The sequence below is a fragment of the Chryseobacterium wanjuense genome (assembly GCF_900111495.1).
Classification (GTDB): Bacteria; Bacteroidota; Bacteroidia; order Flavobacteriales; family Weeksellaceae; genus Chryseobacterium; species Chryseobacterium wanjuense.
The window spans coordinates 346030-403700 of sequence record NZ_FOIU01000002.1 but is presented as its reverse complement, the minus strand read 5'-3'; the positions used below and the strand labels follow the sequence as shown (position 1 = coordinate 403700).

At 37.0% G+C, this 57671-nt stretch carries 51 protein-coding genes (2 of these 51 only partly in view); 16 read left to right on the top strand and 35 right to left on the bottom strand.

Annotated features, from left to right (window positions below; all coding sequences use genetic code 11):
* From BMX24_RS13555 to BMX24_RS13540, 4 genes are all read right to left on the bottom strand, one after another.
* Nucleotides 1-648: the 5' portion of an LOG family protein gene (locus tag BMX24_RS13555; protein ID WP_394332541.1), read on the bottom strand. Its footprint begins 90 nt before the window's first position; only the first 648 of its 738 coding nucleotides appear in the window; it begins with the start codon at nt 646-648; its stop codon lies beyond the left edge, outside the window.
* Nucleotides 649-671: 23 nt separating this feature from the next.
* A complete protein-coding gene (locus tag BMX24_RS13550; protein ID WP_089793569.1) occupies nt 672-1385 on the bottom strand; it encodes a nucleotidyltransferase family protein in 714 nt (237 codons plus the stop codon).
* A gap of 94 nt (nt 1386-1479) precedes the next feature.
* Nucleotides 1480-1896: a RapZ C-terminal domain-containing protein gene (locus BMX24_RS13545; RefSeq protein ID WP_089793567.1), complete on the bottom strand. Its 417-nt coding sequence runs from the start codon at nt 1894-1896 to the stop codon at nt 1480-1482.
* 244 nt (nt 1897-2140) lie between these two features.
* On the bottom strand, nt 2141-3160 hold the full coding sequence (locus tag BMX24_RS13540; protein ID WP_089793565.1) for an aminoglycoside phosphotransferase family protein: 1020 nt from the start codon (nt 3158-3160) through the stop codon (nt 2141-2143).
* 48 nt (nt 3161-3208) lie between these two features.
* Between BMX24_RS13540 and xrtF the strand changes: the two genes are divergently transcribed.
* Complete coding sequence (gene xrtF, locus BMX24_RS13535; RefSeq protein ID WP_089793563.1) at nt 3209-3739, top strand: exosortase family protein XrtF; 531 nt, start codon at nt 3209-3211, stop codon at nt 3737-3739.
* Nucleotides 3726-4160: an exosortase F system-associated membrane protein gene (locus BMX24_RS13530; RefSeq protein WP_089793561.1), complete on the top strand. Its 435-nt coding sequence runs from the start codon at nt 3726-3728 to the stop codon at nt 4158-4160. The genes xrtF and BMX24_RS13530 overlap by 14 nt, the downstream gene beginning before the upstream one ends.
* Before the next feature lie 212 nt (nt 4161-4372).
* Here the strand turns inward: BMX24_RS13530 and BMX24_RS13525 are convergent, their stop codons facing one another.
* The 19 genes from BMX24_RS13525 to BMX24_RS13435 all read right to left on the bottom strand — a co-directional run bounded on the left by BMX24_RS13525 (nt 4373) and on the right by BMX24_RS13435 (nt 31529).
* Nucleotides 4373-5371 (bottom strand): cation diffusion facilitator family transporter, encoded by a 999-nt coding sequence (locus BMX24_RS13525; RefSeq protein ID WP_089793559.1) that lies wholly within the window; start codon nt 5369-5371, stop codon nt 4373-4375.
* A gap of 54 nt (nt 5372-5425) precedes the next feature.
* Complete coding sequence (locus BMX24_RS13520; RefSeq protein WP_089793557.1) at nt 5426-6418, bottom strand: aspartate-semialdehyde dehydrogenase; 993 nt, start codon at nt 6416-6418, stop codon at nt 5426-5428.
* Nucleotides 6419-6450: 32 nt separating this feature from the next.
* Nucleotides 6451-6882 (bottom strand): hypothetical protein, encoded by a 432-nt coding sequence (locus BMX24_RS13515; RefSeq protein WP_089793555.1) that lies wholly within the window; start codon nt 6880-6882, stop codon nt 6451-6453.
* Between the two features lie 90 nt (nt 6883-6972).
* On the bottom strand, nt 6973-9651 hold the full coding sequence (locus BMX24_RS13510; protein WP_089793553.1) for a TonB-dependent receptor: 2679 nt from the start codon (nt 9649-9651) through the stop codon (nt 6973-6975).
* 210 nt (nt 9652-9861) lie between these two features.
* Nucleotides 9862-10722 carry a carboxylating nicotinate-nucleotide diphosphorylase gene (gene nadC, locus BMX24_RS13505; protein ID WP_089793551.1) on the bottom strand — a complete coding sequence of 287 codons (861 nt, stop codon included), beginning with the start codon at nt 10720-10722 and terminating at the stop codon, nt 9862-9864.
* A gap of 12 nt (nt 10723-10734) precedes the next feature.
* On the bottom strand, nt 10735-12306 hold the full coding sequence (nadB, locus tag BMX24_RS13500) for an L-aspartate oxidase (protein WP_089793549.1): 1572 nt from the start codon (nt 12304-12306) through the stop codon (nt 10735-10737).
* A 31-nt stretch (nt 12307-12337) separates the two neighbouring features.
* On the bottom strand, nt 12338-12964 hold the full coding sequence (locus BMX24_RS13495) for an NAD(P)H-dependent oxidoreductase (RefSeq protein ID WP_089793547.1): 627 nt from the start codon (nt 12962-12964) through the stop codon (nt 12338-12340).
* 126 nt (nt 12965-13090) lie between these two features.
* The gene (locus BMX24_RS13490; protein WP_089793545.1) at nt 13091-15088 is read right to left on the bottom strand and encodes a T9SS type B sorting domain-containing protein; all 1998 of its coding nucleotides are present in this window, start codon (nt 15086-15088) and stop codon (nt 13091-13093) included.
* Between the two features lie 242 nt (nt 15089-15330).
* Nucleotides 15331-17589 (bottom strand): T9SS type B sorting domain-containing protein, encoded by a 2259-nt coding sequence (locus tag BMX24_RS13485; RefSeq protein WP_089794691.1) that lies wholly within the window; start codon nt 17587-17589, stop codon nt 15331-15333.
* Nucleotides 17590-17805: 216 nt separating this feature from the next.
* Nucleotides 17806-20058 (bottom strand): T9SS type B sorting domain-containing protein, encoded by a 2253-nt coding sequence (locus BMX24_RS13480; protein WP_089793543.1) that lies wholly within the window; start codon nt 20056-20058, stop codon nt 17806-17808.
* A 162-nt stretch (nt 20059-20220) separates the two neighbouring features.
* A complete protein-coding gene (gene rnhA, locus BMX24_RS13475) occupies nt 20221-20697 on the bottom strand; it encodes a ribonuclease HI (protein ID WP_089793540.1) in 477 nt (158 codons plus the stop codon).
* Between the two features lie 149 nt (nt 20698-20846).
* Nucleotides 20847-22439, bottom strand: coding sequence for a replicative DNA helicase (gene dnaB / locus BMX24_RS13470; RefSeq protein ID WP_089793538.1), 1593 nt, complete (start codon nt 22437-22439; stop codon nt 20847-20849).
* 165 nt (nt 22440-22604) lie between these two features.
* A complete protein-coding gene (locus BMX24_RS13465) occupies nt 22605-24674 on the bottom strand; it encodes a T9SS type B sorting domain-containing protein (protein WP_089793537.1) in 2070 nt (689 codons plus the stop codon).
* A gap of 110 nt (nt 24675-24784) precedes the next feature.
* Nucleotides 24785-26863, bottom strand: a complete 2079-nt coding sequence (locus BMX24_RS13460; protein ID WP_089793535.1) for a T9SS type B sorting domain-containing protein — start codon at nt 26861-26863, stop codon at nt 24785-24787.
* 91 nt (nt 26864-26954) lie between these two features.
* Nucleotides 26955-28190, bottom strand: coding sequence for an MFS transporter (locus BMX24_RS13455; RefSeq protein ID WP_089793534.1), 1236 nt, complete (start codon nt 28188-28190; stop codon nt 26955-26957).
* Between the two features lie 92 nt (nt 28191-28282).
* A complete protein-coding gene (locus BMX24_RS13450; RefSeq protein ID WP_089793532.1) occupies nt 28283-28648 on the bottom strand; it encodes a hypothetical protein in 366 nt (121 codons plus the stop codon).
* Nucleotides 28649-28717: 69 nt separating this feature from the next.
* Nucleotides 28718-30217 (bottom strand): GH3 auxin-responsive promoter family protein, encoded by a 1500-nt coding sequence (locus BMX24_RS13445; RefSeq protein ID WP_089793530.1) that lies wholly within the window; start codon nt 30215-30217, stop codon nt 28718-28720.
* A 372-nt stretch (nt 30218-30589) separates the two neighbouring features.
* Entirely contained in the window at nt 30590-30871 is a 282-nt protein-coding gene (locus BMX24_RS13440) for a hypothetical protein (protein ID WP_089793527.1), read from the bottom strand.
* A 265-nt stretch (nt 30872-31136) separates the two neighbouring features.
* Nucleotides 31137-31529, bottom strand: coding sequence for a hypothetical protein (locus BMX24_RS13435; protein WP_089793525.1), 393 nt, complete (start codon nt 31527-31529; stop codon nt 31137-31139).
* 257 nt (nt 31530-31786) lie between these two features.
* Here BMX24_RS13435 and mfd point away from each other — a divergent pair, with 257 nt between their 5' ends.
* The 7 genes from mfd to pth all read left to right on the top strand — a co-directional run bounded on the left by mfd (nt 31787) and on the right by pth (nt 40830).
* On the top strand, nt 31787-35158 hold the full coding sequence (gene mfd, locus BMX24_RS13430; RefSeq protein WP_089793523.1) for a transcription-repair coupling factor: 3372 nt from the start codon (nt 31787-31789) through the stop codon (nt 35156-35158).
* A gap of 604 nt (nt 35159-35762) precedes the next feature.
* Complete coding sequence (locus BMX24_RS13425) at nt 35763-36584, top strand: hypothetical protein (RefSeq protein WP_089793521.1); 822 nt, start codon at nt 35763-35765, stop codon at nt 36582-36584.
* Between the two features lie 13 nt (nt 36585-36597).
* Nucleotides 36598-37413 (top strand): hypothetical protein, encoded by an 816-nt coding sequence (locus BMX24_RS13420; RefSeq protein WP_089793520.1) that lies wholly within the window; start codon nt 36598-36600, stop codon nt 37411-37413.
* A 5-nt stretch (nt 37414-37418) separates the two neighbouring features.
* Entirely contained in the window at nt 37419-38162 is a 744-nt protein-coding gene (locus BMX24_RS13415; RefSeq protein ID WP_089793517.1) for a hypothetical protein, read from the top strand.
* 130 nt (nt 38163-38292) lie between these two features.
* Entirely contained in the window at nt 38293-39147 is an 855-nt protein-coding gene (locus BMX24_RS13410) for a hypothetical protein (RefSeq protein WP_089793515.1), read from the top strand.
* Between the two features lie 104 nt (nt 39148-39251).
* Entirely contained in the window at nt 39252-40178 is a 927-nt protein-coding gene (locus BMX24_RS13405) for a hypothetical protein (protein ID WP_089793513.1), read from the top strand.
* Between the two features lie 88 nt (nt 40179-40266).
* Nucleotides 40267-40830 (top strand): aminoacyl-tRNA hydrolase, encoded by a 564-nt coding sequence (gene pth / locus BMX24_RS13400; RefSeq protein ID WP_089794689.1) that lies wholly within the window; start codon nt 40267-40269, stop codon nt 40828-40830.
* On the opposite strand, the gene BMX24_RS13395 is transcribed toward pth, so the two are convergent.
* The 10 genes from BMX24_RS13395 to BMX24_RS13350 all read right to left on the bottom strand — a co-directional run bounded on the left by BMX24_RS13395 (nt 40831) and on the right by BMX24_RS13350 (nt 49618).
* Entirely contained in the window at nt 40831-41253 is a 423-nt protein-coding gene (locus tag BMX24_RS13395) for a hypothetical protein (protein WP_139176847.1), read from the bottom strand. It abuts the gene before it with no gap.
* A 290-nt stretch (nt 41254-41543) separates the two neighbouring features.
* On the bottom strand, nt 41544-42179 hold the full coding sequence (locus tag BMX24_RS13390) for a carbonic anhydrase family protein (protein ID WP_089793509.1): 636 nt from the start codon (nt 42177-42179) through the stop codon (nt 41544-41546).
* Nucleotides 42180-42227: 48 nt separating this feature from the next.
* Nucleotides 42228-43820: a SulP family inorganic anion transporter gene (locus BMX24_RS13385; protein ID WP_089793507.1), complete on the bottom strand. Its 1593-nt coding sequence runs from the start codon at nt 43818-43820 to the stop codon at nt 42228-42230.
* A gap of 145 nt (nt 43821-43965) precedes the next feature.
* A complete protein-coding gene (locus BMX24_RS13380; RefSeq protein WP_228404845.1) occupies nt 43966-44271 on the bottom strand; it encodes a hypothetical protein in 306 nt (101 codons plus the stop codon).
* Nucleotides 44272-44293: 22 nt separating this feature from the next.
* Entirely contained in the window at nt 44294-44962 is a 669-nt protein-coding gene (locus BMX24_RS13375) for a carbonic anhydrase (protein ID WP_089793505.1), read from the bottom strand.
* A gap of 338 nt (nt 44963-45300) precedes the next feature.
* Nucleotides 45301-45858, bottom strand: coding sequence for a serine acetyltransferase (locus BMX24_RS13370; protein ID WP_089793502.1), 558 nt, complete (start codon nt 45856-45858; stop codon nt 45301-45303).
* Between the two features lie 46 nt (nt 45859-45904).
* A complete protein-coding gene (locus BMX24_RS13365) occupies nt 45905-47056 on the bottom strand; it encodes a glycosyltransferase (RefSeq protein ID WP_089793500.1) in 1152 nt (383 codons plus the stop codon).
* On the bottom strand, nt 47056-47619 hold the full coding sequence (locus BMX24_RS13360; protein ID WP_089793499.1) for an acyltransferase: 564 nt from the start codon (nt 47617-47619) through the stop codon (nt 47056-47058). Before BMX24_RS13360 ends, BMX24_RS13365 begins: the two co-directional genes overlap by 1 nt.
* 2 nt (nt 47620-47621) lie before the next feature.
* Nucleotides 47622-48779 (bottom strand): glycosyltransferase, encoded by a 1158-nt coding sequence (locus BMX24_RS13355; protein WP_089793497.1) that lies wholly within the window; start codon nt 48777-48779, stop codon nt 47622-47624.
* Nucleotides 48779-49618 (bottom strand): glycosyltransferase family 2 protein, encoded by an 840-nt coding sequence (locus BMX24_RS13350; RefSeq protein WP_089793495.1) that lies wholly within the window; start codon nt 49616-49618, stop codon nt 48779-48781. The genes BMX24_RS13355 and BMX24_RS13350 overlap by 1 nt, the downstream gene beginning before the upstream one ends.
* Nucleotides 49619-49706: 88 nt before the next feature.
* Here BMX24_RS13350 and BMX24_RS13345 point away from each other — a divergent pair, with 88 nt between their 5' ends.
* The 7 genes from BMX24_RS13345 to BMX24_RS13315 all read left to right on the top strand — a co-directional run bounded on the left by BMX24_RS13345 (nt 49707) and on the right by BMX24_RS13315 (nt 56144).
* The gene (locus BMX24_RS13345) at nt 49707-50477 is read left to right on the top strand and encodes a class I SAM-dependent methyltransferase (RefSeq protein WP_089794685.1); all 771 of its coding nucleotides are present in this window, start codon (nt 49707-49709) and stop codon (nt 50475-50477) included.
* A 211-nt stretch (nt 50478-50688) separates the two neighbouring features.
* Nucleotides 50689-52413 (top strand): HAD-IIIC family phosphatase, encoded by a 1725-nt coding sequence (locus tag BMX24_RS13340; RefSeq protein ID WP_089793494.1) that lies wholly within the window; start codon nt 50689-50691, stop codon nt 52411-52413.
* A gap of 24 nt (nt 52414-52437) precedes the next feature.
* Nucleotides 52438-52674 (top strand): acyl carrier protein, encoded by a 237-nt coding sequence (locus tag BMX24_RS13335; RefSeq protein WP_089793492.1) that lies wholly within the window; start codon nt 52438-52440, stop codon nt 52672-52674.
* Nucleotides 52675-53073, top strand: coding sequence for a MaoC/PaaZ C-terminal domain-containing protein (locus tag BMX24_RS13330; protein WP_089793491.1), 399 nt, complete (start codon nt 52675-52677; stop codon nt 53071-53073).
* Nucleotides 53070-53783 carry an SDR family oxidoreductase gene (locus BMX24_RS13325; protein ID WP_170835713.1) on the top strand — a complete coding sequence of 238 codons (714 nt, stop codon included), beginning with the start codon at nt 53070-53072 and terminating at the stop codon, nt 53781-53783. Before BMX24_RS13330 ends, BMX24_RS13325 begins: the two co-directional genes overlap by 4 nt.
* Nucleotides 53784-53805: 22 nt before the next feature.
* A complete protein-coding gene (locus BMX24_RS13320; RefSeq protein WP_089793487.1) occupies nt 53806-55218 on the top strand; it encodes an MBOAT family O-acyltransferase in 1413 nt (470 codons plus the stop codon).
* Nucleotides 55219-55220: 2 nt separating this feature from the next.
* Complete coding sequence (locus tag BMX24_RS13315; RefSeq protein WP_089793485.1) at nt 55221-56144, top strand: hypothetical protein; 924 nt, start codon at nt 55221-55223, stop codon at nt 56142-56144.
* On the opposite strand, the gene BMX24_RS13310 is transcribed toward BMX24_RS13315, so the two are convergent.
* On the bottom strand, nt 56136-57077 hold the full coding sequence (locus BMX24_RS13310; protein WP_089793483.1) for a glycosyltransferase family 2 protein: 942 nt from the start codon (nt 57075-57077) through the stop codon (nt 56136-56138). The genes BMX24_RS13315 and BMX24_RS13310 overlap by 9 nt on opposite strands.
* Before the next feature lie 27 nt (nt 57078-57104).
* Nucleotides 57105-57671, bottom strand: the 3' portion of a protein-coding gene (locus BMX24_RS13305; protein WP_089793482.1) for a glycosyltransferase family 2 protein. It continues 375 nt past the right edge of the window; 567 of the gene's 942 nt are visible here — the last part of the coding sequence; its start codon lies off the right edge, out of view — the gene reads right to left on this strand; its stop codon occupies nt 57105-57107.

The window sequence follows — 57671 nt, the reverse complement described above, 5'->3', positions numbered from 1 at the left end:
AAGATCTTCTTCGTGAATCATTTTTTCTTTAAGCAAAGTTTCTTTAAACCAATCCAAAAGACCGCTCCAAAAATCGGAGCCGACCAAAACGATCGGGAACCTTCCGATTTTGTTGGTCTGAATTAATGTTAAAGCTTCTGTAAGCTCATCCAATGTTCCGAAACCTCCCGGCATTACGACAAAACCTTGAGAATATTTCACAAACATCACTTTTCTTACAAAGAAATAATCGAAGTTCATGGAATACGATTTGTTGATGTAAGGATTAAAATGCTGTTCAAACGGCAGGTCAATATTCAACCCGATGGATTTTCCCTGTGCATTGAAAGCTCCTTTATTGCCCGCTTCCATGATTCCGGGACCGCCGCCGGTGATGATTCCAAAACCAAGATTCGTGATCTTCTCCGCGATCTCTACAGCCATTTTGTAGTATTTGCTTTGAGGCTTCAGCCTTGCAGATCCGAAAATAGAAACACAAGGTCCTATTTTTGCCAGTTTTTCGTAGCCGTCTACAAACTCAGCCATTACCTTAAATACCATCCAACTGTCTTTCGTGATGGTTTCGTCCCAGGTTTTTTGCCTTAGACTGTTTTGTAATTTTGTTTCGTTAATATCAAGTTCAGGATTTACTAAACTTTCATCCCTCATTCCTTCAATTCCCATTGCAAAAATTATTTAAAATGTTTTTCGGCTTCTGCGATAGATTCCGGTCTTCCGACATCTATCAGAATACTGTCGTGCAGAAAACCATGAATATGCTCTGTCTGCATCAGATCCAGATATTCTTCCATGACAGAAAATTTGCCTGTTCTTTTTATTTTATCAAAGATAGCGGGGTTGATACAGTGAACACCGCTGAAAGCCAATGCCTTGAATCCTTTATTAAATTCCGCAAGCCTCTGCTCACCGGTCTGTACATTCAGCCAACCTCTCAAAACCATCTCATCATTGAAAAGTAATTTTCGTGAACTTTCCCTATCTGAGACGGCTAATGTAGCAAAATCTTTTATCTTTTTATGATATTCTACAAAGTCTGTGATATTGATATTCGTTAAAATATCAGCGTTCATGATGAGAAAATCTTCCCCGTGATCAAGAAGTTTTCTGGCAAAAACCAAGCCACCGCCTGTTTCCAAGAGTTCATCCGTCTCGTCTGAGATTTCTATATGGCAGTCAAAATTATTGTTTTGCTTTAAAAAATCAACGATTTGATTTCCAAAGTGGTGAATATTTATGACGAAATCCTTTATTCCGAAACTTTTTAAATATTTAATATTTCTTTCCAAAAGGGGAACACCGTTCACCTTGGCCAGTGCTTTTGGATGATGGTCTGTAAAAGGTTTTAATCTTGTTCCTTTTCCTGCTGCGAAAATAAGAGCTTTCATATATTATGGGTAATGAATAATGGGAAATGAGTAATAATTTATGATGAAATAAATAATATAATTAACGAGGTTAAAGATATTTACTTATTGTCCATTATTGATTGCTTATGTTAAGTTGATGCTGTTCGTCGTGATGAAGGCTGATTTCAACTTTATCACCATATTTTTCCTGAATAAAATGAGCAATTTTAATTGCAGAATACACCGATCTGTGCTGTCCTCCCGTACATCCGAAATTGATCTGAAGATTTTCAAAACCTCTTTCCAGATAGTTGTCGATATTAATTGAAACTAAGCTTTTAATTAATTCTAAAAACTTTGGCATTTCAGTTTTTGTTTCCAGGTATTCCTGAACGCCGATATCATTTCCGGTCTGGATTTTATATTCTTCAATTCTTCCGGGATTCAGAATTCCGCGACAGTCAAATGTAAAACCACCTCCGTTTCCTGATTCATCTTTTGGAATTCCTCCTTTTTTGTACGAAAAACTGTGTATGTCGATGTGTAGCATTTTCTTTTATTTATTTAAATTTTGAACCATTACGTTCATTGTTTATTGTTAATTTTTTTTATCACTATTGCGATTCGCTTTGTCATTCCGTAGGAATCTCAGCATAGTTTATTTTTTTTTGTTTAAAAAGATCCTTCGACTGCTTCGCGCTCAGGATGACAGGGCGCTAATACCAGACTTTTCTTTATTAAATAAGCCCAATAAAGCAAAATTCAACCGTGTCAGTCTGAGCTTGTCGAAGACTTTAGTTATTCAAAATCTCCTCAATTTTCAACTTCGTTTTCTCCAAACTCAATTGCCGGATTACGTTTTCCAACTCTGGATACTGTTTCATATGGTCCCAATTTTGGGCAAATTCTGTAATATTTTCAATTCCTTTATTGATGCTTGCAATAAAATGTTGTTTCCTTTGAATCAATCCCCGGAATCCGTAAGCTCCCAAAACCTGCAAAAATCGCATTAGCTGAATTGGCTTAACCGAATTTTTTAGTTGAAGCTGAATGTCTTTATTTTCAAATAGATTGATATAAAAATCAAGCATTTCGTTTTTAAAATCTTCAGGGAAATTAGCTTTAGCCTGAAACAGAAAAGAAATCACGTCATAGATCAACGGCCCCTTCATTGCAGATTGATAATCGATAAATGAAACTTCATTTTTTTCGTTTACCATAATGTTTCTTGCCTGAAAATCGCGAATCATCAATCCTTTGGGTTCAAGATTTTCGATGAGGTTGACGATGTGCTTAAATTCCTTCAGAAGGGTGGATTTATGATATTCCAGTTCCAATACATCTGCCACGAAATTTTTAAAATAGTACAAATCATGCGTTACAGGCAGTTCATCATAATTTTCATATTCAAAAGTTTTGGTGAAATCTATTTTGCCTTGGGTCGTTATCTGTAATTGATAAAGTTTTTCTAATGTCTGTTTTACCAAAGATTTTACATTTTCGGATAAGCCTTCTTTTGAAATCACCTCTGAAAGTGTTTGTTTTCCCAAAAATTCCTGGATGTACATTTTTCTGTCATCGGAGATTTTGAAAATTTTGGGGGTGTTGAGGTCTAAATCTGTGAAAATTTTAGAATAATATAAAAAACTTTCGTTCTCCCGAACATTTTCATTGTAGGTAATAATATACTCTTCGTTGTCAGTTTTGGCTAAAAAATTTACCCTCGCAGAACCGCTTTGAGCTAAAATAATAAACTCAGAAGGTTTTTTATCTGAATAATTTTCAAAAAATTGTTTGGCGTTTTCAGAATTCATAGACGAAACAAATATAGTAATTTACCGTCTAATTTTTATATTTGCATTATGCTAAAGGATTTTAAACCAGTTTTAAGCATTTTATTGCGCTTCATCATCGTTTACCTGGTGTTGCTTTTTGCTTACCAGTTTTACCTGAACAGTTTTCAGAATACTGGTCTGGATCCTTTTTCGAGAATGATCGCCGAGCAGGTGCGTCATATCCAGAATTCTTTGAGCTTTCCTACCCAGCTTTACAATGATGTGAAGGGGGAACAAGTGTTTTTTTATGTGAAAACCGGCTACGCAACGAGAATGGTGGAAGGCTGTAATGCTGTTTCCGTGATGATTCTTTTTGTGGCGTTTGTTTTTGCTTTTTATAAAGGCTCAAAAACGTTTTTATTTGTATTGGCGGGGCTTGTTTTGCTTTACATTATGAATTTGCTGAGAATTGTAGGCTTAAATATCGTAATGACCGACTACAAGCAATACGGGAAGATTTCGCACGATTTTATTTTTCCGGCGATAATCTACGGAACTGTGGTTCTTCTTTGGCTGATCTGGATTAAATTTTTTGCTTTAAAACATGAAAATTCTTAGCTGGTTTTTAGTCATCATCGGGATTTTTGGGCTTATCGGTGTAAGAGCACTTGAAGACCGGATTTTCTATGATCCTTTTCTTACTTATTTTCACGAAGCTGATAAAAAATTGGCGTTCCCTTCTTTCGAATGGGGAAAATTGATACTCAATTACCTTTTCAGATTTATTTTAAATTTATTTTTTTCGTGCCTGATTATTTATTTCTGGTTTAAAAATAAGGAATGGACGATTCAGGGAGCCGTCTTAATTACGATCATTTTTGCCATCACTTTTCCGATTTATCTGTATTGTATTTATGATCAATTCGAAATTGGATATTTATTTTCTTTTTATATGAGAAGATTTGTGATTCAGCCTTTGATTTTGCTGTTGATTATTCCGATGTTTTATTATAGAAAGCAGATGAATAAACAGGCTTAACAGGTGAGTTTTTTGAAAATATAGTCTTCGACGAGCTCAGACTGACAGACAGTGATTGAATTATGTTTAAAAACTGGTAGTATTAGCGATGTCATCCTGAGCGCGAAGCAGTCGAAGGATTTTCTTATTTTGTTTTATTTAAACACGAATTCCACTAATATTTTCACAAATAACACGATTCTTTTATTAATGAAGACCATTTTAAACTTAAATTAATCGACAGTATGCTTCTGCACCCGGGTTGCATTTTCCGGAGTCCATTTAATACGTTTTACAAAATCTTTTTCCCGGACAGGGCAGTCTTTAATCTGGCAGACCGCGCAGGAAATCGGCTTGCAGTCATCCATATGAAAGTTAAACTCCACACTTCTTCTGGTATTTTTTGCTAAAAGAACGATCATTTTTTCCATTTCATTATGGGCATCGCGAAGGCTGTAATACCAAGGCAGAGTGATGTGGGCATCGATGTGCAGAGAAGCTCCAAACTGCTGGATTTTCATATTGTGAACGTCAATCCATTCCGTTCGGCGGTTTTCTTCCAGAACTTTAATAATTTGATTTAATAATTCAGGATCCTGCTCATCCATAATACCACTTAAAGATTTACGAACGATCTTGTAGCCGACAAATATGATATACACTCCAAAAATCAAAGCTACGACAGAATCCAGCCAATAAATTTTTGTAAAATAAACCACCACCAAACTTATCACCACTCCCAGCGTAGTAATCGTGTCGGATTGCAGATGCTTTCCTGATGAAATCAGAACTAATGAATTTTCATGTTCCCCTTTTTTAATGGAAATATACCCCAGCAAATAATTAATAATCGCAGTGGCAGCAATGATCCAGATTCCGATGTCAAGCTTATTTAAAACTTTGCCAGTAATTAAGCTGTTTACACCTTCATAAATGATCATCAATCCTGCGATGGCGATCAGGGCGCCTTCGATTCCCGAAGTGACAAATTCTACCTTTCCGTGTCCGTACGGGTGGTCTTCGTCTTTCGGTTTTGAAGCTAGATGTAATGAGTAAAGCCCCATGAATGCGCTAATCACATTCACAATACTTTCCATAGCATCAGAGAAAACGGCATCGGAGTTGGTGAGCTTCCACGCAACAATTTTTCCGATGAAAAGGATAATACCAAAAACGGCAATAAGCTTTTGAAAGCCCAATTTATCTTTAATTTTATTCTTTTGAAGGTTCATAGGTTTGATAAAAAAAAGAATCTCAATTCTGAGACTCTTTTTATTTTTGTTAGTTTACACTAAGTTATTTGCTACGATGTATTCTGCGATCTGTACGGCATTGGTAGCGGCTCCTTTTCGCAGATTGTCTGCCACAATCCAAAGATTCAGGGTCTTCGGCTGTGAAAGATCTCGTCTTATCCTTCCGACGAAAACTTCGTCCTTCCCTTCTGAGTACAGCGGCATTGGATATTCGTTGTTTTTTACGTTGTCCATCACCACAACTCCCGGAGTTTCTGATAAGATTTTTCTTACTTCATCAAGGTCGAATTCGTTTTCAAACTCGATGTTTACACTTTCAGAATGCCCTCCCTGTACGGGAACTCTTACTGCAGTGGCTGTTAAATTAAATGTATCATCACCTAAAATTTTCTTAGGCTCTTTCATTAATTTAATTTCTTCTTTCGTATAATCATCATCCGCAAAAACGTCGCAGTGCGGCAATGCATTTTTGAAGATTTGATAAGGATAAACTTTTGCAATAGAATCGTCTCCCGTGATCTCTGAATTTAATTGGTCAACCGCTGCTTTACCGGTTCCAGTTACGGATTGGTAAGTAGAAACGATTACTCTTTTCAGATCATATTTTTTGTTTAAAGGCCCTAAAACCATTACTAATTGAATCGTTGAACAGTTCGGATTTGCAATGATCTTGTCTTCTTTTGTTAAAACATCCGCATTGATTTCCGGAACGACTAATTTCTTGCTTGGATCCATTCTCCATGCCGATGAATTGTCGATTACGGTTGTTCCTACTTCAGCAAAAAGCGGAGCAAACTCAAGAGAAGTACCACCACCAGCTGAAAAAATGGCAATATCCGGTTTGGCAGCTATAGCGTCTTTCATGCTTACAATCGTAAATTCTTCCTGTTTATACTTCACCTTCTTACCAATAGATCTTTCCGATGCTACCGGAATTAACTCGGTGATAGGGAAGTTCCTTTCTTCCAGAACTTTCAGCATAACTTGTCCAACCATTCCTGTTGAACCTACTACAGCTACTTTCATTGATTTAATTAAAATTGTTTAAGTTAATATATTTATGCCCCGAAGACTCTGGCCCACGGGAACGCGAATGCGAATAAACCTACTGCAATTAATCCCATAATTACAATTCCTAAAGAAATGGTAGGATTGGTTTTTACTTTTTTGTTGATGATGGTCATTAAAACAGCCGCGATCAACATTGAAAATGGATGTTCTACATATTGAAATCTTAAGTCTGCATTTTTCATTATTGAACCCATATCCATCCCTTTCGAGAAATTAATGATCAACATAACGACTCCCAATAAAAACTGAACATGGAAGAAGATCATTGTGAAAAGTGTAGTTTTCTTTAAGAAATTATTCACTTTACCACTGTATCCGAACATGGTAGCCAAAAGCGCAATAACAAATAATGTCACTAAAAGAATTTCTAAATAACCAAATCCTTTGTGAGCATTAAGCAAAATGTTGTAAAAATCCATAATTCTATTTTTTCTATTTTCTAGTTCACAAATATAGCAAAAATCCCGGCGAAAAGCCGGGATTGATATTTATAAAATCTAATGTTTTTATTAGAAGTTGAATGATAATGTTGCAGACCATGTTCTACCGTAACCGAAGTAAACCTGGTTTTGCTGGCTTACACCATTCCAGTTTCCTGCTGCTTGGTAAGTTGCATAATTTGTATCAACTTGAGCCGGAGTTAGGGTTGGGTTAACAGCTGCGTATTCAGATTTTGTAAGGTTTGCGTGGATGTTTGTGTTAGATTCAGCGATATAAGTTTTGTCTAACACGTTGTAAACATTACCTCTGATTGTAAAGAACTGTTTAGGATTGTTTAACTTAATTTTAAATGAAATTCCTAAATCAACTAATCCGTAAGATGGTAATTCTAAAGCACCTCTATCTGCTGAAGCTTGATTCGTAAAGTTAAGAAGGTTTAGGTTAGCATAAAGATTTTTAATTCCTCTATATGTTCCGTCAAATGAGAACCAATCTGTTGGCTTGAATGTAAATCCTACTGCTGCAGAGGTTTGAGCGGCACCACCTACTTTTACTTTATCTAAATATAGAGTTTGTGAATCAGCGCCGATTTGTTCGTTAGTTTCAGAGAAGATATTTCCTTGAGCGTTTCCTTTGTAATACCAGTCACCAACTGACAACATACCATATACACTGATCATTTTGTGAACATTTGCAGTTGCTTCAACTTCTACCCCCTGGTGAATTTCTGTAATTCCCTGAAGGTTTGCATAAGCCGTATTTGTTGTAATGTTTGTACTAGGGTTAGTAGGATCAGGATAAGTAACTGTTAGGTTACCTCTTCTTAAGAATCTGTCTTTCCACTCAGTTCTGTAAAGGTTAACATTTGCTGTGAAAATTCCGGATCTGAATCCGTATCCAGCCTCGATTCCAAAAATTTTCTCGTTAGTTAAATTCGGGTTAAGGTAGTTTTTGTTGTTTGGATAAACCGCATTTAAAAAAGGCTGTTTAGAGTAGTATCCAATATTTGCGAAAACGTTGTGGTGATCATTAATGTTATAGTTAGCACCAGCTTTAACGTTATATCCTAAAATATCCTTGAAACCTGTTTTTTCGTTCAATACAGGATTTGTTGCTGTAGGTTGAGCTACAGTACCTCCGGCTGTATTGATGAAGCCAGCTTGTTGTCCATTTAATAATGTAACACCATCAATGATGAAGTGGTCAATTCTTTGGAATGACTGATTAGAAAGAGCTCCTGAAACGAATGCTGATAATTTATCATTAGTATATTCCAACTGACCAAAACCTCCGTACCATAAAACTTCTCCATCATTATTGTAAGCAATCATATCATCCTGATTGTTCAATTTTCCACCAAAAGGATTCCAGTTAGGATTAGGTGCAAAAACATTAGAAACAACTCTTGGAGTTACTGTATATAAATTACCTGGAGCTGTATAGAAGTTTTTATTTGTAATATCCTTATATCCGGAAGCTCCATATAGATCAGAAATTACCTGATAGTGATAACCATAATAATATCTGTCATCCGTACCAATTGTGAAGTTTAAATTATCGTTGATTTTGTGATTAAAACTAACAATTGCACCAAACCAGTTGTGAGAGTTGATTGAAGATCTTCTTACCAAAGTACTTCCTGCAGCAGCTGAGTTTACATTTACAGCACTATTCGCAGCAAAAATTGCATCGTAATCTACTTGTCCGTTTACGTCTACATAGCCTGATACAAATTTGTTTCCAACTCTACCAACATCCCCTGTTCCACCACCTCTACCAAAAGAAGCATATACTACAGAGTTTAATTTAGATTTTGAACTGATATTCCAATCCCAGTTTAATGACATTACCGGTTTGTGGTAGTAGTTTACTCTGTTTGATAAAACTTCTCCATTTCTCCATCCCCAGTCCGGGTTATATCTTCTGTCTGGAGTTCCGTCCTGATCTTCGTTGTATCTGATATAGTTTTGGATTGTGCTATATGAGGATCTTTGGTTGTGCCATTGTGGAGCCCCTGTTATAGTAAACTGTAAATCGTGTTTTTTATTAGGTTGGTATCCCAATGCGAAATAATAGTTATATCCTTCGAATTGAGTTCCATCTGCATACATTGATCCTGCAGTTCTGCTCATTAAGAATGAAGAAGACCATCCTTTTGCAGACTTACCTGTATTGTAAGCGAATAAAGTTTTAAAATAATCATCATTACCTAATCCTAAAGATACAATACCACCTTGTTTTTTATCAGCGGCTCTTGTTAATACGTTAATTGTACCACCTACAGAAGCAATTGCTAATTTTGAAGAACCAAGACCTCTTTGTACCTGCATTGCAGATGTTACATCAGAAAGTCCAGACCAGTTTGACCAATAAACTGCACCGTTTTCCATGTCATTTACAGGAACACCATTTACCATTACGGCAATGTTTTCCTGAGCGAAACCACGGATATTGATTTTTGAGTCACCAAAACCACCTCCTGCCTTCGTTGCATAAACGGATGGTGTAGTGTTCAAAATTTCAGGAAACTCCTGGTTTCCTAATCTTTCAACAATTTGTGCTTCTTTAATTGTTGAAACTGCAACAGGAGTCTTTCTATCTTTAGCGATATCTGCAACACCTGTTAATACTACCTCTTCAATGTCTTTAGATTTCGATGCCGTATCCTGAACTTGTTGAGCATAATAAACGCTAGCTGTAGATAAGGTAATTATCGCAGTTAGCATTGATTTGTTGATTAATTTCATAATCGTTAGTAATAGTTAGATTTAAATTTTATGCAAAAATCGGGAAATAAAATTTAACTAATATTAACTGTATGTTAATTTTTAACGAATCTTAATAAGGTTTAAAGTGTTGATTTTCAATTTTATAAATAAAAATTGAATTTCTGTATGAAAAAAATCATATTATTGAATTTTTAACAAATCAAGGCTATTTTTGTTAAAAATTCAACGCTATTTCACGGCTTTGAGACTCAAATCCATATTCTCGGCAGAGTGCGTCAATGCACCCGCAGAGATGTAGGTAACACCTGTAGAAGCGATTTCTTTCAGCTGTTCACGGGTTATTCCGCCGGATGCTTCGGTTTCACAAATCCCATTGATCATCTTTACGGCTTGCTTCATTGTTTTAACATCCATATTATCAAGCATAATCCTGTCGACTTTTGCTTTGATGGCTTCCTGAACTTCTTCAAGGTTTCTCGTTTCAACCTCTATTTTTAATTTCTTTTTGTTCTTTTTAATATAATCTTTAGCCATTTTCACAGCATTGGTGATGCTTCCGTTGTAGTCGATGTGGTTGTCTTTCAGCATGATCATGTCGTAAAGTCCATATCTGTGGTTGGTTCCGCCGCCGATTGCTACCGCCCATTTTTCACAAACTCTAAAATTCGGAGTGGTTTTTCTGGTATCTAAAAGCTTCGTTTTAGTTCCGATCAATCTGGAATCCCAGTCGTGGGTGAGCGTCGCAATTCCGCTCATTCTCTGCATGCAGTTCAGAACAAGCCTTTCTGTTGAGAGGATAGATCGCGCACTTCCGGTTACGATAAAAGCTACATCACCAACTTTTACGGCATCACCGTCTTTTACGAAAGTTTCAACTTTTAAGTTTTTATCAAAAGTTTTAAAGATAATTTCTGCCAATTCCACGCCGGCAAGGATACAGTTTTGTTTTACCAACAGTTTAGCACTCTGCACCAGATCTTTCGGAATCGTAGAAAGCGTAGAATGGTCGCCATCCTGGATGTCTTCTTCTAAAGCGTTTTTGATGAATTGTTTTAAAACTTTATCTGTAACGTATGCTGGTCTTTTCATTTTGTATGCTTTTTAAGCTAAATCTTTATTATAAAACGCCCCCTTATTCTCAGTCATTTCCATAGATTGTGTAATGATGAGGTGGGCAACGGTTGTTAAATTCCTTAATTCCGATAGCTGTGGCGAAAGAATAGAGTAGTGGTAAATCTCATCCACGGCGGCGGCGATTTCCTGGTGTTTTTGTAAAGCCATGTTCAAACGGCGGTTGCTTCTTACAATTCCCACAAGATCACTCATCATTTCCTGAAGCTGTTTCCTTAAATAAGAGACAATCACCATCTCGTCCATGATTTTCATTCCTTCTTCGTCCCATTCCGGAACTGCTTTCAAGTCGTCGAAATTAAAATTATTTTCATTTAATAAATCAACGGTTTTCATGGCAGCATTATGCCCGAAAACGAGGCCTTCCAATAAGGAATTTGATGCCAGTCTGTTTGCTCCGTGAAGCCCGGAATTGGTGCATTCGCCCACTCCGAAAAGGTTTCTGATGGAAGACTGCCCGTCGCTGTCCACTTCAATGCCGCCCATTAAATAATGACAAGCCGGAACAACGGGAATTAGCTGTGTGAAAGGGTCAATCCCTTCATCTTTGCATTTTTTATAGATATTCGGGAAATGTTCAAGGAATTTGTCATGATTCATTTCGCGGCAGTCTAGTCCTACATATTCATCCCCGGTGATTTTCATTTCTGCATCAATGGCTCTTGCAACGATGTCTCTGGAGGCCAGCTCTTCCCGTTCATCATATTTATGCATGAATTTTTCGCCTCTTTTTGTTCTTAATTTTGCCCCGTCTCCGCGAACAGCTTCTGAAATTAAGAATAACATTCCATCCATCTTGCTGTACAAAGCCGTCGGATGAAACTGGTAATACTGCATATTGGAAACTTTTCCTTTTGCTCTTGCCACAAAAGCGATTCCGTCGCCTGTTGCAATCGTTGGGTTGGTGGTATTTTTATAAACGTGACCTGCTCCGCCTGTTGCTACCAATGTTATTTTAGAAGTAATTTTTTTAATTTTCTTGGATTTTTCATCTAAGATATACGCTCCATAGCAATGGATGTCACCTTCGTTCAGCTCTTTTCCCGGAACGTGGTGCTGTGTAATGATATCGATTACATAATGATGATCAAGAATTTCAATATTCGGACTGTTTTTTGCGGTTTCCAATAAAGCTCTTTCTATCTCAAACCCGGTGATATCTTTGTGATGTACAATTCTGTTTTCGGTATGTCCGCCTTCTCTTCCCAGTGCAAATTCTCCATTTTTCATGTCAAAATTTGCGCCCCATTCTACAATTTCTTTGAATCTTTTGGGAGCTTCGGTTACCACCATTTTTACGATATCACGTTTGTTTTCGCCGTCTCCGGCACGCATGGTGTCTTCGATATGTTTGTCGAAATTATCATTTTTAGAATCTGTAACTACGGCAAGACCACCTTGTGCATATTTGGTATTGCTTTCGTCTTCATCAGATTTTGTTACGATGATTATTTTGGCATCAGGAAGCTGCTCAGAAACCTTAATGGCGTAAGAAAGTCCCGAAATACCGGAACCAATTACTAATACATCCGCTTTTATCATTATACTTACTTTAGGTCAATCGTCTAAACAATTAAATAAATTTAAACAATTTTTCGTTTGGTTTTCTTACTTTTTTCATATGCTGGAAATAATCTTCTTCCGATCGGTAGCCCAAAGCAAGGGTAACGGTTACTTTTTCGGTTTCAGGGTTTACATCTAGAATTTCTTCGATAAGCTCCTGTCGGAAACCTTCCATCGGGCATGAGTCTACATTTTCTATCGCTGCAGCATACATGAGATTCGCCAGAACTATATAGGATTGTTTTTCTGCCCAATTGAAAATTTCATCTTGCGTTTTTTGACTGATATGTTGATTGATGCTGTTTCTGAAAAGTTCAAGTTTTTCCAGAGGAGTTTCCCTGACCTCGGAAATATGCCTGAAATATCCGTTGACATAGTTCTCGTCAAGTGTTTTTTTTGAAATAATAACAATGAGATGAGAACAGGTGGAAATCTGTGACGGATTGTAAAAAGCGGGAATTAATTTTTGCTTCATTTCCTCACTTTCCACGACCAGAATTTTATAAGGCTGAAGACCCAGAGAGCTTGCAGATAACTTCCCTGATTCAAGAATATTGAAAAGTTTTTCTTGAGGGATGATTTCTTTATTAAATTTTTTCACAGAATATCTTCTGCTTAAAGCCTCTAAATAATTCATATGACAAATTTAAGAATTGAATGTGAATTAAATTAGTTTAAAACGAAATATCTCATTCTAAATTAGGACCAAAAAAAGACCGCTCCAAAAAAATGAAGCGGTCTTTATAATAGAATGATGTTTTTATTAATCTCTGTTTTTCACCAACACCCATCCTGAATATTTGATAGGGGTGTTTTTCTTGTCATTTTCGTTCCATGAAACAGAATACCAGTAGCTTCCTGTCGGAACTTTTCTTCCGCCTACTGTTCCATCCCATCTGTATTTCGTTGATTTGTCTGCACGGTGAATCTGTGCTCCATATCTGTCAAATACATTGAAAACAAGATTTTGCTTGCCTGCCAATGCCGAGTAATCGATACCGTCGTTGATTCCGTCTCCGTTTGGAGTAATTACGTTAATCAAATTCGGAACTACGATTGTAAAGTCGATAGGTTCGCAGTCATAAGCATCTTTTACATAAATTTTAGTATCTCCTCTTGCAACATTTTTGAATTCATTAGAATCCTGCCAGTTGATACCATCCAGTGAATATTGGTAAGGTGCTGTTCCGCCCACTGCGTAAACGGTAACTGTAGTGCTGGAAATATCAATGCTTGAAATGACAGGTTGTTCCGAAGCGTACACTTTTACCGTTTGTGTGGCCACACATTCTCCTGATTTCAATTTCACCCAATATGTCCCTACTCCCACATCATTGATGGTTTGAGTAGTGGCACCAGTGCTCCATTCATAGCCAGTAAATCCTGGTCCTGCATCCAGTGTTGTTTTGTCTTCAATACAAATAATTTTATCTTCTAAAATTTTTGAGAAAACCGGTGGAATCACCTCCAACGTAACTTTTGCGATGTCGTAACAGCCGAAAGAGTTTGTTACTTTAATATACACCACTCCGTTCGGAGCAATATAGTTGTTTGGATTTGCGATAGGGTTGGTTCCATTCTGAGCATCTGTTAGTGATGGGAAATAAGTTTTAGTAATACCCGTAGATGTACCTATTACCGGTGCTGTCGTAAGATTGAATAAACCTGTTGAAGGCTTGGTTTCAATAAAACAAGTTCGTAAAGAAGCGTCTGTGGCGGTAACTGTTGGAGCAACTTTTAATGTGATCGTTGCATCATTATTGTCACATAATACCGACGAAGGATCTTTAATCACTACAGAAATATTGGTATCCGAATTATACTGGAAATTTGTTGGATTGGCAATCGGAGTTCCGCTTCCTGTAATATAATAAGTGAAATTATAATTACTTGGAGTAGCCGTAAGCTGAGAGTTGAATGTCGTTAAATCAACCGTTGACATACCCGCCAAGTCCGGACAGATCGATTTTGTAATCGCACTTTCTAGCAAAGGAATTTTATCAACAAAAACTTTTACGTTTTTAATTGAATGTCTTGATCTTGCACCACCTGTAGACGCTGAAAACCCGAAATATCCTACTGTCATTGCAGCTGCAGCACCGGAAGGTGCAAAAGACTGATTACAGATTACTGTACCATTAATGGTAATTTTTACAATCCAGTTCGCAGGGGCAGCAGGATCTACTTCTGCAGTCACTTCAACGTGTTTATAAGCCGATCCCTGGAACGGTAACGTTGAATTAAGGTCCGGAGAGTGAAAAGAACTTCCCGGAATATTGAAGAATTCCACATTGTTGGTATCGGTTGTGTTTTGCACCTGCCCGTAAGCAACGTGTACTTTACTCATACCCGTGCTTCCCGTAGCATTGTTGTAAGTATCGAAGCCTACGATGAAACCGATTGCATTCTGTGAAACTCCGATCCCGGAGCCTAATACGCTGGCAACCGGTGGATTAGCTAAATACCAGAACGCAATACCATCACCATTATAAGTCTGGCTGGAATCCATTCTGAAGTCAAATTCTATCCTCCATTTGTCGCAATACTTTAGGTTGATTGGCTCATTGAGTCGGATAGATCCGGAATTATCATTCACGTCCGGGGTAAGCTGCACGAAATCTCCACTTACCACAGTAGGGCCTACCATCGTCCATCCTGTAGTGTTTACGGGATTTCCGGCGAGCTGATAAGTTTGGGAGAAAAGCTGCTTAGGCAGACAGAATAATAAGATGAAAAATAAAAAGGGTAGTTTTTTTTCCATATACGAGAGTTTATTAGTTTTAGACTTTGTAAATATAATTAATTTTCATTGATTAATGACCAGTTGTTTTATAGTTTTATGTATTGATTTGTTAAATTTGTTTAATGAATAGAATAAATATCAGAAAATTTTACTTTTTTGAAGTTTATGACTCAGATCATAAATGCTTTATTGATCACAAAAAAAGAACACTCCGAATATTTTTTGGAGTGTTCTTTTCTATATAGGATGGGAATTGATCTTTAGTCTCGATTTTTAACAAGAATCCAGCCGGAATATTTGATTGGCGTGTTTTTCTTATCATTTTCATTCCACGAAACAGAGTACCAATAGTTTCCTGTAGGAACTTTTCTTCCTGCTACGGTTCCGTCCCATCTGTATTTGTTGGATTTGTCAGCCTGATGAATTTTTGCACCGTATCTGTCAAATACATTAAATACAAGATTTTGCTTCCCTGCCAACGCAGAATAATCAATCACGTCGTTGATTCCGTCTCCGTTTGGAGTAATGACATTAATTAAATTCGGAACTACAATAGAAATATCAATCGGTTCACAGTCATAAGCATCTTTCACATAAATTTTAGCATCTCCCCTCGGAACATTTTTAAATTCATTTGAAACCTGCCAGTTAATGCCATCCATTGAGTATTGATATGGCGCAGTTCCTCCCGTTACATATACCGTAACTGTCGTATTTGAAATATCAACATTCGTTATTACAGGTTGTTCGGAAGGATAAACTTTTACCGTTTGTGTAGCAACACATTCTCCGGTTTTTAATTTTACCCAATATGTCCCAACCGTTACATTATTAATGGCCTGAGTGGTTGCTCCGGTGCTCCATTCATAACTTGTAAATCCTGGTCCTGCATCCAGAGTTGTTTTATCCTCGATACAAATGATCTTGTCTTGTAAAACATTTGAAAATACTTGTGCAATTACAATTAAATTAACTTTTGCGATGGCATAACAACCATTAGCATTGGTCACCTTAATATAAACGACTCCGTTTGGAGAAATGTAGGTCGTCGGATTCAATATTTCATTGGTTCCGTTTGCAGCATCAGTTGCCGACGGATAATATTTTTTAGTCGCGGATTGTGTAGTTACTGCTGCCAAAGTAAGGTTGAATGAAGCCATTGACGGATTACTTTCAATAGAACATGACCTTAAAGTTGCTTCCTGCACCGTAACTTCCGGATATAAAGCAAGGGTTACTGCCGCTGCATCCGTACAGCCTTGCGGTGTAGTTACTTTGCAATAAAGTGTCGCTGCTGGTGAAAGATATGCTGTAGGGTTTGTTATCTGATTAAGATTATTATTCAGGTCGTACATGGTGTTGTAGAACTGTTTGGTAACGCCCGGAACTGTCGAGACGGCAGCTGTGGTGAGATCAAATATTGCGCCTCCTGCATTATTGTTGTTACATCCTGTGAGCGTTGCATCAGTGGCTTCAAAAGGAGTTGGGTTTAATACAATTTGCCCGTCCCCGTTATCACATAATGTGGATGAAGGATCCTGTACAACTACCGAAATATTTACCGGACCTGAATATTGATAATTTGAAGGATTGGTAATAGGTGTTCCGCCGGGACCAAAATAACTAAAGATATAATTAGCCGGATTGGTTACAAACTGATTTTGAAAAGATGTTAAATCCACAGTTCCGTTTCCTGTTGCCGGATTTACACAGACAAAAGGCGTAACAGTATTTGTTAAAATCGGAACTTTATCAATATAAATTTTAGCATTTTTAATAGAATGTCTTGCACTGGCTCCTCCTGTTGCTGCAGAAAATCCAAAGTATCCCGTCGTCATACCGATTGCTCCGCCTGAAGGTGCAAAAGACTGATCCACAATCAGAACGCCATCAAGTCGGATTTTTATGATCCAGTTGGCCGGGTTTGTAAGATCAGTTTCTCCGTTTACTTCAACGTGCTTGTAAGTCGGGCCTACAAACGGCTGGGTAGGATTCAGGTCTGGTGAGTGAAAGGTGCTTCCCGGAGTATTATTATACTCGATATTATTGTTTCCAACTGGCAAATTGTTAGTTCCGTACAAAAGGTGGATTTTACTCATTTGTCCCTCTGTGGTATTGTTAAAAATATCAAAACCAACCATCAATCCGTTAGCATTTGCAGGAATTCCTAATCCTCCTCCGGAAACAAAGCCTGTTGGCGGATTGGCAAGGTACCAGAATGTAAATCCGTCACCTCTTCCGAATTGCGTGGTTCCGTTTCCATCGATCCTGAAATCGAATTCCACTTTCCATTTGTCACAATATTTAAGGTTAATAGGAGTCGAAAGCTTTATAGCTCCGTACTGATTTCCAATATCCTGGGTAAGCTGTATAAAATCTCCGCTCACTGTCGCACTAGATACAAGATCCCATCCGGTTGTGTTCACCGGATTCCCTGCGAGCTGATAGGTCTGGGAGGATAATCTTCCGGATACAGAGACGAAAATAATAAAAAGACAATAGAGTAAATTTTTTTTCATCTGAAGCAAATTGGTTGAGTTCATTAGTTTGTAAAGATATTGAATTTTATGTATTTTTTGATTATTATTTGTTAAATGGGTGGTTAGTTTTATTAATTAAATAATAAAAATTAAAAAATATAATTAAAGCAATAATTTTAATTTAAAAATATCTATTAAAGTATTAATTGAATAAAAAAAGATCACTTCATAATTGAAGTGATCTTTGGGGTGAAATTATTCCCTATTTTTTACCAATACCCAGCCGTTGTAGGTTGTTTGCGTATTGTTTTTGTCATTTTCGTTCCATGTGATGGTGTACCAGTAGGTTCCGGTCACTACTTTTTTGCCTCCGGCAGTTCCATCCCACTTATAGTTTCGCAATTTGTTTGCTTCATACAGCTTGTTTCCGTATCTGTCATAGATGGTGAAAACCAGATTTTTTTTGTACGCTAAAGCTGAATAATCAATTACGTCATTTAAATTGTCTCCGTTTGGTGTGATGGCATTGATCAGATTCGGTACAGTGATTTGTACATGAATCGGCTCACAATTGTAAGAATCTCTTACATACACCACCACTTCACCTCTCTGAAGACCGGTGAACACATTAGAATCCTGCCAGTTGATTCCGTCCAGAGAGTATTGATATGGAGCTTTTCCTCCGTTTACATTTACCGTAATCGTGTTATTGGTAATATCAATAGTAGAAATCACAGGTTGTGGTGCCGGATTTACTTTTACAATCTGTCTGGCTGTACATTTTCCTGTTTTCAGCTGTACCCAGTAAAGCCCTACCGGAACTCCCTGAATCGATTGCGTTGTGTCTCCAGTGCTCCACAAATAACTGTCGAAGCCAGGTCCCGCATCAAGAGTGGTTCTTGAGTCGATACAGATTGTTTTATCTTTTAATATAGTAGAATAAACTGGCTCTAAAACTTTCAGATTAATTTTAGCAATCATAAAACATCCCGCAACATTTGTGATTTTTACATAAACCACCCCCGTTGTCGTAATGTAATTTGTTGTTGGTCCAATAGGATTGGTTCCTGCTAAAGCGTCAGCTAAAGTTTTATAATATACTTTAGTAATTGATTGTGCAGATGTTACATTAGCTTGTGTTAAATCAAATGAAGCTGTATTAGGTGCACTTTCAATAAAGCAAGATTCTAAAGCAGCATCAGTTGTAGGAATTTGTGGGAAATATGCCAAAGTAATTGGTGCAGAGCCCGTACATCCAAGAGGAGTTGTTACTTTTACATAAACGGTTCCTGCTGGAGACACATAATTCATAAAATTGGTAATTGGGTTAGTTCCCGCATTCAGATCCGCCATTGTTTTATAATATACCTTAGTCGAACCAGACGGTTCACCTACATTGGCAAGTGTTAAATTATATGTTGCCGATCCTACATTATTATTGTTACATGCGGTAAGCGTCGCCGGTGTTGCCGTAAATGGTGAAAGGTTTAATTGGATCTTCCCGTCAGGATTATCGCAAAGAACTCCGGAATTATCTCTAATCAATACAGAAACTGTAGTGCTTGCACTGAACTGATAGTTTGTAGGGTTGGTAATCGGTGTACCTGAAACACTGTAAGAGAATGTATAATTGCTCGGGTTAGCTACAAATTGATTCTGATACGAAGTTAAGTTTACTGTTCCTTGTCCTGTTGTAGGATTAGGGCAGAAAGTATCCGTTACTGTCGGCGTGTTGATCGCTACTTTATCTACATAAACTTTTACGTTTTTAATAGAATGTCTCGACCTGTTTCCTCCTGTAGAAGCAGAAAATCCGAAATATCCCACCGTCATTGATGCAGCAGCACCTGATGGTGCAAACGATTGATTACAGATTACATTGCCATCAATCATAATTTTTATAATCCAGTTGGCCGGAGCGGCAGGATCTACCTGAGATGTTACTTCAACGTGTTTGAAGGTCGCTCCCTGAAAAGGCAGTGTTGTATTCATATCCGGTGAGTGGAAAGAACTTCCGGGTACGTTGAAAAACTCTACATTATTAGTGTCTGTTGTATTTTGAATCAATCCGTAGCCAACATGTACCTTGCTCATTACAGCTGTAGTCGTGTTGTTATAAGTATCAAATCCTACAACCAGGCCCACTGCATTCTGAGATACTCCAAGGCCGGAACCTAATACACTGGCTACCGGCGGATTGGCAAGATACCAGAAGGCAATACCATCTCCATTAGCGGTTTGGTTAGAATCCATTCTGAAATCAAATTCCACTTTCCACTTATCACAGTATTTTAAGTTGATAGGATCATTCAGTCTGATAGATCCGGATTGGTTATTCGTATCAGGAGTAAGCTGGACAAAATCGGTATTAACTACCGTGGGAGAAACCATAGTCCATCCAGTTGTATTTACCGGATTTCCAGAGAGTTGATATGTTTGGGAAGTAAAATGCTGTGGAAGGCACAACAATAGGATTAATAAAAAAAGGAAGTAGTTGTTTCTATTCATTTATTGGTACACTTAAAATTAGACGCGTAAAGATATTAATTCCTAACCAATTAATATGTATTTAATATTAATTTTACCACAAATGATGCTTATTTTGTAAGAAATGATAAGTTAAGCATTGAAATGATGAAAAGTTTTAATCTAAATTGGTTTCGTTATAAATTAAAATAATGAATTATTTTCAAGATTTTCAAAATACGTGTCAATTTCAAGATTGGGAGAGCTGGCAGCGGCAACGGCAAGTTTATCGCACAATTCATTTTCAAAATGTCCCGCATGCCCCTTTACCCAGTGCATTTTGGGCTTGTGAATGTTGTATAAAGCTGCAAATTTTTGCCACAGATCAGGGTTTTTTACATTTTTCCAGCCTCTTTTGATCCATCCGGAAAGCCAGTCCTGATTGATGGCATCTGCAACATATTTGCTGTCAGTATAAATATGAATGTCGTTATCCGGAGATTTCAGTTTTTCTAAAGCTGTAACTACCGCCAGAAGTTCCATCCGGTTGTTGGTGGTTTTTCTGAAGCCTTTGGAAAACGTTTTCTGGTATTTTTTTTCAGGAACACGCATGAGAATTCCATATCCGCCTTTTCCGGGATTTCCGCTGCAAGCTCCGTCGGTGTATATTTCTATTCTCAAATTGTATTTAATTGAAATTATTTAAACTTAAAGTTATAAAGATTTATTAATTTAGTAGAGATGTCATCCTGAGCTAGGATCTTTTATATAATCAAGGCTTCGAGAGCCTCAGCCTGACACCGCGGGCAATCTCTTTTTAAAATTAATAATTAAAAAGGAAAATCATCTTCATCATCAAAATCGTTCATTGAAGATCCTGAAAGTTTTGAGCTGTCCGGAAGGTCAAACGCTGCACCCGGCTGAATGGTCGTTTTAATTTTATCAAAACCACTTTGCTCTTTGGATCCGAAGTTCGAAGGATATCCTCCGGCGCTTCCTCCATCTAAAGCCGCTTCAATATCACCGAATTTAGCAAAATGCTTTAAGAATGATAAACGGACATCGGCTGTAGCACCATTCCTGTGTTTTGCGATGATTAATTCGGCCTGGTTTTCCGTTGAAGTTTCCTGTCCTTCTTCGTCATTATCCCAAACGGTAATTTTATAGTATTCCGGTCTGAAGATGAAAGATACAATATCCGCATCCTGCTCAATTGCTCCGGATTCCCTCAAATCTGAAAGCTGAGGTCTTTTTCCAGGACGGGTTTCCACACTACGCGAAAGCTGGGAAAGTGCAATTACCGGAACGTTCAATTCTTTTGCGATTGCCTTTAGGGAACGGGAAATCATGGAAATTTCCTGTTCACGGTTTCCGACACCTTTTCCACCGCCTCCTGCAGTCATCAGCTGAAGGTAGTCGACCATGATGAGTCGTACACCATGCTGCATTACCAGTCTTCGGCATTTTGCACGGAAGTCGAATATAGATAGGGAAGGAGTTTCGTCAATATATAAAGGCGCATTTTCCAGTTCTGATACGTTCGAGAATAGTCTTTGCCATTCATCGTCGTCCAAAGTTCCTTTTCTTAATTTTTCGGATGAAATTCTTGTTTCGGAAGCAATCATCCTGGTGATAAGCTGTACCGAAGCCATCTCAAGAGAGAACAGAGCCATCGGAATTTTGTGACCCACTGCAATATTTCTCGCCATGGAAAGCAGGAACGCCGTTTTCCCCATCGCCGGACGTGCCGCGATAATGATAAGGTCGGAGTTTTGCCAGCCACCGGTTTCTTTATCCACATCCCTGAAACCTGAAGGTACTCCGGAAAGTCCTTGCTTGTCTTTCAGAGATTTGATGGTGTCAATGGCCTGTTTTACTAATGAATTGGCCGTGTCAAAACCTTTTTTAATGGTTCCGTTCGTGATTTCAAAAAATGACTGTTCCGCTTTATCTAAAAGTTCAAAAACGTCTGTTGATTCTTTATAGGCCGCGTCAATCACATTTGCGGAAACATTAATTAAGCTTCTTAAAATATATTTTTCCAGAATGACACGAACGTGATATTCGATGTGGGCAGAAGAACTTACCCCCAGCGTAAGATCAATGATATAGCTGTCACCACCTGCAAGGCTTAATTTTCCCTCTTTCTTCAGATCCTGAATGATGGTCATTAAATCCACAGGCTGGTTACCTTCGTACAGTTTTAAAATAGTAGAAAAAATTACAGTATGTCTCGGGTCATAGAAAACCTCCGGTGTAAGCAAATCAATAGAGTGATCGAGCCCCTTTTTGTCAATCAAAAAAGTACCGATTACCAGTCTCTCGAAATCCACTGCATTTGGAGGCATTTTTCCATCAGCAATTGACAGCTCTTTCGCGAAGTTCCCGTTCGTCAAAGAAGATAATGTTTCTTTCTGCGCCATAGTTCTGCAAAGATAGTTTTTTTGAAAAGTAATAAAAAAATAGTAACTAATATTTTACTGTTGATAAGTCTAAAACCTTAGTATTGAAAGGCTTTTTCTTAGTGAATAAAAAAATCACCCCAATAATGAGGTGATTTTAAGTGTCTGATAATTAATTGTTTTAAATTATTCGATATTTTTTACCAATACCCATCCGCTGTATTTTGTTTCGGTATTGTTTTTATCGTTTTCGTTCCATGTGATCGTGTACCAATATGTTCCTGTGATGATTTTCTTACCTCCGGAAGTACCGTCCCATGTATAATTTCTGATTTTATCTGCCTGATACAGCATGTTTCCATATCTGTCATACACCGTGAATACCAGATTTTTCTTATACGCTAAAGCTGAATAATCGATAAAATCATTTTTGTTGTCTCCGTTTGGCGTAATAGCATTAAGAAGATTCGGAACCGTTACCTGAACTTCAATCGGAGTACAGTCGAATGCATCTTTTACATATACCTTGTTTTCACCTCTCGGAAGATTGGTAAACACGTTAGAATCCTGCCAATTAATACCATCGATAGAATATTTGTAAGGCGCTTTTCCGCCGGCAACATTTACTGTGAATGAATTGTTTGTGATATCAATAGTCGTGATAACAGGCTGTTGAGAAGATAGAACTTTTACAGGCTGTAACGTCCAGCATTCTCCTGTTTTTAATTTTACCCAATAAGAACCAACACCTACATTCGTAATTGATTGTGTCGTTGCTCCTGTGCTCCATTCATATCCGTCGAATCCAGGACCTGCATCCAGGGTTGTCGTGTCTTCCATACAGATCGTCTGATCTTTCAGAACATTAGAATGTACCGGAGGTAAAACTTTTAAAGTAATTTTTGAAATTGCATAACAGTTGTTTTCACTGATTACTCTTACATAAACCACTCCGTTTGCAGAGATGTAAGCATTAGGATTCAGAATTTCATTGGTTCCTGCTACTGCATCTGCCTGAGTTTTATAGAATTTTTTAGTGGTTCCGTTTTGGGAAGTCACATTAGCTAATGTTAAATCAAACGAAGCTGTTGTGATATTCGAATCGATGAAACAAGACTCGATCGTTGCATCATAAGCCTCCACTAAAGGATAGAATTGTAATGTAATTGTTGAATGTCCTACACATTGTCCGGTAGTGATCACTTTTACATATACTGTTTTTTCACCCGAAACATAATTTGCAGGATTCTGAATTTCGTTTGTTCCTGCATTCAGATCATTAAGTGTAAGATAAAATTTCTTAATAGCAGTATTGTCAAAATAAACATTCGCAGACAATAGGTTGAATGTTGCTGTTCCCGCTCCATTGTTGTTACAAGCCTTTATTGTCACATTCTCAGGGGTGATTGTTCCCAGTTTGAATTTAAATGAACCTGTCTGTCTACAAGCATTTAACGGGTTGTTCGGATCTGCCGGATCCTGATAATGCATACTGTAATAATATGTGTCTGTAGCGTTAACAGTAATTGGAGTTGTTATAGGACTCGTACCAAATAATGCATCATTAGCAGTCGTATGATATGTAATGATAAAGTTTGGGTTACCATTTAGAATTCCCGCAGATAATGTGTTAAAATTAAACTGCCCGGGTAAAGGACATGTTGAAACCAGGTTTGGACCTCCCGCCGGATTGGGATCTCCTGGAGCAATAAATGGATTTGGTGCTAAAGTAGGATCTGTAAATGCTGAAGAAAGGGTAGCTGTTCCTCCCCAAGTTAAAGAGAAACCATAAGGGTTACTTGGGATGTAGTTGTCTATTAAAAGATAGTAAGTTTCTCCTGCGTTCACCGTTAAAGGTGGGTTCCATTGAGCTCCAGTTTCTGTAGAACTTAATCCCGTCGGACCGCTTAAACCTGAAAAGTTACAGCTTGCTGCGTTACCGAAATCCCATGTAGCGCAATCGATATTTGCTCCGTAAACAGCAAAATCATAATCGTAATGGTTAACATTAGGAACTGTATTCGGATTGATCGTAAACTCAATTGTACCTGATGTAGCTGCTGTGAATACGTACCAAACAGAATAATGTTCTACATCCAGACAGCTTGGTGAGGTATTCTCCTGTACGGTACCTGAGCTGTTGGGATTATAGGAAATATCAGAATTACCACAAACCGGGATTGCCGAAACGCAATCTGATTGTGAGAAAGCCATTTGTGATAAAAACACTACGACGAGTAGTAATAGTTTCTTCATTAGTAAATGATTTTTAGGAATATTTAGTTTATAGTCTAGTTTATAGCTTAAGCTTCATGAATTGAAAAAAACCGCTTGAAAAAGCGGTTTTTTTCTGTATTATTTTTAGGTTATTCTCTATTTTTTACCAATACCCATCCAGAGAATTTGAACGGTGTATTCTTTTTGTCGTTTTCATTCCATGTTACAGAATACCAGTACGTTCCTGTAGGTACTTTTTTACCTGCTGAAGTTCCGTCCCATTTGAATCCGGTGAATTTATCAGCCTGACCTACTTTTCCTCCGTATCTGTCGAAAATACTGAAGACTAAGTTTTGTTTTCCTGCTAATGCAGAATAGTCGATCACATCGTTTACTCCGTCACCGTTAGGCGTGATTACGTTTACTAAGTTTGGTACTACAACTGTAATCGTAATGGGATCACAATCGTAAGAGTCTTTTATGTAAATCATATTATCTCCTCTAGGTACGTTTGTGAAAACGTTAGAATCCTGCCAGTTGATATTGTCCATTGAATATTTATATGGAGCAGTTCCTCCTACCACATTTACAGTGATTGTATTATTGGTAATATCAACACTTGAAATCACAGGCTGTTCTGAAGGATAAACTTTTACAGTTTGTCTTGTTACACATTCTCCTGTTTTCAGATCTACCCAATACGTTCCTACTGTTACATTGTTGATCGTCTGTGTAGTAGCACCAGTACTCCAAGTGTATCCTGTGAATCCAGGACCAGCATCTAAAGTCGTAGTATCTTCCATACAGATGATTTTGTCTTCCAATACATTAGAATATACCGGAGGAAGTACTATCAGGGTTACTTTTGCTACCCCATAACATCCGTTTCCGTTTGTTACTTTAATGAATATGACTCCGTTTGGAGAGATGTAGGTATTGGGGTTTAAAATTTCATTCGTCCCTGCTACAGCATCAGCTAAAGAAGGATAATACTTTTTAGTAACTCCGGATTGTGTCGTTACTGCTGCAAGCGTAAGATTAAATGAAGCCGTAGAAGGATTTGCCGGAATAAAGCAAGATCTCAATGTAGCTTCAGTTACCACCACTTCAGGATAGAAGTTCAATGTAATCTGTGCGTTATCCGAACATCCTTGCAATGTTGTTACATTTACAAAAATATTACCTGTAGAAGACGTAAAGTTGGCAGGGTTAGTAATTTCGTTTGTACCTGCAAGAAGGTCTGCCATTGTCGGATAATACTTTTTAATCGCTGTCGGATCCGATGGAAGAACATTCGCTGATGTTAGGTCATAAATACCGGTACCTGCATTATTGTTGTTACAGGTTGTTAAAGTAACATCAGATGCTACAATATTTCCTTGCTTGAACTTAAATGTACCTGTTTGTTTACATTTACTGATCGGGCTATTCGGATTTGTAGGATCTACGTAGCTGATACTGTAATAATATACAGTAGTCGTATTTACCACCTGAGGAGCCGTAATCGGGTTGTTACCAGTAAGAGCGTCATTTGAGCTCGTATGGTAGCTCACCTGGAAGTTTGGATTTCCATTGATGATACCTGCAGAAAGTGTTGTAAAATCAAATGTTGCAGGATCAGAACAGATGATCACTTCATTAGGACCACCCGGCGTTGCACTTGGTGTTCCCGGTGGAACAAATGGATTTGGCTGAATCGCTGAAGTAAACGGAGAAGACAGAGTAGCAGTACCACCCCAGCTCAATACGAAACCATTGGCATTCGCTGAGAAGTTATCTATAATCAGATAATATGTTTCTCCGGCAACTACATCCATATATTTAACGAATCCGTCACCACCTGCACCTTCTGTAGTATCCGTAGCCGTCATATTAAGACCTGTTAAGATACCACTTGCAGTAGATGCATAAGAACATCTGATAGGAGCACCCAAATTACCACATTGTTTATTCGGCCCAAAAACCGCCCAGTCATAATCTGCCTGCGCGTTTGGGGTAATTAAAAATGTAAGCGTTCCACTCGTTGAAACAGTAAACGTGTACCATACGGAAAAATGTTCAGTATTTAGACAACCTCCTCCCAGAGGTGCTTCCTGAATGGTTCCGAATCCACTCGGTGTATAGGAAATGTTAGAATTCCCACAAACAGCAAGGGCTGAAGTACAGTCTGACTGTGCGTAAAATATTTGAGCAATTAAGCTCAAAAAAATTAGTAAAGTTTTTTTCATGTAGGGGAAATTTTATATCACAAATATAAAAAATTATTAATCTTAATTTAAAGTTTTTAAGATTTATTTAATAAAATCATACGTATTGTTCTTAATATTGCATTTTTCTTAATTTGGAATTTGTGCTTCCAACGATTAATGCTACAAGTATCGTCATACTTCCTCCGAAGACTACAGATCGTACGACGCCCAGCAATTTTGCCATCAGTCCGCTTTCAAATTGTCCCATTTCATTACTCGACATAATGAAAATTGAATTCACACTCAACACTCTTCCTCTGATATTGTCCGGTGTTTTCAGCTGAACAATTGTGCCTCTGATCACTACCGAAATTCCATCCAGCATTCCGCTTAATACCAAAAACATGAATGAAAGCCAATACAAATGTGACAATCCGAAGCCAATAATACAAAGACCAAAACCTGTCACCACACCAAGTAAAATCTTACCCTGGTTTTTTCTTAATGGGATAACGGACAATATTGTTATAATACACATCGATCCAATATCTGATGCTGCATTCAGTAATCCGAAACCTTCTGCACCTACTTTTAAAATATCAGTGGCATACACAGGAATCATCGCAACAGCACCTCCGAAAAGAACGGCAAACATATCCAAACACAGCGCTCCCAAAATTTCTTTCGTTCTGAAAATATAGGAAATTCCTTCGCGCATACTGTCTATAACGTTAATTTGATCTTTTTTGTATTCGGAATATTGTTTTTTTAACTGAAAAAAGAATAAAGAGGCTAAAAATATTAATGAAATAATGACAATTAATGTCCATTTTACACCAAAAAAGCCAATTAGGAAACCGCCGACTGCATGTCCGCAAACCGAAGAAATAAGGAATGTGGCCTGATTTAAAGTAACCGCATTGGGAAGATTCTCCTTTTGCACGATTTTAGGAATCATGGAAGGAACAATCGGTCCGATAAAAGCTCTCGCAATTCCCGTAAAAAAAATTACACCATATATAAAGTAGGTAATCTGATGTCCCGTAAAATGCATTTCAACATTCAGGAAAGCGGGAATCAGCAGTAATCCGATTAAGAAAATATAGGCATAGTTGCAGATTAAAAGCAATCTTTTTTTCTCGTTCATATCAATCACATGACCCGCGTACAAAGCACAGCTTACCGCCGGAATTACTTCCGAAAGCCCGATTAATCCAATTGAAAAAGGATCTTTTGTTAATTGATACACCCACCATCCCAATAATGTAGCGAGCATTCTGAAAGCTAAGACGATAAAAAATCTTCCCGTAAGAAGGTTTCTGAATTCGACATTTTGCAATGTCTGTAACGGGGTAAACGAAATCATCCGACAAAAATAGCCTCAAATATTCATTTGAGACTATAGATATCGTATTTTTTTGAATGATAAATTAAATTGACGCTAAAAGATAAAATCTATTAGTTGTCTGCTCTGGTAGAGCTCAAAACCAATGCTGCAACACCAGCCGCTCCGATCACTACAGCTCCTGCTGTTGTTCTTGCTTTTCTGCTGTCTCTTACCGCCGCTACATTAGCTTTTGGAATAATTACGGCTGTACTGTCTTTTTTTCCGGCTGTCCCGATCAGATTGTCGCCATCCACATTACGGAATAGCATTCTTTGATTTTTAGAACCGTCTCTCATGGTAACTACATACATTCTTCCGGCTTGTAAATTAGAATAATCATTTTTTGCAACATCCTGTGTGTATTTTGTAGTTGCACAAGATGAAATTACAAATAATGACGTCAATAAAGATGATTTTAAAAGTACAGATGCTTTCATTATTATTTTTTAATTTCTCAAATTTATAATTTTTTTCGAATATACGTTTCCGGAATTGAAAAAATGTGTTTAAAGTTTGTAAATTTCCAATAAATCTGCAATTTTTCTATCGTTTGCAAGTCTTGGTGTTTTGTTTTGACCGCCCAATTTCCCCTGAGATTTTGCATATTCATGGAAGGCATTTTTCTTTAACAGGGCAATATGAAGTTTTTGCAGAATATTTCCTGAGATGAGATCATCATAATACGTGTTGCGTTTTCTCAGCTGATCATCCAGTTCATTTTTAAATAAATCTAAATTTTCAGGCTCTTTCTCAAATTCGATAAACCATTCATGATAAGGAAGTCCTTCAATAGGATTCACCTGTGGAGCAAGATGGAATTCCGTAATCTGTGCCGGAAATTTTTCCAGTGTTGCCTTCATGGCTTCTTCCACTTCAAATGCGATCACGTGCTCTCCAAAAGCTGAGGTGAAATGTTTCGTTCTTCCACTTACGAGGATTCTGTAAGGTTTTTTATCGATAAATCTTACAACATCGCCTATAGAATACGCCCAAAGTCCTGAATTTGTAGTTAATATTAAAGCATAATCTTTATTCAGCTCAATATCTTTTAAGGTTAATCTTTTGGCGTCCGGCTTTCCATATTCTTCCAATGGAATAAATTCATAGAAAATGCCATGATTGGTTAAAAGCAATAAACCCTCTTTCGTATAATCATCCTGAAAAGCAAAAAATCCTTCCGAGGCTGGAAATGTCTGAACAATATCTACTTTTCCGCCTAAAAGCTCTTCCATCTTATCACGGTAAGGCTCGTAATTTACTCCGCCGGTAACGATCAGCTGAAGATTTGGAAAAATTTGTTTGATTTTTTTACCGTGTTTTTCAATCAGTTTTTCAAAATACATGATCAGCCAAGGCGGAATCCCAGAGATCAGGGTCATGTTTTCTTTTTCCGTTTCTTCAACAATTTTATCAACTTTCGCTTCCCAGTCTTCCATAAGATTGGTTTCCCAGCTTGGCAGGCGGTTTTTTTGCAGATAATTTGGAATGTGATGGGCTACAATCCCGGAAAGGCGGCCTGTTTTTATCCCGAAAATTTCTTCCAGTTCGGGGCTGCCCTGCAGAAAAATCATTTTTCCTTTTACAAAATCTGCATTATTTTTTTTAGCAATATAATGGAAAAGCGCGCTCTGAGCACCTTTTATCTGGTAAGGCATTCCTTCCTTTGAAATGGGAATATATTTGGAGCCGGAAGTGGTTCCCGATGTTTTTGCAAAATATTCCGGAGTTTCTGTCCAGAGAATATTGGCCTGTCCTTTTTTTACTCTTTCGATATAAGGTTTCAGATCTTCGTAATCGGAGATTCTTACTCTTTCCTGAAAGTCTTTAATGGTTTTAATATTTTCAAAATCATGTTCTCTTCCAAAAAGTGTTTTTTGGGCAGTATTTACCAATGACAATAATAATTCTTCTTGATTTTTCTCAGAATTTTTCTTGAATTCTTCAGCTTTCCGGACGTGTTTTTTTGCCCAAGCCAATGCCACATTTTTCTTTAGGAAGTTTAACATGGCTCAAATTTATAAATAACTGAAGAATTGGCGATCATTTTTGAAGCTTGTTTAAATTTTAAAGTACAATTTTTATGATCCTATTTGAAAATTTAATACTCTTTATTAAGGTTTTCTAACGCAAAGATATTATTTACATCCGTCGCAAAGGCAAATAAATTTGCTTCGCGAAGCATGAAATAAAGCTTCATCAAATCAACTTGTTGATTCTTCTTTGGCTGCTTTATTTTAAATATTGGCAGATTAAAACTTTGCGTCAAAAAAGTACAATTATTAAACTCTTTTAGAAATAAGGAACAAAAAAAACCGATGAATGAGTGATCATCGGTTCTTCGAAATTTGATTATGAAAATAACAACTATAATGTTGAGTCTACTTGTTTTCTTTATATCTTTTGTCCGGTGTCCCGTCCTTTTTCAGCTTTTGATTTGCCTTGTATCTTTTATCCGGAGTTCCGTCTTTTTTCATTTTGGCGGCAGCAGGTGCTGTTGCCGGTTTTGCTGTGGTCGCTGTAGCAGCGGGTTTCGCAGGTTTTGCGGCTTTTACTGTTTTAGCAGTCGGATGAGGTGCTGCTGTGGTAGCCGGAGCTGTTTGCTGAGCTGTTGCAAGTCCTAGTCCTAATACTATTGACAATGCAGATAATAATTTTTTCATAAGAATTATTTTGTTTTGATGATTCAAAGTTATACAAAAACCAAGCTGAAAAAACTGATTTTTTGAAACTTAACTAAAGTTTATTACAGCTTAAAAAAAGATTAAATGGATGGATAACTCTGTCATTTCGATGAAAGAGAAAATCTACTGTTTAATTAAAGCCCTTTCAAGGTTTCAAACCTTGAAAGGGCTGTTTATTCTCAATAAAAAAACCTGCTTTCCCTAAATAGAAAAAGCAGGTCCTAACATATGTATGAAAAGTTGGTTAACGTGTACAGTTGGCTGTCCATGTTCGACCATCCTTTAAGTATAATATTTTCAATTCATCATTATCAATTCTTATATAAGAAGTGGCTGTAGAGCCTACCATTACCAAAGTATGATCTCCTTCCTGATTAAATTCTATTCCGTTCAGGTCAGGAATTCCGTTGGAGAAGGCAAAATTATACTTTGTACCACTCGCTATTTTCGTTACAAATACACTACCATTGTCTGTACTGATATCGTTGTCTGCATCATTGTAGGAGATATTTCCCCTGTAAGTTCCCGCGAAAAAATCGTTATTGGCAGGGTCATCATCATCACTACAAGATGCAAATGACGTGACTGCAAAAAATACCAGTAGGAACAATCCTAAAATTCTAATTGCTTTTTTCATAATATTATTTCTTTAAAAGTTTTGGTTAAGGTAAATTTTACAAATGCGGTGCCACTTAACAATATTAGAATTGGTTTAACTATTAATTAGAAATTTTAGCAAAATATTAAGATTTAAAAGGTTTTTAATGAATTATTTTAAATTTTGAATAATCTTCAATTATCCTTAAAAAGAAAAAAATATCCGTACCTTTGTGGAAATCAAACGGTTTCGGAAAACTCCCGAAATCGCTTTTGTCGTTTATATTTTTACTATTTATGCAGTTAAAAACCATCAACGAAAAGTTCCTTCCCGATTTGCTTCAACAAGAATTTGGAAAAGAAATTTTTACCCAATTAGATACCCATCAACATATTTCTGTAAAAGGAAGTGCAGGATCTGCAGTTTCTATTTTTGCGGCAGAGCTTTTCCTCACGCAGAAGAAAACCATTCTTTATGTCGTGGACGATAAGGAAGATGCGCTGTATGCCAATACGGAAATGGAAGACCTGTTGGGGAAAGATAAAGTTCTGTATTTCCCGGCAACTCATCTTGAGCCGTATCAGGTGGAGAAAACACAAAATGCCAATCTGGTTTTGAGAACGGAGGTTATCCATAAAATTACATCCGAAAAATCTCCGAAAGTCATTGTTGCATATGCCGGAGCATTGTCTGAAAAGGTTTTGAAGAAAGAAGATTTTAAAGCCATTTCACATCATATCAAAGTAGGCGACCAGCTTGATTTTGATTTTGTAGATGAATTATTAAACCATTATAATTTCCAGCAGGCAGATTTTGTTTCCGAGCCGGGCGAATTTTCCGTGAGAGGGGGAATTGTGGATGTCTTTTCTTTTTCCAATGAGAAACCTTACCGGATCACATTTTTCGGAAATGAGGTGGAAAGCATTAAGACTTTTGATATCGAAACACAGCTTTCTATTGATAAAATAAAAGAATTTCAACTGGTTTCCAATATGAATTTCTCGGTTTCCGGAAGCCGTGTTTCCCTGCTTCAGTTATTGCCGAAAGAAAGTTTTGTGGTTTCTAAAAACGCAATCATCGGAATGCAGAAACTGAAAGCGTTCTACGAAAAGTCGTTGGAGAAATATGAAACGTTAAGCAAAGATATTGCTCACAGAGCGCCACAGGAACTATTTATTTCCGATCAGGAATTTTTATTTGATTATAAAAAATTTAAAACCGTAGATTTCGGAAGTGTTGCCATTGATGGCGTGATCGAATTGGCAGAAATTAAGATTGATCAAACTTCACAACCATCTTTCCATAAAAATTTTGAATTACTGATTGAAGATTTGGAAGGAAGACAAAATGAAGGTTTCGATACATGGATTTCCTTTTCAACAGAAAAACAAAAGGAAAGATTAGAATCTATTTTCGAAGAGCTGGAACATGAGCTTCCTTTTAAAAGCTTTAAATCTGAACTCCACGAAGGTTTTGTAGACAACGATCACAAGATTTTGGTGTATACAGATCACCAGATTTTCGACCGTTATCAAAGATATAAGGCTAAAAATACATTTGCAAAATCTGAGCAGCTGACATTGAAAGATTTAATGTCATTAAAAGTAGGAGATTATATTGCCCACATCGACCACGGAATCGGGAAATTCATGGGGTTAGTGAAAGTGAATAATGATGGCAAAATTCAGGAATGTTTCAAGCTGACCTATAAAAATGGTGACTTATTATATGTAAGTATCCACTCACTCCACAAAATTTCAAAATACAACGGCCCTGAAGGAAGGGAAATTGTTTTAAGCAAATTGGGTTCTCCATCCTGGAAATCTTTAAAACAGAAAACGAAAGCAAAAGTAAAACAGATTGCTTTTGACTTAATACAATTATACGCACAAAGAAAAACAGCGAAAGGATTTGCTTATACTCCAGATTCTTATTTGCAAAATGAATTGGAAGCAAGTTTCCTTTACGAAGACACGCCCGATCAGGAAAAAGCAACCATTGATGTAAAAAAAGATATGGAAGCCGATACGGTGATGGATCGATTGGTTTGCGGTGATGTTGGTTTCGGAAAAACGGAAGTGGCCATCCGTGCGGCGTTCAAGGCGGCGACCGACGGAAAACAGGTTGCAGTCTTGGTTCCGACGACCATTCTTGCCTTCCAGCATTACAGAAGTTTTAAAGAAAGATTAAAAGATTTTCCGGTAAATGTAGCTTATATCAATCGTTTCAGGACGGCCAAACAAAAAAGTGAAACACTGGAAGGTCTTAAAAACGGAAAAGTAGATATCATCATTGGAACGCACCAGTTGGCAAGCAGTTCTGTAAAGTTTAAGGATTTAGGATTATTAATTATTGATGAAGAGCACAAATTCGGAGTTTCGGTAAAGGATAAATTAAAAACATTAAAAAGTAATGTTGATACTTTGACATTAACGGCAACACCGATCCCAAGAACCTTACAGTTTTCCCTGATGGCTGCAAGAGATTTATCGGTCATTAAGACGCCGCCGCCAAACAGACAGCCTGTTGATACACAATTAATTGGTTTCAATGAAGAAACAATCCGGGATGCTGTTTCTTATGAGATTCAGCGTGACGGACAGGTTTATTTTATCAACAACAGAATTGAAAATCTTAAAGATATTGCAGGATTGATTCAAAGGTTGGTTCCGGACGCAAGGGTAATCACCGGACACGGACAAATGGAAGGAAAACAGCTCGAAAAAAATGTCCTGGATTTCATGGAAGGAAAATATGACGTTTTGGTTTCCACAACGATCGTAGAAAGTGGGGTGGATGTTCCGAATGCGAATACTATCTTTATTAATGATGCCCACAGATTCGGAATGGCAGATCTTCACCAGATGAGAGGAAGGGTAGGGCGTAGCAACAGAAAGGCTTTTTGTTATCTCATCACGCCGCCTTATGACATGATGACTTCCGATGCGAGAAAACGACTGGAAGCGATCGAGCAGTTTTCGGATCTGGGAAGCGGTTTCCAGATTGCGATGAAAGACTTGGAAATCCGTGGTGCGGGAGATCTTCTGGGAGCTGAGCAGAGCGGATTTATTAATGAAATGGGCTTTGAAACCTATCAGAAATTAATGCAGGAAGCTTTGGAGGAATTAAAAGATGATCAGGAATTTGAAAATTTATTCGAAAACGAAGAGGAGCGGAATAAATTATTTAAAACAACCAAAGATGTGAATATTGATACGGATCTGGAACTGATGCTTCCGGATTGGTACATCTCCAATACGGAAGAAAGATTGTTGCTTTATCAAAAGATTGCAGAGATCGACAATGAGAAAGACCTGGAAAAATTTGAATCAGAATTGATAGATCGCTTTGGGGATTTGCCGAAAGAAGTCATTAATTTATTAAAAAGTGTAAGCTTAAAATGGCTTGCTGCAGATATCGGATTTGAAAAAATTGTAATGAAAAACGGTGTGTTTCTTGGATACTTCCCGGGCAATCCACAGGACAAATTTTATCAGACCAATAAGTTCAGAACGATTATTAATTATTTAACGAAAAACCCTGCAGAGGCTCAACTGAAAGAGAAAATCGGCAAAGACGGAAATCAATTGATGATGAGAAAAGATAAAGTGATCAATGTGGATGAGGTAAATGATCTTTTAAAATCAATTTTGAAAAGCGAAGTATAATTCAAATTATAAAAGGAAATAAATGTTGCCGTATTGATGTATTGTCAATACGGCAATGTTGTTTTATAGGGTGTCATATATTTTTGGGAAATAAATGTGAATAAAATTTACCAGATTTTTAATTTAAATTAATGATTAATCGGGAATTTTACTGTTTGTAGAAAAAAATCTACAAAGAAAAATATTAAAAAAAAATTAAGATTTCAGGTTGAAATACACCCTGTTTTTAGTCGAAAAAATTGTATTAAAAAAATAAAATTTTCGGAAGGATTTAGAAGCGTAATTGTGATAATTTGTCACACAAAATAGATTAATCATATTGCATTATTTTTATTTAAAATCCCCATAAATCACTTTTAAATGGTGAATTATTCAAACATAAAAATCACTTTTTAATGATTAAATATGAGACAATAAGTTTCTTTTAAGTGAATTATTTGTTAAATTTTGTGTTGAAAAACAGTGAAACCTAACACTTGTTCGTAGTAATAATTCTACTTTTTTCCGAAAATGAAATATGTCGTAAATAGTTAGTTTAGATAGGTTTAGGGATTGTAACTCTACTTTTTGTAGTTTTTTTTAATTATCTTTGCAGTCCCTTATTATGAAAAAAACTGTGTATTGCTGCGTAGCTGGATTGTTATCGATCCAGGCCTATGCGCAGGTGGGAGTTGGTACGAGTACCCCCAATTCTGTTCTCGATGTAAACGGGAAAACCACCTTAAGAAAAGAACTTAGAGTAGGCGGTACTTCTGCTCAGGCCGGAAATCCCGGGCTCAATGGCCAAGTATTGGTTTCCCAAGGAGAAGGTTTACCTCCTGTTTGGAAATCTCTGAATGTTACCTTCATGGAGGAAGGTCAGTACAAATTAGTCAATTCGTACTTATCAACGGATCAAACGGGTATTACTACCCTTTCAAATGGTACCTTAGGCGATAGCGTTTACAAAAACAGCGTCGGTGATGATGTCACAGATACCAGCAAAGGAAAGTGGATAAAAATAGCCGGTCTAGAAAACAATTTCACCATCAAAGACGGCAGAAACAGACTTACTTATCAGTTCCAGACAGGAGTTGAGATGAAGTCTTCTTCTCCTACTACATCACAGAACATCAGTTTCACTTGTGGTGTTTTCAGAAACGGAAAACTCGTAGCAGTACGTCCGGACAAAATTTCTTCAACAAATAATTCTGAAAAAGGAGGAATCCAGGATTATATTTTTACCTTGAATTATACGGAACAAAACGTTCCGATCGGCGCCCACAAAGTGGAGGTCGCCTGTAGGAAAATCAATGCATCCAGCAGCAGTGCTCAATTTGCCATTGGACGAAACGTGTCGAATACCAACAATGTTTCGAACGCATTCACCTTAGAATCTATGATGAAAATAGACCTATTGGAATATGTAACCTACGAAATCAACTAAACTAAAATAATTCATGAAAAATATATTTTCTATCCTATTCATCGCAATAGGGTTATCACTCTCTGCCCAAATCGGAATCAAGACAGAATCTCCAAAATCGACGTTAGACGTTAATGGAGATACGAATTTAAGAGGAAAAATTGCCGTTTTAGATGTAACGGAGAACAAACTTTCGGAAGGAACCGACACTCAGGTTTTGGTTTCTCAGGGAGAAGGATATCCGCCAATCTGGAAGACATTAAGAATTCCGGAATATGAACCGAATAAGTTTTATTTAATTTTTAATAATTCCTTTTCGGATGAGACGGGTGTTTCATTCACAAGTGCTGATGAATCTACAATTACTTCAAGATCTACGACATTTACAAAAAATAATACCTATACAAACTTTGCGAAGTTTAAAAAGATCCCGGGTCTTACCCAAACGATCAATGTATACAGTACAATAAGTAAAGCCTATTTTCAGTTTGAAACAGTGGCTCAGGCGACTTTTTCTGCAGCAGGAAGTACAGATAGTTCTATTGATTATGCCTGCGGAATATTTGTGGATGACAGATTAATAAACCTGAGACAAGGAAATCTAAAGGCAAGCAGTGCCAGCAATCCTTTCCTTACACACAACCAGATCGGTCTTGTAGAAAACCTAGCGAAAGGATCGCATACGGTGACGGTATCTTGCTCCAGACTGGATTCTTATAACGTTGCCAACGGAACGGTTCTGGGAATCGGAAAAGCAGTGGCTTCCAATATTGATTCTTTTATTTCTCAATCTTCTCTGAAAGTGGATGTTTATGAGGTTCCACAGGTATTCAATACAATTACAAATTAATACAAATGAAAAAATTATTACTGATAACAAATTTATTGATCACATTTTTATACAATGGTCAAGTGGGAATCAATACAACGACTCCGGTGAATATGCTTGACATTAATGGTGATCTTAATGCAAGAAAAGAATTAAGAACAGGAGGAACAAATACCGTAAAAGGTTCTGCCGGTGCTGTCGGAACTATTTTCCACAATAATGCTAGCTTAACGGTCAATGACTGGAAAAGCATAAAAGTGGCCAACGGATTGACAAGTATGTCGCTATATCAGATGAGTACACTGGAAGATAAAACAGGGGCATCATTTTCCGGAAACAACGGCGAAACTTTACCCTATGATGAAGGATCGACAATGACAAGTGCATGGACGGTCTTATCGGGAACTCAGGGAACTTTCTCGATTACCAATGCTACGAATAAGGTGACATTCAATTTCCAGACAACTGCGCAGAAAACCGGAAACGGAAATGCTTCTACAAGTTTTGCGTGCGGAATTTTTGTTGATAATAAATTAAGAGCCGTAAGAACAGACGTTATTATAGGCGGTGACGGAACAAATAAAATCTTCAACCTGAATGCTACTCTTGCCAATCTTACCCCAAAAAATAATTATACCGTAAAAGCAGCGTGTACGAAGAGAAACATCAATTCGAATACATTAGGAATAGGAAGAGCGGTAAATACGACGTATCTGAATTCTGATATGTCAGAATCTGTACTTACACTTTCGGTTTTACAGCCCTACTAATTTTTTCATAAATAAATGATAATTATAAGATCTAAAAGCGAAAGTTTTTAGATTTTTTTTATTAATTATGATTCTTAATTGGAATTTTTCAATGAAAATCAATTATATTTGACGGGAAAATTAATAATATATGACAAAAAAATACTTTCTTTCAACTTTTGCGGCTTTGGCACTGGGCTTTGTAGTGTCTTGCGACAATTCAACCGATGATCCGCCCAATCAAAATAACAATAATCCCGGAGGATCTACCATTACGGGCCCGAGAATTTTAAGCAAAGTAAACAACGGAACAAAAGATACCGAAGAATATGTTACGACAATAGGAGGTGTGCTTTCTGATGCTTATATCAGAGATGCAGGGTCTACCAATACCCTTACGGCGAGCATAACGTATACCGGAGATAAGATTACAAAAATCAAATATCAGGATAATGTAAATCCGCACGTGGTCGACAACCTGTACACGATATCTTATACCAACGGAAAAATGTCTGCCATTTCTATGGATCAGACAGCAATGTCTACCACAAATCATAGTGATTTCACTATTTTTTATGATGCAGGCGGACAGTTATACAGAATCGTTGAGAAGAAAAAAATGGGTGGAAGCGCATCGTACACACATTATGTGGAACATAAATTTACCTTCTCTGCAAGCAATGTAGCGAAAGTAGACTATACCACAATGCCGATGAGCGGAGGAAATCCTGATACTTCTACAGCTTCTACGATTACGTATTCGTATGATAATTATGACAGCAAGATCAATCCTTATACAACGTTGCCAAAAGAATACTTTATGGTAACAGGTACCTTATTCCCGATCAATTTTTATATGCTTTCTTCCAATAATACAGGGAAGATAACGATACAAAATCCGTCCGGGCCGCCAATATCTGTACCTAAAGGATATCTGTATGATTCTCAAAATTATCCGGTTTCTGACCCAAGCCAGACAATTAAATACATATACAAGCCGTTATAAGTAAAGACTATTTTTTTAATAGTTTTAATGGAATATTAATAATTAGATAATTTTTATTCAAAAAAAAATTATATTTGTGAAAAATTAAATAATCCCCCTTTGGAATGAAACGACTTTTTTATTTTGTTTTATTATTAGTAGGTGTTTCTACGATCCACTCTTGTAAAGATTTATTAGATGAAGACGGAAATCCATTGCTAGATGTCAATAACAACACAGGACTGAATGGTCCCAGAGCTTTATACAGAGAAATCACAGATTCAGATACATTAGCTACGTATTATTACAACGGATTGCAGTTATCAAAAGTGATTACAGACAGCGCTTCTGTAACAGATATTGCATGGAGTGGAGATAAAGTGAGCAAGATCGACTTCAAAGGTTTCCTTGATCTTGATGGCGACGGAGACTTGGATAAAGACAGTATCGTCTTTACACAGCTATTCACTTACGGAAATACGGGAAGACTGGAGTCTATTTCAGAGAACCGTTCATTCTTTAAGAGAACTGTTACTCCACCGGCTCCGCCAAGTCCACAGACACTTTACAAAAAGACAAAAACCCTTTATAAATTAACATATTCTGCTGCTACGGCAAAATTGGATTCAATCATTATGAAAAATGGGCCTGATGCTTCAGGAACTCCATTCGCATACACAGATTATTCTAAAACCAAGTATGAATATTTAGGAGATAACATTTCTAAAGTTACGAGACATTACGGTCCTATGAGTGGAGGTGTTTTCGGCCCGGCAGTCACAAAATTTGCTTACGACTACTCCAATTATGATGCTAAGCTTAGCCCGTTTACATTGATACCTACTGCATATAAGATTTCAAGACTTTTATCTACAGATATCAATGATGTAGAAAGCTGGATCTTGTCACCAAACAGCCCGAAAAGATTCTCTATTACGGATCTTACGCCGCCTGTTCCGGTTCCTACTGTATTCTCAACAGATTACAACTACGATCCGCAGACCTACATGACAAAAGGATTTGGTGTAAACTATATCTACAAACCATTGTAAGAAATCATTTTTAAACAATATTTAAACTCAATCTTTCCGAAGGTTGAGTTTTTTATTTTTAATGCCTAATTTTGCAAAAATTTCTTTAATGAAATACTTAATCGTAGGGCTGGGAAACAAAGGTCCTGAATATGAAAATACACGACACAATATAGGCTTTAAAGTCGCTGAAAAAGTTGCAGAGACTCTCGAAGCACCTTTCAATACCACCAATTTCGGGTGGATGGCAGACGGGAAATACAAAGGAAGAAGGGTGTTGATCCTGAAACCGGATACCTACATGAATCTTTCCGGAAATGCCGTGAGATACTGGATGCAGAAAGAAAATATCCCCCTGGAAAATGTTTTGATCGTGACAGATGATCTGGCATTGCCTTTCGGAACGTTAAGATTGAAAGGAAAAGGTTCTGATGCGGGTCATAACGGGCTTAAAAATATCAACGAGGTATTGCAGACACAAAATTACGCACGCCTTCGTTTTGGAATTTCTGCAGATTTTTCCGAAGGAAGACAGGTGGACTACGTTTTAGGAACTTGGAATGAAGAAGAAAAAGAAAAGCTTTCCGAAAGAATAGATAAATTTTCCAAAGCTTGCCTTTCATTTGTTTTTGCGGGAATTAATAATACAATGTCTGCTTTTAATGGGAAATAATTATTTATAAACTAAAATATCTTTTACAATTTTCTTTTCGAAGAAATTCTTTTCACTGACGGTAAAACGGTAATTGTGCTCCTGCTCAAAAAACTCTATCGGGGTGGTCGGCGTATCATCTGCTTTCCATGTAATGACTAAAGTAACTTCATTCGCGGAATTAATGTCCTTGTCCGAAAACCTGAATAATGTGCTCGGTAAAGGATTGCTTGGATTGTCTCTGAGATCAGATTTTGCTTTTTTAGGCTGCATTTGAGTCATATCTTTTAACAGCAATGAAAAGGGTTTTCCAATATATTTTTCCTTATTGGTTTCAAATTTTTTGGCATAAGCAAGCGTATCACTGACGGTTTTCTGGGCTTTTAAAATTCCATTTAAAAATAATAATAGTATAACCAGGATGATATTGATCTGTATTTTCATAAGTTGATCGGCAACATTTTTTTGAATATCAAAAGTAATCAAATTGCTTTAGCTAAAACATAATTAAGACCGAAATGGCACAAATATTTTTCACAAATAAGCTGTTATAGATTCTTCACTTCGCCTCGCTCCGTTCTGATTGACAGGTGGGGTAAATATTTCGTTTTTAATTAAACAAAAAAAGACCACCTCAATGGATGGTCTTCAGATGTACTTTTAAAGATTTTAATTTCCAATCTATCTAACTATAACATATTTATCTAGATCTTTGGAGACGGTTGTTTCTTTTTCTACAACCAGGTTACAACGCCTGTTTCAACGTCATAATTGGCTCCTACGATTTTTATTTTACCTTCTTCTTCAAGGTTTTTCAATGTTGAGCTCTGCTTACGGATGTCTTCGATCGCATTCTTTACGTTTTGCTGGTTCAGTCTTTCCAATAGCGAACTGTTTTTAGAAGAACGCTCTTCACCTTCTTCGATCACCTCAGTGATGATCGGGTCAAAATGATTGATCAGGTGGTTCAGGTTATCCATTCCCATTCCTTCGATTTGTGCTGCATCCAGTCCGCCTTTCAAAGCACCGCATTTTGTGTGTCCTAAAACTACGATAAGCTTGGACCCAGCAACGTTGCATCCGAATTCCATTGAACCCAAAATATCCTGATTCACAAAATTTCCTGCAATTCTGATGCTGAAAACATCTCCCAGTCCCTGATCAAAGATAAGCTCCGCAGACGTACGGCTGTCGATACAGCTTAAAATCACTGCAAACGGCCATTGCCCTTCACGCGTAGCATTTACCTGCTCCAAAAGGTCTCTGTTGGCTTTAAGATTGTTTACAAATCTTTGGTTTCCTTCTTTTAAAAAGTTTAAAGCTTTTTCCGGAGTAATGGTTGACTGAGTTTCATATGTGTGTGCTTTCATAATTTATTTTGAATGTTTTTTATTAAAATTAAAAATTTATTTTTGAGCTTACATTGCTCTTCTGTGGGTAACCAAAATGTGAGAATCTTCATCGGTTTCATAATCCCTGTAAGAGGTTTTGAAGCCTAAAAGTTCTACTTCAATATCTTCTTCCTTCGCCCTGATATTGGCAAAATCCTGAATCATCTCCAGAACATCCGTCGCAATATAGGACGTGCCTCTCGCATCGATTGTCACGGTAGAATTTGGTTTGATATTTTTAAGTGTTTTTTTGATAGCTGCCTTGTTTAAAAATGAAACTTCCTCAGCAAGTTTGATATTGATTCCGTCTGCATCATCCAGTTTTTCTCGGCTTAAATAATAAGCACGCTTCATATTCCCCTGAAGAATATAGAAAATAGAGATCGCAAGACCGATTCCGACTCCTTTTAATAAATCTGTTGCTACAACAGCCACCACCGTTGCCACAAACGGAATAAACTGGAACTTTCCTAAATGCCAGAAATGCTTGAAAGTCGCAGGTTTTGCTAATTTATAACCTACCAAAATCAGCACTGCAGCCAAAGTTGCCAATGGAATTAAATTTAACACCACCGGAATTGAAAGGACACAGATCAACAATAAAATCCCGTGAATAATCGTAGATGATTTTGAGGTCGCCCCTGCATTCGCATTCGCAGAACTCCTTACCACCACCGAAGTCATCGGAAGACCACCGATAAATGAGCTGATGAGGTTCCCGATTCCCTGAGCTTTCAGCTCCAGATTGGTATCTGTAATTCTTCTTTGCTGATCCAGCCTGTCGGATGCTTCAATACAAAGTAAGGTTTCAATCGATGCGACAATGGCAATCGTTGCTCCCACGATCCATACTTTTGGATTGGTAAATCCCGCGAAGTCGGGTAGTGTGATCAGATTTTTAAAATCGTCAACAGACTGGGGAACCGGCAATGAAACCAAATGCTGGGATCCGATAGCTAATGAGCTGCCCGTCATTTTAAAGATTTCATTTAAAAGAATTCCTGTAACTACGGCTACCAAAGCTCCTGGAAGCATTTTTATTCTTTTTAAAGCCTGCACTTTATCCCAGGTGATCAAAATACCCACTGAAACTAAAGTTACAATAATTGCTCCCGGATGAATGGCTCCGAATAGTTCATCAAAATATCCGAAATTCAACCCATTATCAAAAATTGACTGGTGTCCTTCGTAATCTTTATCAAACCCTAATGCGTGCGGAATCTGTTTTAAAATAATAATAATACCGATGGCGGCAAGCATTCCTTCAATGACATTATTCGGGAAATAATTGGAAATACTTCCTGCACGGACAAATCCTAAAATCAATTGAATAACGCCTGCAACCATCCCTGCGCAAAGGAAAAGCTCGAATGCGCCAAGATCTGTAATGGCGGTTAAAACAATGGCCGTAAGACCTGCAGCCGGCCCTGAAACCGATATATTCGAATTACTCATCGTTCCTACGACTATACCGCCCACGATTCCTGCAATAACGCCGGACAATGGCGGAGCGCCTGATGCCAATGCAATTCCTAAACACAAAGGAAGTGCGACTAAAAATACCACGAGTCCTGAAGGGAAATTCTCCTTAATTCCTCCTATTAATGTTGTTTTTTTCATGATGTTGTAAAGCTGTGTGATATAACAGATTTATTAGTCCTTCAATAAATCAATTATAAAAGATTGGAAATTTAATTTTTAAAGTACGTGTCTATTCGATATCAAAAAATGATATGAATAATTATCAAAAAATCTAACTTTAAAATTAAGCTTCCGGAGGCGGAGAAAATATAGTAAGTAAAGGTGACAGATGAAAGGAATCATCTACCAGTACAAAAGATTTGCCTTCAATGGAAGGTTCAAAAAATTTCAGATAATCGAAAACATCCAAAGGTTTTGGAAGAGTCTTTTCGTAAACAATAAAAGATGATGGGTGAGAATGCGGCTCTTCTTCATTGATCACTACATTCGTTCTTGTAAGATCCCAACCGAATACGGAAGCAATACCAGGTAATGCCGTAAAGTTTAGGAAAAACAATAATGTAATAATACTCCAGAATTTCATTTTCATTCTCTTTTTTATAGAAAAAACTTTAGTTCTTCTTTCTGCTCATCACCCAATCCGAACTTGTAAGGTTGTAAATCTTTTGGATGTCTTTCAAGATTTTTTCGAAATCGATCTCCAGATCAATAATCTTACCCGTTCTAAGGTCGAATACCCAGCCGTGAACTACAGGAAACTCTTCTAAAATGTATCGCTCCTGCACACAAGCCATTTTTACCACGTTGATGCACTGCTCCTGAACGTTGAGTTCTACAAGACGGTCATACCGTTTTGCTTCATCTTCGATGGCGTCCAGCTCAGCCTGGTGTAATCTGTAAACATCGCGGATATTTCTCAGCCAAGGGTTTAATAATCCTAAATCCTGAGGTGTCATCGCTGCTTTTACACCACCACAGTTGTAATGTCCGCAGACAATAATGTGATTGACTTTCAGATGTTCTACAGCGTATTGAATAACAGCTGTGGAACTCATATCCAAAGTATTGACCACATTGGCAATGTTTCTCGTTACAAAAACTTCACCGGGTTTCGTGCCCATCAGCTCTTCTGCCGTAACTCTGCTGTCCGAACATCCGATATACAGATAATCGGGATGCTGAGTTTTTGCCAGTTCATGGAAGAAATCCGGATCTTCCGCAAGCTTAGACTCTACCCATTTTTTGTTGTTTTCAAAAATAACCTTGTACGATTGTGACATAATTTTAAATTTGGTTTATAATTATTTATTTCGTTTAAATTATTTTTAAAATCAATAGACTAAATCGATAATACAAAAATAAAGATTTTACGGAAAATGCAACTACTTTTAACAAAGTTTAATATTAAAATATGCTTAAAATCATAATTAATAAAACACAAAAGTTGTTTTTTCTAATGTATTTTGATGTTATGATAATTTAAACTTAACAAAATCAAGATAAAATTACAGAAATGATAGTAAAAAAGTAAAAAGTAAAAAGTAAAAAGTAAAAAGAATTCCCTAAACTCAACTCATCGTCGCTCCAACTCTCACACTAAAACCTCCAACTCTAATACTCAAACCCGATTATTAATATACCCTTCCGTCGCATCTTCCGCAGGAATAATTTTCGCTGGATTTCCCAATACGACAGAATTTTCCGGAACATCAAAATTAACGTAAGAATTCGGGCCGATAAGAACATTATTTCCGATGGTGATGGCGCCGACAATCACTGCGTTTGTGCCGATCCAGACTTCGTTGCCAATGACAGGGTAGCCTGCATTCTTGCCACGGTTTTGTTGTCCGATCGTAACGCCTTGAGCAATATTGCAGTTTTTCCCGATTTTTGCCTTAGGATTTATCACCAGGCTTCCCCAATGTCCCAGGTAAAAACCTTCTCCGATCTCGGTTTCAGGGTAGATCTGGAAACCGTATTTGATCTGATGGCGTCTTAAAACCAAGCGCCAGAAAAGTCCGGGCAAAGATTTTTTCTTATATTTTTGAGTTTGTCTTAAAATATAAATGAAATGAAGGTTGGGATTAATACATTTTGCCCAAATTTCAAAGGTGGAAAGCCACTTTCCGCTTTCCCGGTAAAAATCTTTTTGAAGCGTAGAATATTGTTCTGCCATACAACAAATGTAAGAAATCTGTGGTTTTCAGATAGATTAATTTTAATTATAATTCGTCTAAAATTGAAGTGATCTTGTTCACTGAATTCTCAAGATTGAAAGGCATTTCGTAGTTTTTCAGCTTTTCCGAATATGTTTCAAATGATGCCGGTTGAGTCAGTGCTTTTTTTATTCCTTCATAAATTCCGTCTTCCGAGTTTTCTACAATGAGACCCAATTCACCATTGTTCAGCATTTCATTGGCGCCGGAAACTTCAGTGGAAATAATTCTCTTTTTTAAGGTAATTGCTTCAAAAAGGACGGTCGGAAAACCTTCGTATCTCGAACTTAAAATATAGAAATCTGCATTTTTGAAATAAGGATAAGGATTATCTGTAAAGCCCAGCATTGTCGCCGTCTCATCAACGCCAAGATCTGATTTTAATTTTTTAATATTTTCAAAATCATAGCCATCGCCAACGATCAGGATTTTATGTTTAAAACCTTCATCCAGAAGCTTTTTGTGGACTTTTAATAATCTGTCAAAACCTTTTTGCGGAAATACGGTACCAACGGAAATGAAGGTGGGAACCGAGTGGTCGAATTCATAATGTAAAACAGGCTGATCTGCTTTTGCAATAAATTCTTCCGTATCCAAAGGATTATAAATTTTTACAATTTTCTGTTTTTCCGTTTCATTTTTAGCTAAACTATGGAAAAGATGTTCAATTTTTTCTGAAATCACCATGATTTTATCAAAACCGAAAAACTTCCTGATTTCATCATTGGTATAGCCTTTTACCTGAGAAAGATCATTATGAATCCAGACTATTTTTTTTGAACTTTTGATAGGGGAGCCCAAAATTTCGTCTCGCATTCCATGAATGGCGGCGAATTCGATATCGTATTTTTTATTCTTTAATTTTCCCTTATAAAGAAGATTCGGGAATTTTTTCAATGCTCCCTGATAGATCACCCTTGCCGCCTTTCTGGGAATCTCATGAGGGCGATTGGTGGTGATCATTTCTCCTTTATTTAAATATAAAATATTAATCCAACTGGGAACTTCAGATAAATATTTTCCGGAATAAAGATTTAATAATAAATCAATTTCATATTTATCCTGAGGGAGATTTTTCAGAAAGGTAACCAATACTTTTTCTGCACCGCCGTGGCGCAGAGATCCTATCCGGATAAGTATTTTCTTTTTTTCAGTCATTATTTTTTTACCGGTTTGTATGTGTGAGGGAGGTGTTCTTTGATGTATGCTTCGAGCTTTGGTCGGTCTTTTTCCAGTTCGCGGGGGTACATCACGTTGTTTGCTAATAATTTGTCGCCATATTCTTCGATGGTACAGATATATTTTGCGGGAACTCCGGCATAAACTGTTCCGCTCGGCATAGAAGTCGTAAGGATAGAACCTGCACCCAGCACACAATTGTCGCCCATTTCAACACCGAGCATAATGATTGTATCTGCCCCGATCAGACATTGCTTACCGATTTTTATTCTTCCGAAAGTTCTTACATCTTTATATTTATCAAAAAAATGTAAGGCATTTTGACCGCCATCATGATTTACAAATCTTACATTGTTGGAAAAAGTCGTCTGATCGCCGATTTCAATTAAAAAACATTCTGTTCCAAATTGAGGAACTTCCACAAAACGAACATTTTTACCCACTTTCAATCCTTTTGCAAGACAGATTTTAAGGTAAATTTTCTGTATCATAAACTGATACGTGGTGTGAATTTTCAGGATGGCGCGGTATAACAAAAGCATATTTATTTTTTTGACAGATTAATGATAATATCCTCGACAGCATCAAAGATTTTCTGATTGTCGAACTGCTTTTCAATATTTTTTAAATTTTCTTTGATCTGAGAAACTAAATCAGGTTCGGTAAGGAATCTCTTCATAGATTCGTACATTTCGTCAGTTTCGTAATTGATGAGGTAACCTGTTTTTTCGTGTTCGATCATTTCAGGAATTCCTCCCACATTCGTTGATATAATCGGTTTCTGAAGAATTAATGTATCAGCAATGATCAGAGGCCAGCCTTCGGATTCGGAGGGAAGAATAAAAAAATCTGCATTTTTTACATGCGGGTAAGGATTCATCGAAGAGCCTAATAATTTGAAACTCTCCGTTACTCCCAGATTTTCCGCTTGTTTTTTAAGGTTTTCCATTTCTTCACCATCACCGATAACGATGATGTGATGATCAAAGCCGTCTTTCAATAATCTGGCGTGGGCATCCATCAATTTATGAAACCCTTTACGACTGTGAAGTCTTGCAACGGAAACAAAGACCGGTTTATTCGGTAGTTCCGGTTTGAAGGCCAGAGCTTTCTGTTTTAATTCATCAATCGGAATAGCATTTAAAATAACCTGATTTTCCGGAATTTTAAGATCCGGATAGGTTTCAACTAAAATATCTTTCGTCTGTTGGGAACCGAAAATAAAATAATCAAATTGAGGAATTTGCTTTAAAATTTCCGGCACCAAAGGTTGAAGTTTTGGTAAGGTAATGTCAGAATGAAACCATCCTATTTTTTTTGAATTTTTATTAAGTGAATTCAAAACAGCAGAAAATGCCGCATAAGTTGGCGCGATCTCTACATCATAGGTTTCATTTAAAAGTTTATCGGCAATTTTGGGATTTTTCAGAGCACTTTTCAGCTTGAGATTTCTTTTGGCCAACTGGATTTTCTGGATCACGGAATTTTTCGAAAGATCTTCCCGCCCGTCTGTAAGGTAAACTTTTCTCACATATTTCGGAAACTCATTGCGAAGCTCTCCCTGGTTGATATTTAAGCAGATTGTCAGTTCAAATTTATCTTTATTAAGATGATTAAGCATACTTAAAACCACCTTTTCCACACCTCCCATTTCCATTGAGCGATGCCTGAAAAGCACTTTTATTTTTTTTTTGTCTGGCATTAACCGAAGATTTTTTGTAAAAGAATAATAAATTTTTTCTTAATACGAAATGGTATTTTATTTTGATATTCTAAAAGGGCAAAAATTTCCTTAGGGTCAGTATAGCTTTCGGGAACAGGTTTGCCGTTGATTTGTTTTAAATTTCTTCGCTGCATGGCTTCCCAGATAGAGCGCGCATAGTAGCTGTAAGATTTTTCTTTGTTGGCATTCTGAGAAATTCCTCCCGAATGCGCCCGGTACAGATAATCTGTCTGGTTGATAAAATGTACTTTTCCCACTTCATACATTTTAAAATAAAGATCCTGATCTTCAGCAATTTTAAGCTCGGGATTGATTTTCGGACCATTTAAATAAGCATCCCTTCTGAAAGCCACAAAAGGAGCGATCTGTATGGGGAAATTAAAAAAAGTTTTCTGTCTGTTGGGAACCTGCATAGCCGCACGGAATTCTTTAATAATATTTAAATTCTGATCACATTTTGCCAGCCTGGAATAGGTAAGAACCACATCTTTTTTCTTTTCCAAAACCTGCACGGCACTCTTCAGGGCATTGGGCTTAATGATATCATCCGGATCCAAATATCCGCAGACATCTCCTGAAGCATCTTCAATTAGCTTGGCTTTTGTAACTCCTACGCCGTAGTTGGCATCATTTTCATACAGTTTAAACCGCTCATCGCTGCCGATAATTTTTTTGATCACTTCTACGGAATCATCGGTTGATCGGTCGTCAATAATGACAACTTCCCAATTTTTATATTCCTGTGCAAGAATGGAATCGTAGCAATCTTTAAAGAACTTTCCATTATTATAATTGGCAATTAAAAGTGAAAATTTCATCGTGTTTGTGTTAATAATTTTTTACAAATATAATTATATCTTAAAAATAAAAGAAAAATCTTTATTTTTGTGTCCTAAATTTAACACAGTGAGCGAAATATCAAGAGTTCTCAAAACATTTGTTGCCTATCTGAAAAGACCCGACCTTTATCCTGAGTTGGGAAGAAAAATCATCAAGAACACCGTAAACAGGGGAAATGCCTTTAAAGGAAAGGAAAAAACGAATTCCTGGGCGGCTTCTAAAGCCATCTCCCAAAAGGAAGCTGTTTCCAAACTTTTCGGAATTGATATCGATCCTTTCAAAAACAATTTTGCAGAAATTTTAAAAGAAGCGGAAAGAAGACAAAACGAATGCCCTATCAAAATGGGAGGTGCAGGAGCGTTGGAATTAATTTATTATTCTTGTGAATTCGCTAATGCAAAAAATGCTGTAGAAACGGGTGTTGCTTACGGATGGTCTTCTCTGGCGGCCCTTTTGTCGCTGGAAAAAAGAGGCGGAACTTTATACAGTTCGGATATGCCTTACCTGGCGCAGGACGGCGATCAGTATGTAGGATACGTAGTTCCCGAAAATCTAAAACCACATTGGAAATTATTCCGTTTTGCGGATAAAGAATCTTTACCGAAAATTTTTGCAGACAGTGCATCTTTTGATGTTGTACACTATGATTCTGACAAGAGTTATAATGGAAGATTCTGGGCGTATACGGAGCTTTACAAGCATTTAAGAACCGGAGGTGTTTTCATCAGTGATGACATTGGTGACAACTCTGCCTATCAGGATTTCTGCGAAAAAAATAATATCGATACGACGGTGGTAGAATATGAAGGGAAATATATCGGTGTTTTTGTGAAATAAAAGGCCTGAAGCATTTGATTCTCAAATCAGATAAAATTTCTATTTTTGTGATACAAACAAACACAATAAAATGAAAATAGTTTCCCAAGTCTCTATTATATGTTTTTGTGAAAAAAAATCGAAAAATTTTCACAAAAGTTCTTCTTCAACATGTATAGTAGAATCTGAAAACGAAAGTACAATTGTATTTTTAACAAAATAATAAAGCTGTATGTACAAAACTTTTTCAGAACTTAAGAAAGAAATTCGCCGAAACACAAAAGAGCTTAAAAACATAAAAGTTGCCCTTCTGGGTGATACGGCCACACAATTTTTAAATATAGCTTTAAAAGGAACTGCCATTCAAGAAGGTTTTAATCTTGAAATCTTCGAGGCAGATTTTGGGCAGATTTCGCGTCAGGTTTTAGATCCGACATCGGAATTGTATGAATTTAATGCAGATTATACCATTATTTTCGAATCTTCTCATAAGCTTTTAACTCAATATTACAAATCATATGATGCTCAGCTGGATTTTGCGGAGAATAAAATAAAGTATATTGAAGAACTTTACTCAACGATTCAAAACCGGACTAAAAGCAGGGTAATTTATTGCAATTTTCCGGTCATCAATAACCAGATTTTCGGAAATTTTTCGAATAAAGTAGAATCCTCTTTTGTTTTTCAGCAAAATAAACTCAATTATTTGCTTTCTGCAGACATTGCAACAAAAAAAGATAATTTCTTTATTGCCGACCTTCTTTCTATCCAGAATAAATGGGGACGAGACTTTATGTTTACCCCAAATATTTATGTAAACACTGAGATGGTGCTTTCATTGGATGCATTACCGATTGTAGCACATCATATTTTCAGTATTATTTCGTCTTTGGAAGGTAAATTTAAAAAATGCCTTATCCTGGATCTCGACAATACAACCTGGGGCGGAATTATCGGTGACGATGGTCTGGGAAAAATCCAGATTGGAAGTCTGGGAATCGGAAAAGCCTTCACAGAATTCCAATATTGGGTGAAAGCTCTACAGAAAAGGGGAGTGATTCTGGCAGTTTGCAGTAAAAATGATGAAGATAAAGCCAAAGAACCTTTCGAAAAACATCCGGATATGGTTCTGAAAATGGAAGATATTGCCGTTTTTGTTGCCAACTGGGATAACAAAGCCGATAATATCAGAAAGATTCAAAATATTTTAAATATTGGATTTGATTCTATGGTTTTCCTGGATGATAATCCGTTTGAAAGAAATCTGGTAAGAGAAAACCTTCCTGATATCTGCGTTCCGGAATTGCCGGAAGATCCAGCAGAATATCTGGAATATCTATACGGTTTAAACCTTTTCGAAACAGCAAGTTTTTCCGAAAACGACGCCGAGAGAACCAAACAATATCAGGTTGAAGCACAGAGAGCAACAGATCTTGAAAGCTTCACGGATGTCACTGATTTCCTGAAAAGTATGAATATGATTTCTGATGTTCAGGCTTTTAATAATTTTTCAAAACCGAGGGTTTCTCAGCTTACACAGCGTTCGAATCAGTTTAATTTAAGAACAGTAAGATATACTGAACAGGAAGTTGAAAATCTTATGAATTCTGAAGATCATCACACGATTTCGTTCACACTGGAGGACAAATATGGTGACAACGGACTGATCTGTGTAATCGTGCTTGAAAAGAAGGATCCCGAAACACTTTTCATCGATACCTGGCTCATGAGCTGTCGTGTCCTGAAAAGAGGAATGGAAGATTTTACTTTAAATACTATTATTGATACCGCTAAAAAGAACGGCTTTAAATACGTGATGGGAGAATATCTTCCCACAGCGAAAAATCAGATGGTGAAAGATCATTACGAAAGACTGGGATTCAGATCCCATGAAGATAAATGGCTTTTGAATGTAGAGGAATATGAACCGAAAGATGTTTTTATCTTAGCTAAATAAATTATAAAATAAACAGACAAGTATATGGACAAGAATGAAATTTTATCGAAACTTACAACAATCTTCCACGACGAGCTAGATAACGACGAAATTGTGTTGCATTTTGAAACGACAGCGGAAGATATTGAAGAATGGGATTCTCTTTCTCATATTCAGTTGATTGTGGCGGTAGAAAAGGCTTTCGGAGTACGTTTTACTTCTTCGGAAATCCAAAGCTGGAACAACGTAGGAGAGATGATCGACTGTATTTTGACAAAATAAATGGTACTTCAGCTTAACCAGAAATTTCAGCATCAATTTCAAATTGATGATAAAATTTATAATGGGTTCATTACTGTTTTTAATGACAGAAATGCGCTCCATACCAATGAAGAATTTGCCCAAAACAAAGGCTTCAGATCGAAGGTAATGCACGGAAATATCCTGAACGGATTCCTGTCTTTTTTTATCGGGGAACTTCTGCCGACGGAAAATGTGATGATTCTCTCTCAGCATATTAATTTTAAAAATCCTGTTTATCTTGATGATGTCTTAAATTTTGAAGCTGTCGTAGACGAGCAGTCGGAAGCGGTACAGGTGAATACTTTTAAGTTTAAATTTATCAATGCAGAAAATAAAACCGTAGCTGCAGGCAAAATTCAAATAAAAGAATTAACGTGAATAAAGTAATTTTAACCGGGGGATCATCCGGAATCGGAAAAGCGATTAATATATTTCTTCTTGAGAAAGGATATGAGGTATTATTTACCTACTGCCATTCAAAAGAATCTGCACAGGAAATTGAAAATCAATTCCCTAATGCAAAAGCTTATCAGATAGATTTCACATCAGAATCGGAGATGGCTGGCTTTTCTGCTGAAATTGAAGCTTTTTCACCAGATATTCTTATCAATAATTACTATAACGGAACTTTCATTGATACGTATTTTCACAAAACGGAATCTGAGAAAATTTTAAATGATTTTAAAAATAATATCATTCCAACATTACAAATTACTCAGGAATGCATTAAAATTTTCCGCAAAAAGAAGGAAGGAAGAATCATCAATATTCTCACTTCATCGATGCAGTCTCCGGCCATGGGAACATCTGTTTACAACTCAAACAAGGCTTATTTGTTGCAAATGAGCAAAAGTTGGGCACTTGAAAACGTAAAATTCGGGATTACTTGCAATTCTATTTCTCCGTCATTTATCCCAACAGATTTTCACAAAGATATGGACGAGCGGATGAAAGAAACCATTCTTTCCGGTTATCCACTGAAAGAAAACCTGGAAAGCAAAGACATTTCCAACGTCATTGATCTTTGCCTAAACGGAGGAAAACACTTCAACGGCAACCATATCTTTTTGGATGCTTCACATTATTAATTTTGAATTTTAAACACAAATAATGCAGTTCACCTCTATTGCTTTTATTCTCTTTTTTGTAACCGTTTTCGGGCTTTACTGGCTGTTTCAGAAAAATGTTAAAATACAGAATATTCTTTTGCTTTTGGCGAGTTATGTTTTTTACGCTTTCTGGGACTGGAGATTTTTAGCTCTTCTGATCGGAAGTTCGGCGGCGGCTTACTTTTTAGGAATTAAAATCGGTGGAAATGAAGGAAATAAAAAACGCCTTTATCTCAATTTAGGGCTTATTTTAGCCATAGGAACGCTGTTTTATTTTAAATATTTTAATTTCTTTATAGATTCTTTTGCTGATCTGTTCGGCATCAAAAATACATTGACTGTAAGCATTGCTTTACCCCTGGGAATCAGCTTTTATACCTTTAGAATTATCAGCTATTTCCTTGATATTAAAAATAGAAAATTAAAACCGGAGCCTGATGCTTTGGTATTTTTCAATTATATCGCTTTTTTCCCGAGCATGACTTCCGGTCCTATAGACAGAGGCGGATTATTGCTTCCTCAACTCAGAAAAGAAAGAGTTTTTACCTCTGAAAATGGCGCCGATGCGGTAAGACAAATTCTGTACGGAGCTTTTAAAAAACTGGTGATTGCGAATAGTATTACCCCAATTACTCAGGGAATTTTTCAGAATTATGAGCATCTTTCCGGAAGTACGGTTGCTTTCGGTGCGATTTTATTTCTTTTCGAAATTTATGCCGATTTTTCTGGATATTCCGATATGGCGATTGGTCTTGCGAAGCTTTTAGGTCTTAAAATAACGAAAAATTTTGCCTTCCCTCTATTTGCCCAAAATATCGCTGAATTTTGGAGAAAATGGCATATTTCACTGACTTCCTGGCTTACGGATTATGTATTTACGCCTTTGGTCATCCAGTTCAGGGATTATGAAAAAAAAGGATTGATAGCGGCTATTGTTTTAAATTTTGTCCTTATCGGCATCTGGCATGGCCCAAGATATACATTTGTCTTGTTTGGGCTGCTTCACGGCTTGTATTATATTCCGTTGATCCTTACCAATAAGCTGAATAAAAAGAAGAAATTTTCCAAATCTTTTCCTACTATTCCGGAAATGGGGAATATTTTCCTTACAATGGTGATGGTTTGCTTTGCTTTTATCTTATTTGCAGCTCCTACACTTACAGATGCCGTAGGAATGTACGGAAGGGTTTTCAGCCTTTCTTTTTTCTCCATTCCACAGTTTATTAAAGTAAAAATTTTAGGATTTATTTTTATTTTAGTTTTAATTGACTGGATGAATAAAGATCAGGAGCATGGCTTGGAAATCAGCAGATTCAATCCGATAATGAGAAGGGCTTTGTATGTTTTTCTTATCTTCATGATTATGTATTTTGGAGTGTTTGGTAACGGTAATTTCATCTATGAACAATTCTAATTATGAAAAAGTTTTTATTTAAAATATCATTTTACATTATTGGAGTCGTTGCTGTTTTATTGTTTTTAGGAACTTTTGCAGACGGCAATACGGATGATAGTTACAGACATTTTACAGGTCCGAAACCATCCAATATGATCATGGGAGATTCGCGTGGTGTTCAGGCGGTAGTTCCGGATATTCTGGATGCTAAGTTTAAGGACAGGAAGTTTACCAATTTTGCTTTTAATATTGCAGATTCTCCGTATGGAAAGGTTTATTTTGAAGCGATTAAAAAGAAACTCAATCCCAATACCCAAAACGGAATTTTTATCTTAACTGTCGATCCGTGGAGTGTATCCATTGATAAAGGACAGGAAGAAAAGGACCTGCCGGAAACTAGATCACCTCTGGCAAGTATGCATTTTTATGATATAAATCCCAATTATGAATATCTTCTGAGAAATTACCCGAGAAGCTGGTTTAATATCTATAAAGACAGGGAAGAAGTGGCCAAATCCAACACCTATTTGCACAAAAACGGATGGATGGAAGTTACGGTAGATGTACATCCGGATACAGTGGCGGCGCGAACGGTAAAGAAAGTGGAAGAAGCTATACTTTCATCTAAAAAACAGGAAATATCCACATACAGATTAAAGTCACTGGAAAATATTATTGATTTTTTAAAGACTAAAGGAAGTGTGTATATCGTAAGAATTCCTCCTTCGGAAAAAGTTCTGGAAATAGAAAAAAAATACTCCCCGGATTTCAGTAAAAGGATAAAAGCGATTGCTGAAAAACAGGGAATTGGATTTTTTGATTTTTCACCAGAAGCTAAAAAATATACTTACACCGACGGAAATCATATGTACAAAGAATCCGGAAAAGTTTTTACGGCCCAAATCGCGGATTCTATTCTTTTACATACAAAAACTTTAAAATAAATATTCCCTGAAATTGATATTATAAAGTCCAGACCGGATACTCGGATAATCCGTGATCAGATATTTTGCAATCATTCCCCATTTTTTTGCAGGTGGAGCAAGCGCAATTTCATAGCTGCGGTGCATTCTTCTGATATGTACTTTTACATCTTGTGGAAGCGTGTTTTCGTCTTTCGCCCAATTGTTTATTTCTCTCCAAAGAAGCACTTTTGTAGTTGCAGGTTTTACTTTTTTAGTATCAACTTTTGTGATTCTGTTATTTTCGTGGACGCCTCTCATGGCAACAGCTTTATCTAAAATCCCAGGATAAAGATCCAGATAATAGGAAAGCCTGAACAAAAATTCCGTATCCTGATGAAGCCTTAAATGCGTTTTAAAAAATGGCTTTAATTTTTTCACCAAAGCATCTCTTCGTATCGTTAAAGTATCAATGCTGAAAAGCCCGAAACTTCCTTTCATATTGATTTGTCCGGGAAATACATCCTTTGGATCATGTCTTTTATGAACGGTGGTCAATCGGTCTCCAAACACTTTATAATATTGTTCCTTTGCTTTTTCAGAATAATAATGTACCCCCAATGCTCCGTAAACGCCTTCTATTTTAGGGTCTTTAAAAAGTTCTCTCTCTGCATCAAAACGGTTCGGAAGATAGTAATCATCGGCATCCAGGAAGGCAATAAAGTCTCCCGTTGCATTTTCCAGACCTAGATTCCTTGTTGGTCCTGCTCCGTGATTTCCCTTGTCGGGATGTTGGAAAAGCTTTACCCGGTCGTGTTTCTGAGCCAATTGCTGACAAACTTCCAGCGCATTGTCCGGAGATTTATCTTCAATTAAAATGACTTCATATACTTCCTCAAACTGCAGAGCAGATTCCACAGCCTGGGTTACATATTTTTCAGCGTTGTAAACCGGAACAATTACAGAGATTTTCATTGTTTAGTGTTGTATTAAAAAAAAGAATTAAATTATTGTATTTCTGAAGTTTATGTTATATAATCCCGACCTTATGCTTGGATAATCCAGGATTAAATATTTAAGAATCATTGCCCACTTCTTAGGGTTGGGAGTGTGGGCGATTTCAAAGCTTCGCTCCATCCTTTTGATGTGAATTTTAATATTTTCGGGCATATTTTTTTCTTTACTGGCCCATTCATTTACGTGTTTCCAGAAAATATACCTTGAGAGCACGGGCTTTTTTTTATTGATGCCTACTTTTGTGATCCTGTTTTCTTCGTGTACCCCTCGTTGAGCAACCGGTTTGTCAATACTTCCGGGATAAAGATCCAGATAATAGGACAATCGGAACAAAAATTCCGAATCTTCATGAAGCTTTAAATTGGGTCTGAAAAAGGGATGCATTTTGTTTATTAAAGAATCTTTGCGAATCGTAAGTGCAACAATACTAAACATCCCAAAACTCCCCAACAGATACAATTGCCCCGGAAAAACGTCCTTAGGGTGATATTTTTTATAAACGGTTGTTAAAGAGCTTCTAAAAACTTTATAATATTGTTCCTTGGCTTTTTC

Bases quoted from the DNA above. Each gene is read 5' to 3' on its own strand.
- BMX24_RS13550 (WP_089793569.1), bottom strand. From the start codon at position 1,385: ATGAAAGCTCTTATTTTCGCAGCAGGAAAAGGAACAAGATTAAAACCT.
- BMX24_RS13545 (WP_089793567.1), bottom strand. From the start codon at position 1,896: ATGCTACACATCGACATACACAGTTTTTCGTACAAAAAAGGAGGAATT.
- BMX24_RS13540 (WP_089793565.1), bottom strand. From the start codon at position 3,160: ATGAATTCTGAAAACGCCAAACAATTTTTTGAAAATTATTCAGATAAA.
- xrtF (WP_089793563.1), top strand. From the start codon at position 3,209: ATGCTAAAGGATTTTAAACCAGTTTTAAGCATTTTATTGCGCTTCATC.
- BMX24_RS13530 (WP_089793561.1), top strand. From the start codon at position 3,726: ATGAAAATTCTTAGCTGGTTTTTAGTCATCATCGGGATTTTTGGGCTT.
- BMX24_RS13525 (WP_089793559.1), bottom strand. From the start codon at position 5,371: ATGAACCTTCAAAAGAATAAAATTAAAGATAAATTGGGCTTTCAAAAG.
- BMX24_RS13520 (WP_089793557.1), bottom strand. From the start codon at position 6,418: ATGAAAGTAGCTGTAGTAGGTTCAACAGGAATGGTTGGACAAGTTATG.
- BMX24_RS13515 (WP_089793555.1), bottom strand. From the start codon at position 6,882: ATGGATTTTTACAACATTTTGCTTAATGCTCACAAAGGATTTGGTTAT.
- BMX24_RS13510 (WP_089793553.1), bottom strand. From the start codon at position 9,651: ATGAAATTAATCAACAAATCAATGCTAACTGCGATAATTACCTTATCT.
- nadC (WP_089793551.1), bottom strand. From the start codon at position 10,722: ATGAAAAGACCAGCATACGTTACAGATAAAGTTTTAAAACAATTCATC.
- nadB (WP_089793549.1), bottom strand. From the start codon at position 12,306: ATGATAAAAGCGGATGTATTAGTAATTGGTTCCGGTATTTCGGGACTT.
- BMX24_RS13495 (WP_089793547.1), bottom strand. From the start codon at position 12,964: ATGAATTATTTAGAGGCTTTAAGCAGAAGATATTCTGTGAAAAAATTT.
- BMX24_RS13490 (WP_089793545.1), bottom strand. From the start codon at position 15,088: ATGGAAAAAAAACTACCCTTTTTATTTTTCATCTTATTATTCTGTCTG.
- BMX24_RS13485 (WP_089794691.1), bottom strand. From the start codon at position 17,589: ATGAAAAAAAATTTACTCTATTGTCTTTTTATTATTTTCGTCTCTGTA.
- BMX24_RS13480 (WP_089793543.1), bottom strand. From the start codon at position 20,058: ATGAATAGAAACAACTACTTCCTTTTTTTATTAATCCTATTGTTGTGC.
- dnaB (WP_089793538.1), bottom strand. From the start codon at position 22,439: ATGGCGCAGAAAGAAACATTATCTTCTTTGACGAACGGGAACTTCGCG.
- BMX24_RS13465 (WP_089793537.1), bottom strand. From the start codon at position 24,674: ATGAAGAAACTATTACTACTCGTCGTAGTGTTTTTATCACAAATGGCT.
- BMX24_RS13460 (WP_089793535.1), bottom strand. From the start codon at position 26,863: ATGAAAAAAACTTTACTAATTTTTTTGAGCTTAATTGCTCAAATATTT.
- BMX24_RS13455 (WP_089793534.1), bottom strand. From the start codon at position 28,190: ATGATTTCGTTTACCCCGTTACAGACATTGCAAAATGTCGAATTCAGA.
- BMX24_RS13450 (WP_089793532.1), bottom strand. From the start codon at position 28,648: ATGAAAGCATCTGTACTTTTAAAATCATCTTTATTGACGTCATTATTT.
- BMX24_RS13445 (WP_089793530.1), bottom strand. From the start codon at position 30,217: ATGTTAAACTTCCTAAAGAAAAATGTGGCATTGGCTTGGGCAAAAAAA.
- BMX24_RS13440 (WP_089793527.1), bottom strand. From the start codon at position 30,871: ATGAAAAAATTATTATCTGCATTGTCAATAGTATTAGGACTAGGACTT.
- BMX24_RS13435 (WP_089793525.1), bottom strand. From the start codon at position 31,529: ATGAAAAAAGCAATTAGAATTTTAGGATTGTTCCTACTGGTATTTTTT.
- mfd (WP_089793523.1), top strand. From the start codon at position 31,787: ATGCAGTTAAAAACCATCAACGAAAAGTTCCTTCCCGATTTGCTTCAA.
- BMX24_RS13425 (WP_089793521.1), top strand. From the start codon at position 35,763: ATGAAAAAAACTGTGTATTGCTGCGTAGCTGGATTGTTATCGATCCAG.
- BMX24_RS13420 (WP_089793520.1), top strand. From the start codon at position 36,598: ATGAAAAATATATTTTCTATCCTATTCATCGCAATAGGGTTATCACTC.
- BMX24_RS13415 (WP_089793517.1), top strand. From the start codon at position 37,419: ATGAAAAAATTATTACTGATAACAAATTTATTGATCACATTTTTATAC.
- BMX24_RS13410 (WP_089793515.1), top strand. From the start codon at position 38,293: ATGACAAAAAAATACTTTCTTTCAACTTTTGCGGCTTTGGCACTGGGC.
- BMX24_RS13405 (WP_089793513.1), top strand. From the start codon at position 39,252: ATGAAACGACTTTTTTATTTTGTTTTATTATTAGTAGGTGTTTCTACG.
- pth (WP_089794689.1), top strand. From the start codon at position 40,267: ATGAAATACTTAATCGTAGGGCTGGGAAACAAAGGTCCTGAATATGAA.
- BMX24_RS13395 (WP_139176847.1), bottom strand. From the start codon at position 41,253: ATGAAAATACAGATCAATATCATCCTGGTTATACTATTATTATTTTTA.
- BMX24_RS13390 (WP_089793509.1), bottom strand. From the start codon at position 42,179: ATGAAAGCACACACATATGAAACTCAGTCAACCATTACTCCGGAAAAA.
- BMX24_RS13385 (WP_089793507.1), bottom strand. From the start codon at position 43,820: ATGAAAAAAACAACATTAATAGGAGGAATTAAGGAGAATTTCCCTTCA.
- BMX24_RS13380 (WP_228404845.1), bottom strand. From the start codon at position 44,271: ATGAAAATGAAATTCTGGAGTATTATTACATTATTGTTTTTCCTAAAC.
- BMX24_RS13375 (WP_089793505.1), bottom strand. From the start codon at position 44,962: ATGTCACAATCGTACAAGGTTATTTTTGAAAACAACAAAAAATGGGTA.
- BMX24_RS13370 (WP_089793502.1), bottom strand. From the start codon at position 45,858: ATGGCAGAACAATATTCTACGCTTCAAAAAGATTTTTACCGGGAAAGC.
- BMX24_RS13365 (WP_089793500.1), bottom strand. From the start codon at position 47,056: ATGACTGAAAAAAAGAAAATACTTATCCGGATAGGATCTCTGCGCCAC.
- BMX24_RS13360 (WP_089793499.1), bottom strand. From the start codon at position 47,619: ATGCTTTTGTTATACCGCGCCATCCTGAAAATTCACACCACGTATCAG.
- BMX24_RS13355 (WP_089793497.1), bottom strand. From the start codon at position 48,779: ATGCCAGACAAAAAAAAAATAAAAGTGCTTTTCAGGCATCGCTCAATG.
- BMX24_RS13350 (WP_089793495.1), bottom strand. From the start codon at position 49,618: ATGAAATTTTCACTTTTAATTGCCAATTATAATAATGGAAAGTTCTTT.
- BMX24_RS13340 (WP_089793494.1), top strand. From the start codon at position 50,689: ATGTACAAAACTTTTTCAGAACTTAAGAAAGAAATTCGCCGAAACACA.
- BMX24_RS13335 (WP_089793492.1), top strand. From the start codon at position 52,438: ATGGACAAGAATGAAATTTTATCGAAACTTACAACAATCTTCCACGAC.
- BMX24_RS13330 (WP_089793491.1), top strand. From the start codon at position 52,675: ATGGTACTTCAGCTTAACCAGAAATTTCAGCATCAATTTCAAATTGAT.
- BMX24_RS13320 (WP_089793487.1), top strand. From the start codon at position 53,806: ATGCAGTTCACCTCTATTGCTTTTATTCTCTTTTTTGTAACCGTTTTC.
- BMX24_RS13315 (WP_089793485.1), top strand. From the start codon at position 55,221: ATGAAAAAGTTTTTATTTAAAATATCATTTTACATTATTGGAGTCGTT.
- BMX24_RS13310 (WP_089793483.1), bottom strand. From the start codon at position 57,077: ATGAAAATCTCTGTAATTGTTCCGGTTTACAACGCTGAAAAATATGTA.